A 56261-nucleotide genomic window follows, 5' to 3' on the forward strand; every position below is an offset into this window, starting at 1 on the left:
TATTCGTTCTTTCCACAGTCCTCAGAATTTTGCTCTTCTACGGCGCATTGCTCTCAATGCCCTTAACCGAGAACAGACTTACAAACGTAGTCTCAGGCAAAAGAGTAAACGAGCCGCTATGGATGATGATTATATGATTCAAGTTCTCAGTTCTTGTTTTCTTGACCCTACCTTAGATTCTTCTGATTCCTTGTGTCAAGCCTGATTAAGATGCTCTTACCCTGCAATTCTTTTAAGGACAATATTTTATGAAACTTACTTACGATCCTAGATACAACGTGGCTTATATCTACCTACAAGAAAAAACAGTGCAGGTAGAAACCATGCAAAAAAAGGCGATCGCTTCCGGATCGCCTAAGTTTCAACAACCAACGTTTAATTCAGTTTTAGATCGCTTTAGTGCTTGTGATTGCTTAGCCACTTAGCAGCCACAATACCAAAGACGGCTGCAACCATTGGATTGCTCAAAAACTTGACAACCGCAGGCTGATCTGCTAACACTTCTTGGAAGATATCCGGGTGGCTGTGATAGGTAAAGGAAGCCAGTTTGCTGACATCATCAGCACTCATGTGCTTAGGGTTATGGGTAGAAAGTCCCAACTGTTGCTCAAGTTGGCGATCGCTTAATCCCCTTTGCTTCAAATGCTTGAAGAATTCCTTGGCTACATCATCGCGTTCGTTTGGTTTAATTTGCGCGATCGCTTTTTGCAATTCCGGTTCCATCTGCGCTGGCGGAATGCTGTTTGGATGCAGGGAACGTCCGAACAATTGACGACGCTCATCTCTGGAGGAACGTTGAGCAAAATCATCAAAACTTTGGTAATCCTTTGTCGGATCGCTAGGAGCATCTTCCAGAGATTCGCTGTTACCCCCAGCTAAATCGTTCATTATTTGATGCTTATATTGTTCGCTGCTGCTCATTTTTGTTATCTCCTGGTTCAATCACGAAAAAACTTATTAAATTTTGAGTTGAGACGCGGTTTAGAGCGTCTATAAGGATGGTTTTTGATGTCCTGTTGGACTATGCGCCTTGATACTGAATCTGCTTTGACTGAACGTCATACTTCGCAGTCAAAATCAGTTTCTTATCAGGTGCATACATCAAAACAGTTAAATCCTGGTTTGGGAAATTCTTGTGGAATCCTTGAACTAAAGATTTGGATAAATCTTTAACTTCATTTGGACGCACTTGCGGCGAAATTACAACCCCTAATTTGTTGTTATCCCGCACGTAAGCATCATTAACCAATCCTTTAGCAGTCTGCACTACCCAATTTCCGAAATCTTGGCCTGCTACTGTGCTACCGCGTTCTAACAGTTGATAGCTGGGTTGGCTATTAGCAGCAGATGGTAGAGTAGGTTGTTTAGCCTGAGTTGCACTAGCACAAGAGGTGGTAATGGTAAGAACCAATACCAATGCTAATGCAGCCAAAAATTTTCGGCTTTTTTGAAATAAATTCATAGGCTTGTCCTCAAAAAAATAGCGGTTTTAAAAGAATTATCGGTTGTTTTGTTGGCGGTAATCCTGTTACAGGGCTTAGATAATCTTGCAGCTACCTAAACCCTGCATCAGTAAGACTTACGCCCGATCGATCAGATCTTTAGCTTTATCCTTGAGGTCTTCCCCAGTGTGGCGAACTTCAGCCTCAGCTTGCTTAGCTTTACCTTCGGCTTTATCTTCCGGATCGCCTGTAAGATTGCCTAGTGCTTCTTGGGCTTTTCCTTCAATATTTTTGCCAGTTGCATTTGCTCTATCTTCTACACTCATTTTCCTTCTCCCTATTTTTTTACAGCTTTTATTTTGAAAATGCGTTGAGTTTTTCACCGCTATCTTTTTGCTTATGTATTAAATGTATCTGAAATTTTTTACATAGCCTTCTGTCGTCAGGCATACTAGGTGGGGATCAATATTTCTTACTCTTTATATATGCTTAAAGACTGATTAATTGATATTTCCCAAGATAGATGTCGGCTCACTCCTCACACAGCAGCGTCCGCATAATGATTCAATTGTAAATATTAAAAACCCGGTTTCTTTAGCAAACCGGGTTTCTCAAGAGGTAACTATTACTTTCTGGTTTAATCCAGATAACCAATAAGAATGTCATCCTCGCTATAGTTTGAAGCGATTGGACGAAGACCAGACATTAAAATGGTTTCAGAAACTTTTAGTTTACTGGAGGTAATTGGACGTCCCATCAAGGAGATGGTTTCAGAAACTTGCAGGTTACTTGACGCAATTGGACGAACTCCCGCCAGATTGACTGTTTCAAGAACTCGGAAATCGCTAGAAGCAATTGGACGAATACCCGCCAGATTAATTGTGTCCGAAATCTGAAAGTTCCCTGAAATTGTTAGGTGATTGGAATCTGAGGATTCGGCTGGCGCGGGTAACGGAATGACTTTCGTCTTATTGTCTCTATTCAGATTTTGGCTTTCCTGAATTTTAACATTATCGACTTGAACTGTGGTTTCTCCGTTAAGTTTAGGATTGGCAATCTTAGGTTGGGTAGGATTTTTCACTTTAGCAGTGCTGGTAATGCTCATGATTCCACGCCTCTCAATTGTTAAGTGACTGCGCCAATAATGTAGAAAAATTCCGAAGTTTGGGTTGATCCGGTTAATCTGAGTGTAATTTAAAAAAACATAGAAAACTATAGATATTTTGATGGTTGTATATAGAAAATATAAATGGTTAAAAATTATTAAAAAAGGACTGAGGATGAGGAATTGGTGAGGAGGTAAGACTTTTTCCCAATCCCCAGTCCCTACTTCCCGGCATCGACTGAGCAAATAGCTACCATAAGAGAGTGGTGTCTAGCGATCGCTAAGACTCCCTTTGCACAAAAAGTGATTTTTTTAACACTGTATGGCGCAATTTTGTCTGGAAGCTCCCTTTAAACCGACAGGCGATCAGCCGCAAGCGATCGCGCAACTGACTCAAGGCGTACAAAGAGGCGATCGCTTCCAAACCCTACTGGGAGCGACGGGAACCGGAAAGACATTCTCAGTAGCAGCGGTTATTGACAAAGTAGCCAAGCCGACGCTAGTGCTGGCGCACAACAAAACCTTAGCTGCACAACTGTGTAATGAGTTGCGGGAATTCTTTCCCCATAACGCGGTGGAGTATTTCGTCAGTTACTACGACTACTATCAGCCAGAAGCATATATTCCCGTCACCGACACATATATAGAGAAAAGTGCAGCCATCAACGACGAGATTGATATGCTGCGACATTCGGCGACGCGATCGCTTTTTGAACGCCGAGATGTTATCGTCGTTGCTTCCATCAGCTGTATTTACGGTTTGGGGATTCCCTCAGAATACCTGAAAGCCGCAATTCCCCTAAAAATGGGAATGGAAGTCAATCAACGCGAGTTGTTGCGAGACTTAGCCTCAGTGCAATACAGTCGCAACGACATGGAAATCGGACGAGGACGTTTCCGCGTTCGGGGTGATGTCTTGGAAATTGGCCCCGCTTACGAAGACCGAATTATCCGGGTAGAATTTTTCGGGGATGAGATTGATGCGATTCGCTACGTTGACCCGGTGACAGGCGAAATTCTTCAGAGCATGGATGCTTTGAATGTATACCCAGCGCGTCACTTTGTTACCCCAGAAGACAGACTCGAAGCCGCTTGCAACGATATTGAACAGGAACTCAAAGATCGGCTGGAAGAATTAGAAAAAGCCGGGAAATTACTAGAGGCGCAACGACTAGATCAGCGCACTCGCTACGATTTGGAAATGTTGCGGGAAGTAGGATATTGCAACGGCGTTGAGAACTACTCCCGACATTTAGCAGGTCGGCGTGCGGGAGAACCGCCAGAGTCTTTGATTGATTATTTTCCCAAAGACTGGCTGTTGGTGGTGGATGAATCTCACGTTAGCGTCCCGCAAATCCGGGGGATGTACAATGGCGACCAAGCGCGAAAAAAGGTGCTGATTGAGCATGGTTTTCGCCTCCCCAGCGCTGCTGATAACCGTCCTCTGAAGTCGGAGGAGTTTTGGGAGAAGGTGAATCAGTGTATTTTTGTTTCTGCGACTCCCGGTAACTGGGAGATCGAACAGTCAGAGGATCGGGTAGTACAACAGGTGATCCGTCCGACTGGCGTACTCGATCCAGAAATTTTTGTGCGTCCAACGGAAGGACAAATTGACGATTTGCTGGGTGAGATTAAAGATCGGATTGACAAGCGCGAACGGGTGCTAGTCACCACTTTAACTAAGCGCATGGCGGAAGATTTGACGGAGTATCTGCAAGATCGGGGGATTCGGGTAAGATATTTGCACTCGGAGATTAACTCAATTGAGCGGATCGAAATCTTGCAGGATTTGCGAGAGGGTAAGTTTGATGTGCTGATTGGGGTTAACTTGCTGCGAGAGGGTTTGGATTTGCCAGAAGTCTCTCTGGTAGCGATTTTGGATGCTGATAAAGAGGGTTTCTTACGCGCAGAGCGATCGCTTATTCAAACTATTGGTCGTGCGGCGCGTCACGTCCGGGGTCAAGCTATTCTCTATGCTGATAATTTCACCGATAGCATGATGAAAGCCATTGACGAAACTGATCGGCGGCGGGGAATTCAGAGTGCGTACAATCGAATGCACAATATTACACCCCAACCGATTATCAAAAAAGTCAATAACTCCATTCTGGCTTACCTAGATGTCTCGCGGCGGCTGAATTCTCAACAGTTGGAAGAAGCTTACGAACAGGTGGACGATTTGCCTTTAGAGAATATTCCCCAGTTGATTACTCAACTGGAAGCACAAATGAAGGACGCGGCGAAAAATTTGCAGTTTGAGGAAGCGGCGAAATATCGCGATCGCATCAAGCATCTGCGAGATAAACTGCTAGGTCATTAAAAACGCGATCGCACTCTACTCATCCTCAAGGATAAGTTGCAGATGCGATCGCGCCTCTTATCAGCTTCCTCGTCTCTCTTCTGAATATTCACGTTCTAACGAGTCTACTTTTGAACAACAGTCATCATCATAGTAATCAGGCTCGTACTCCCATCCACGACTCTTATCTTTGCGATTTTCCTGTTCAGCGTGTAAATATTCTAAGGTGGTCAGCCTCTTATTCAGCGCTTCAATTTGGTCAAGCAGACCACTCAGAAAGTCTTCCTGAACAGAGAGTAATATCGGAAGTTCCTCTCTGAGTCCTTTACTTTGCGTTTTTGGAGTATAATTTTTAGGCATGAGAATTCCTCCTTGGTTTAATACACCATGTGGATTTCAAGACAGAAAAAGAAAAAATTGGATTCTCAAACGGATTGATGCCTGCCAGGGCCGCCGTTTCAAGATTCGGGCTTACTAATTAGCATCATCTGAATGCCAGTTCAGGTGACGCTTGTTATTTGTACACACACCTTATACCAATTCTCCATGAAGATGCACTAACTTAGTAGAAGTAGAGCCAGGGTGGCAAAAGTATGGGGAATCAATTTCGAGTAGAAGTACATGAGAGTATCGAAGAACTACGACATCGATTAGCTCATGCACGAAGCGCGACCACCAAAGAAAGACTACAGATGCTCTATTGGCTGAAAACTCAAGCGATTAGAACCCGGCAGGAATTGTCGTTGCGACTAGGACGAAATGAATCCACAGTATATCGGTGGTTACAACGATATCAGCAAGGCGGCATCAATGGGTTGCTAGAAGTCAAAACGCCGCCAGGAAAGCCAAGTTTAATCTCAGCTGAAGTCACAAACCAACTGAAAGAACGTTTATCTCAACCTCAAGGATTCAATAGCTATGGACAGATTCAGCAATGGCTGGCTCAAGAATGTCAAACCGTACTGGCTTATAAGACGGTACATAAGATTGTGCGCTACAAGCTTCAGGCGAAATTGAAAGTAGCGCGTCCGCGTAGCGCCAAAGCTAACGTAGAAGTGCAAGCCGCCTTTAAAAAAAACTGCCAGACATAATTCGCGTCTTTCTTCGCTATTTAGCAAGCGCCAAATCAGTTCGCTACTGGTGCCAGGATGAGACTCGCTTAGGGCTCAAAACGCTTACTGGACGTAAAATTACCCTCAAAGGAGTTAAACCTGAAGGGATTGTGAGTTGGCAGAGAAATAACTTTTATCTTTATGGTGTAGTAGAACCAGCAAGCGGCGATAGCTTTTTCTGGGAATTTTCCCACCTAGATGGTACCTGCTTTCAAGATTTCTTAAACCTTTTTTCCCAACTCCATCCAGACAGTTTAAATTTGATTCAACTGGATAACGGCAGTTTTCACAAGTGTTTGGATTTAAAATGGCCCGATAATGTTATTCCCATTTTTCAGCCGCCCTCAAGTCCGGAGCTGAACCCAATCGAACGTCTGTGGGAACACATTAAGTACGAATTGTCTTGGGAACATTGTACGAATTTAGATGAATTGCGCCACAAGTTAAAGCTGGTGCTTGATTCTCTCTCATCGGAAGCGGTTGCTTCTATCTGTGGTTGGGATTACATTGTTTCGGCTTTATTAAGTGCAACTTCATAGAGAATTGGTATTAGTAATTGGTTTGTAGATAATTTTAGCATCCTTACTGAATCTTATATAATAGGTAGCATAACGTATCTATTGGGCGCTGTCATACACTATAATTTTGCATAGAGAGCAAACAGATTAGCCTAGAACTGTCTAGGTAAGCACAAATCCCTATCAGGGATTGAAATATGCTTCCTATAATCGCTATTGGCTCTCTTAAGCCCTTCTATGTAAACTGTATCTCTAATAGAAGGGTGAACAGATTACCGGATAAATGTCTAGGTAAGCACAAATCCCTATCAGGGATTGAAATATGTGAAGAGGCGTGATCGCGCCTCTTTTTTCTTTCTTCCTTATCCTTTTCATCTAAAGAGCGGTTCAAAAATTCAAAGTGCGATCGCACTTTGGCTTAATCAATGAAGTGAAAATGCGATCGCATCTCCCTGGCGAGACTGTCATCTGAAATTGTGCAAACTTTCTGAGGGGGCGCGTGTCACCCCCTCAGGATTCCCTCAAAAATCTGCAAGAAAAGATGCAGGAATATATTGACAACGGCGTTCGCTTAGGATGGCTGATTGACCCGAAAACTAAGCAAGTGGAAATTTACCGTCCAGGGCAAGATGTAGAAGTGTTGCATCCCACAACTGTATCTGGCGAGGATGTGTTGCCAGGATTTGAGTTGAATTTGAATAAAGTTTTGTGAAGTGCTTTCGGCGCGCTGGAGAGCCATCCAAATCACGCAATTCAATTCTCTTCAATGCGATTCTTTTATAGCATCGCGCCCAGCAAATTAGCAAGAATCGCTTTGCGAACCGCAAGCCCGTGGCGTACCTGATCGAATATGCCTACTCGCCTGTCATTATCTACATCACTTGACAACTCAAACCCACGAGGTAAAGGGTGAAGGATCGTTGCTTGGGGTGACAAATCCTTGAGAAATGCCAAGGGAAAGGTAAACCATTGATGATAGCGTTCATATTCTGAAATATCGGCGAAATCCTCTAAGAATGTACCTCCAGTAAAATATAGTACGTCATCATTTAGTGCATCTGACAGGCTAAGGCTGTGCTGAAATGTAGCACCGCGATTTTGGGCAATGGATTGATATTCTTGCTTCAGTGCTAACTCACTGGGACAAATCATCAAAATTCTAGGTTGCAATGGTGCTAACAATAAAGCAAGTGAATTAGCACAACGGCTTGTTTGTAAGCAACCAATCAAAGATATTTTTAAATTTTTGAGGTCAGGACAATTCTTCTGGATTACGGAAAAATCTGCTATAGCCTGAGTTGGATGTTCGTTATGACCATTTCCAGCATTGATGACCGGAATTTTTACCAGTTCGTTGATTTGGGTAATTAATTCCGAGTTGGAAGAACGAACCACTAAACAATCGACATAACATTCAGCTGTATGGCAAAAATCACTGAGAGATTCACCCCTTAAGCGGCTATCTCTGTAGCTGTCGGATAAATCAAGAATGTTGGCACCCAGCCACATAGCTGCTGAAGAAAAGGAATTTTTAGTTCGATGACTAGGCTGTTCAAAGATTAAGCCAACAATTCGCTTAGGCTGTAGGTTAAATTGCTGAGGAAGCAAATTATTTTCTAGAATTTTATGTGCAAGGGCAACAATTTCTTCTACCTGCTGCATCGGAAGCTGCAAAACGGAGAGAATACTATTTACAGTCGTTTCCACCTGAATGCTCATGGTTTAGTTTTAGGGTTTTAAACAGACACTCTCACCCAGATGATTAGCTGATGCTGCCCGCTTTACTGAGTTTAATGGTGCGATTATCTCGCCATAAGTTGCCATAGAGGGATTGTGATGAATCGTACTGCGATCGCTTGTGCAGTTCTGGCGATCGCAATCTGGAATTTCCGCCGCCATCAGTCCAGTTATACTCGGTTAAACGTGTCGCGCCCGCAGCACACCCTAAGCTTACCCAACGCCTCTAGGTGAGTAACAAGACTCAGTTTAATCGTGGCATCAATTTCCTTCAACCGCCCAGCCACATTTTGAGGGTCGATTTGCGACCGATGGCGATCGCGATTGATCTTTGAAAATGACAAGTGCTGTCTAAAGATATTTAAGATTTGTTTTAAGTTACTGCGGTTTCCTGGGCGGGGGGCAGCAATTGTCTACAATGTTGGCAATTTGCACTGCTAGATTTTTACTCATTGGGTTGCTACTTTAACCATTATTTTCAGGCATACTTAGAGACATGGAGGAGCATCACCCAGCAGAGGGATGTCATACCTCTGAAGGAAGACCCCTTATATGAGATTTTCTGAAAGAGGATGTTAGTTGATTTTACAGTCGCCATCCCGACCTATAACGGGGAAACCCGCTTACCGGAAGTTCTGGACAGATTGCGATCGCAAACTCACACCGAGAACTTTGTCTGGGAAATTCTGGTTATTGACAATAACAGCACTGACAATACAGCAAAAGTTGTTCAAGACTACCAAGCCAACTGGTCTAAAGTTTATCCTTTGAAGTATTGTTTTGAACCCCGCCAAGGATTAGCTTTTGCCCGCCAACGTGCAGTCCAAGAAGCCAAAGGCACATTTGTTGGGTTTTTGGATGACGATAACTTACCGACACCGACATGGGTTTGGGCAGCCTACAATTTTGGGCGCGATCGCCCGAAAGTTGGCGGTTATGGCAGCCGCATTTATGGCGAATTTGAAATTACACCCCCAGAAAACTTTGAGAGAATTGCGCCACTACTGGCAGTAACTGACAGAGGTGCAAATGCTCTGCTATACGAACCACACAAAAAGTTATTGCCGCCTGGGGCTGGATTAGTTGTACGTCGCCAAGCTTGGCTGGAAAATGTTCCCCAGCAGTTTATTCTTCATGGGCGAATTGGAAATAGTATGCTTGCCGGAGAAGATTTGGAAGCGCTATTACATATTCAACAAGCTGGATGGGAAATTTGGTATAACCCCCAAATGTGTCTTTACCATCGCATACCTCACTGGCGTTTAGAGAAAGAATATCTCATCAAACTATGCCGCGGCATTGGTTTGAGCCGCCACCGAACTCGGATGTTGAGCGTTAAACCTTGGCAAAGACCTCTAGCTTTTTTTGCCTATATGCTTAACGATATCCGTAAAATATTATTCCATTCAATAAAATACAAAATGGCAATAAAAGACGATCTTATAGCAGCTTGTCAGATGGAGCTTCTTACTAATAGTCTAATTAGCCCTTTTTATATTTGGAAAATATCTTTAAATACCTCAAAAATAAATATTGATTAAAATTAGTTGAGATAATTCAATGCTGATTTGGTTAATCTTGTCAATGTAAAAAGCTTTACTTTATCTTCATTTATGAAGTAAGAGTATCGCTTAAACTGGTATTTAGCTGGGCAAACAGTAAAAAACTTACTCTAAAAAAGTAAGCCTTTCGCTCAACAAGCACTGTAGATACAGCCAAACGCATTAGTGTGGCAGATTATCAGGGATCTTCAGGAAAATTGTTTCTAGAACTACCCCTAACATTAATTACCCAACGCCATGAACATTACGACAACAATTCCCTTTGTGGATCTTCACCTTCAACACCAGCCAATTCAAACTCAGATGGAAGAGGCGGTGCGGGGTGTAATCCAGCGGGGAGATTTTATACTAGGTAAGGCTGTAGCTGAGTTTGAGGCGGCGTTTGCGTCAGACAGCGGAGTATCTTATGGTATTGGGGTAGCTTCGGGAACAGATGCGATCGCTCTCGGATTAGAAGCCTGTGGCATTGGTACTGGTGACGAAGTAATCTTACCTACCAACACCTTCATCGCCACCTTGATTGGCGTTATCCGCGCTGGTGCCAAACCGATTTTAGTTGATTGCGACCCCCAAACCGCCTTAATTGACCTCAAAGCCGCAGAAAAAGCCATTACTCCCCAAACCAAGGCAATAATTCCCGTACATCTCTACGGACAAATGGTATCGCCGCGCCAATTGCGAGACTTTGCCGATGCCCATAACCTGATCATATTTGAAGACGCAGCCCAAGCACACCTAGCTGAAAGAGAAGGTTATCGCGGTGGTTCCGTTGGCAAAGCAGCAGCCTTTAGCTTCTACCCCAGTAAAAACTTAGGCGCATTGGGGGATGGAGGCATGGTTATTACTAACGATGAAGCAGTGGCGCAGAAAATGCGAAGTCTCCGCAACTACGGTTCCCCCCGCAAATATTATCACACCGAACCTGGAACCAATAGCCGACTCGATACCCTACAAGCAGCCGTACTCAACATCAAACTCCCCCATCTTGCCGACTGGAACTCCTCACGCAACCAAGCTGCTGCCAAATACGACACCTTACTTGAAGCACTGCGTAGCATGGGAATTTTCCCCATGCAGAACCAAAGCGGCAAAGGTCACATTTATCACCTTTACGTCGTCCGGATTACCGAACCCTGCCCCCTCGACAGGCAAACCATCCAAGACAAACTAGCAGCCATTGGCATTCAAACTGGAATCCACTACCCCATACCCTGCCATCTTCAACCAGCCTTTGAGAATTTGGGTTATCGCATGGGAGACTTCCCCCAAGCAGAAACCCTAGCCCAAGAAATTTTATCCTTACCCATGTATCCCGGCATCAGCGACACCCAAATCCATCAAGTCGTTGATGCCTTGCACAGCCTCTGTGTTTAGAAAAAATCATGAATTTTAACGCAAAAAATGCAAAGGTAGGCAGAGAATAACTTTGCATTTTTTGCGTTAAAAAAAAAGAAAATAACTAACAAAGTAAAATCATGCACATTGAACGAAAAAATCCCATTGCCATCGAACGCTACTTAGTAGAGACAGCCATCATCGGTCTACTGGTGATATTGTACGCTCCCCTAATCTGGTACTGGTACGATGGCTGGCTGCACAAAAACATCAGCATTGAACATGAATATTACAGCCACGGTCTAATCGGTTTACCTTTCGCCGCCTATATTATCTGGACGCAACGACAGCAGTGGCAACAATTGCCAGACAAAAATAATCTCTTCGGTGCCGCATTGCTGGGATTGGGAGGAGCATTGTATCTCAGTAGGATACCTGACCTGGTAAATTTATCTTTTCCTGCTGTATTAACCGGGCTTTGCCTGTGGCTGAAAGGATTACCAGGCTTGAAACTTCAAAGTTTCCCACTGTTGTTCATCTTTCTAGCAACACCAACCCAAATTCCCTACCTGCTTGCTCCCTATACCTTGCCCTTACAGCAATTTATTGCTGGGACAGCTGGCTTTATTCTGAATCAATTTGGCATGAATGTCACCGTCGAGCAAATTTACTTGTTTGTCGGTGGACGAATTGTGGAAGTTGCGCCTTTTTGTGCTGGTCTGAAGATGTTGTTCACCAGTCTTTATGTAGCTATGTTGTTGCTGTACTGGACTGGTGCATGGATTTCTCGCCGGACGACAATGTTGTTGTTAGTTGGTGCGATCGCCATCAGCGTCAGTGGTAATATCGTCCGCAATACCCTGCTGACTTTCTTTCATGGCACAGGTCAAGACCATGCTTTTGAGTGGCTGCACGAAGGGTGGGGCGGTGACGTTTATTCTGCCTGTATGCTGGGTTTAATCGTGCTTCTACTAAATGCCATCGAAAAATTTATCCCAGATGAACCTCTCAAGGATGAAGCATGAGACTGCCCAAGTTATTGCACCTTCCAGTTTCCCAAGTCGTCTTGCTGTGTTTTCTCATCGTGCTGATTGCAATTGGAGCAGTTCCCAGTTACTTGAGCGGAAATTGGGCTTGGGTAAATCCTCCACAAGTTACCAACTTCAAACAACTCAAAAGCTTACGACAGAATGGGCTAGCGCTTCCCGGATGGCAAACTAAACAACAGCAGGTCGAAACCATTGGCGGCCATAAATGGTCTATTCAGGAACTCCAGCGGGATGAAAAGAGTCAGGTAACTTTACTGCTTTTACCTCAAGTCAGTCAAAAGGATCAGCCAGAGGTAGAGTGGATGGATGTTAACGGCTTTATGGGAAGGGAGTTTCAGTATAGGAAGCTTTCGCAAACAGATAAGAATTCTAATCGTCGGTTTCAGTTTAGCTGGGATACAGACTCATACCGCCAGTTGCCGTTTACTGTAAAATCCACTTCTACGTCGTCAGCAGATGCCAAAGTGGAAGCCCGTTTCTTTCGCGGTTGGACTCAGCAGCAAACCTTCGCTGTTCTACAGTGGTACGCTTGGCCTGGAGGGGGCAACCCTGCACCCAGTACTTGGTTCTGGGCGGATCAAATGGCTCAGTTGCAACGCCACCGCTTGCCTTGGACTGCTGTTAGCATCCTGATTCCGATGGAACCTTTGGCTGACTTAGAAACCGCTAAGCCTCTAGCTGAATCACTCGGTCAAACGGTTCAAGCTGCCTTAATGGCAGACGTTTTACATCCAGCTAATCGCTAATGGCAATTGACAATTAGCAATTAGCCATTAGCAATTAACTACTGGCTACTGATTAATGACTAAAATTCCGTTGCGCCGCTTTACAGCCCTCTCCCTACTCAGTCTCCAAACGAGTGCTTACACGCTGTTGGGTGGTGTCTTCCTATGGACTCGACAGGCATCGGCAACACCTGTGACTGCACACCCTAACGCTCAGGCGCAGCTGCCGCAGGTTCCTGTGGTAGTGCCTCCTGCTCCCGTTGATCCCACGAGTCCGCCGCCACCTGTAGGCTATCCTACCCAGCAACCGCTCTTAGAGGGAACTCCGTCGCCGCAGTTTAGCCGCTACCAGTTAGGGATTGGAGATGTAATTAACGTTGTAGTTCAGCGCCCTCTAGGTGCCTACCGCTTGGGAACAGGAGATGTAGTTAGCCTTTTAGTTCAGCGTTTTCCAGATTTGAATGTTCAAACCGCTATTGATCTAGACGGCAACATAATAGTGCCGCTACTGGGAAGAGTATCGCTCAAAGGTTTAACTGTGCAACAAGCCCAAGAAAAAATTCGCTTGGGCTTAAACCGCTTTGTGGTTGATCCGGCTGTGACCCTCTCACTCTCTACGCCTCGTCCGGAATTGAATTTTCAAGCCCAAGTTAATCAACAAGGCGATATTGTAGTGCCGCAAGTGGGAAGGGTGTCAGTACAAGGTCTTACCTTGGAAGAAGCACAAGAAAAAATTCGCTTGGGCTTCAACCGTTTTTATATTGATCCTGATGTAACTTTAACTTTAGCTTCTGCACGTCCAACCCAAGTCACAATTAGCGGCGAGGTGGTGAAACCTGGTTACTACACACTAGGCCCAGGTTCTGTACTGACGGCGGCGTTGCTGACTGCCGGGGGAAGCACTAATCAAGCAGATTTGCGTTCGGTTTTGGTGCGGCGATCGCTCTTTGATGGCTCGATTATTGAGCAAAGGGTTGATTTGTTTACACCACTGGCTAACGGACAGGCTTTACCGAATTTGCGCCTACAGGATGGCGATGCGGTGATTGTACCGAGAATAGAAGTCGGCACCGAGCAAACCTATGACCGCACGCTGGTTTCTCGCTCCACAATATCCCAGCAGCAGATCAACATCCGAGTTTTGAGCTACGCTGGTAGGGGAATTGGGAATATTACCTTGGCTAATGGTAGTAACTTTGTTGATGCTTTAAGCGCACTCGTCCCAAATCCAGACAATGCGAATTTGCGAGAAATCGCCTTGATTCGCTTCGATCAGGAACGCGGCAAAGCTGTCACCCAGAAAATAGACGGGAAAGCAGCTTTAATGGGAGATGTTTCTCAAAATGTCCCCCTCCAGAATAACGATGTTATCGTCGTAGGTCGCAGCCTTTTAGGTAAAATTTCCTATGCTTTAACTACCTATACTGCACCCTTCCGAGATATATTGCAATTTTTCTTGTTTCTAAGGCAATTTGGAGAAGAAACCACTATCCTGTTTGGTCCGGGGGGGAACAATTCGGACTCAGGAAATTAGGTGAAAAATTGCAACTTTATTAAGAAAGAGGAAGGGAAAATGCTTAACTAATAAAGGTAAAGGTACTAAAAATTATTGAGGTTGATTCTTAATTTCTACGTCATAGATTCTATTTCTTAATCCCTATTTCCTAAATAGCTTCTTCTAAAACGATTATGACTCCTCCCATTGTCAAACGTTATTTGATTGCTCTCGATCAACATAAATTGATTGGATTAACTAGCTTTTCGATCATTGTAGCTGCCTCGGCTGTAGTGGGTATGCAGCCACCACCACCCACCCTTTACAGGGCTACAGGGGTTCTAGCATATAACGGGCCGATTGCACCGTTTTCGACGACGACACAAACGATTCAGCAGCAGGGGAAGGAACTGACTGCGGAGATGCTGCTAGCTGAGAATGTTGTCAAAGGGGCAGCAGCGCGAGTGAAGGTCGATCCGAAGCAAATTGCTAAAAATGTAGAGGTGAAGCTACCGAAGGAAGATGGGCCAAACGTAATTCAAGTTGTTTATGTCGATAATGACGAGAAGCGAGCAGCTGAAACTGTAGAAGCGCTGAGGCAGAAAATGGTGGAGCAGAGCCGTGCGATTAATAGCGCACGGTTACTAGAAATTATTAAATCTATAGAGGCGCGGTTGCCGAAGGTTAAGCAGGAACTCCGCGAAGCTGAACAGAAACTAGAGCGGTATGTCCGCATTGAAGGGCCAGCGATCTTGGCGGCTCAGGATGGCACTACATTAGGGGGGATTACGGGATCTGAAGGGCAGCAACGTCAGATTCAAATGACGTTGGAGGGGGTGGATACCCAAATTCGTAGCATCCAAAACAAGTTGGGGTTAACGCCAGAGCAAGCTTACACGTCTTCTGCCCTGAGCGCCGATCCGATTATTGGCAACTTGCGATCGCAAATTTATCAAACTGAGACGCAGCTAAAAATTCTCCAGGGGGATTTGCGATCAGAACACCCGCAAATAATTCAGCTCAGACAACAGCTACAAGCCTACGAGCAACTGCTATCGTCTAGAGCAGCTGAAGTAATGGGTGGAAACGGTGTGGTAGCACCTCTACCTAGTGCCAGAATTCGCCAAGACAGCAGCCTCGACCCAGCACGGCAACAGCTGGCCAACACTTTGGTAAATTTACAAACTCAGCGCGAAACCCTCACACAGCAACTTTTGGCTAGCCGCAAGACAGAGCAGCAACTGCGTGCTGAGTATGTGAAAATTCCCAATAAGCAGCTGGAGCAAGCGCGGCTACAACAGCAGGTGGCGCTGAAACAAGGTCTATTTGATAAGATGCAGGCGGCTTTAGTAGATGCTAGGGCAGCAGAAGCTGAGACTGTCCCCAGTCTCAGCATTGCCGGATCGCCAACAGTCCTTGCTGGCGAAGGGGGAAGCCAAGGCTTACCGATGACGATGTTAATAGGAGCCTTGGTGGGTGTGTTGGTCAGCGGGGGCTTGATTTTCCTGCTGGCTATGCTAGATGGTACGTTCTACACGGTCGAGGAAGTGCGTGCAGCCCTGAAAAACCGGGATGTGCCGCTGCTGGGCGAATTGCCTTTTGTGACTATCCTCGATCCGCAGCTGGGCGAAACGCCAATTTTGCTCAAGCAAGATTCTGTTTATCACGAGTATTACGAGCGGTTCCGCAGTAATCTCCGGCGGGCGAGTGAAAAACCAGCCAAGGTGCTGTTGTTGACCAGCACGATCGCTGTTGAAGGTAAAACGGTGAGTGCTTATAATTTGGGAATCGCGTCCGCTTGTGCTGGCAAGCGTACCTTGATTATAGAAACGGATTTGCGATCGCCTTCTAGCTCCAAGTTTCTTAAGGTCTCGCCCGATCCCGCCGCCAGCGCCGAACCTCTCCGCTACTACGCGCAACTAAGCGAGTGCATCCGTTTGGTTCCAGACATTGAGAATCTGTACATCATACCTACTCCAGGCCCGGTGCGTAACCCTGCGGCTATTCTAGAATCTAGCGAACTTAGACGGCTGATCGAAGATGCGCGGGGTCGTTTTGACATGGTGATTCTCGACTCTCCTCCTCTTACCCGCTGTAATGATGCCCTAATACTAGAACCTTATGTAGATGGCATGGTTCTGGTGACTAGACCAGGATTTACTCAGGAAAGTATCCTAGCAGAGGCAATCGATCAGTTGAGCGAAGACGAACTGCCGCTGTTGGGAGCGATTATCAATGGTGTAGATAAGCCAATTGAGGTTGCAGATGTGATGCCGGAGGAGGACGAAACCGAGATCGAACAAGAAGAAGAATTAGAGTCTCCTACCCCTGCGAGAGAAAAAGTACCACCCCAGGTTATAAAGCGCTAACTAGATAAAAGGTAAAAGGCAACAAGAAAGACTCTTGTTGCCTTTTGCCTTAATGTAAGCGTCGTTAGTAAGAATTTGTTTCTGGATCTGGGGAAAACAATCCCAGCAGTGGTCCTAAGATTGCCCCAAAAACAAAACCCCCAGCGTGCGCCCAGTAAGCAATTCCACCACTTTCCATGCCGATGTTAGTTGGTGCATTTAGGCTGGCAACGCCATATAAAGCTTGCTGCAAAAACCAAAAACCTAGGAAGAAAAGAGCAGGGATGCGAAAAGTGGTTAAGAAAATGCCGAGGGGAACTAAGGTCAGAACTTTTGCTTGAGGAAATCTGAGAACGTAGGCTCCTAGAACGCCTGCGATCGCGCCACTCGCCCCCAAGGAAGGAATAGCAGAGTTAGCGGAAAAAAACCACTGACTTAAAGATGCCAAAACGCCGCAAGTAATGTAAAAAATTAAGTATTTAACGTGACCGAGTTTGTCCTCAACGTTGTTACCAAAAATCCACAAAAACAACATATTTCCTGCCAAGTGTAAAAAACCACCGTGCAGGAACTGGGACGTTACAAGCGTCAGCCACTCTGGTATCTGCTGATATCCTACTGTATTGGGACAGGTGCTTGAGAGTTGGCAGGGAACGACAGCGGCGACGCGGAAAAATCCCTCCAGCTGTTGTGGTTCTAAAGTCAGCTCATATAAAAAAACCAAAATATTCGCAGCAATCAGTCCATAAGTAACATATGGAGTGATGCGTGTGGGATTATCATCGCGTAAAGGAACCACAAGCGTTTTTCCTAACTATCCAAAGACTGGAAATAACATAACTTAATTTCTTTGTTGCTGTCTTTTGACCTCTGGATAGATATCTAGGATTAAACTCCATCTCTAGGGATATGGATCGCCGATGAACTCCTGAAAACAAAAGACCCCTCGCACATTCTAAAGGGGTCTAGTTATGGGGTTACGATGAAAGCCTGGAAAGATTACCAGCCTTTTTCTGCCTTTTCCATAACATAGCTGGCAACGTCCTCAATTTGTTGTTTGTTTAGACGCCCCTTGAAGGCTGGCATAGCATTTTTGCCATTTGTTACTTGGGTTACAATCGCCTCCATTGAGTTCATACTGTACTTATCTAGGGCATCTTTTTTCAAAGTTTTATTAGCCATAATAACGTTGCCGCCGCCCATGTGACAAGCAGAACAGTTGGCGCTGAAGATTTTGGCACCACTTACTGTATCAGCTGCTACTGGACGAGTCAAGGCAATCAACACAAGCGTAACCATCAGTACAACCGATAACAGTTTCCTCAACTTGGTTCTCCTATTTTTTATGGAGCAAGTCAATACAAAAAAGCCTTGCAAAACTATTCTAAGATTCTGCAAGGCTTTTTTGTTACCAAGGAGGAGAAGAAAGCTTAAACCTCAGCGGCAATTCTGAATAACGAGCGTCACATGGATGGTAAGGCTATCTTACCCGGCAACTGTGATTTTACCAACCATTCCAGCGCCACGGTGAGGTTGGCAATAGTACGTATAAGTACCTGGTGGTGTGTCTGCTGGGAAAGTTGCCTCGTAGGACTCACCAGGAGAGTAGAGTAACTTAGTGTGAGTCAGTTTAGTTGCTAGTGCCTTATCTCCAGTTGGCACTCCCTTATCATCAAAAACAGCATTGTGGGGAGCAAGTTTATTATTAACAAACTTAACTGTGTCACCGGGCTTAATCGTGATATTAGCCGGATCAAACTTCAGCAGCCCTTGGTCAGTACCCATTTTCACGGTGTAGCTGTCTGCTGATGCAGGAGAAACTGACATCACAAAGCTAGAGATTACTAGCATAATTGTGCAAATTAGTAAACCTATGCTTCGTGAAAATGTCATTTTCAATTTCATCGTTTCCTCCCAAAATTGACAATTTAATTTCTTTATCAATATTTTACCTTTATCTTTGACAAGCTGTCATACTATTTTTTTTCATAATTTTGCAATAGATGGCTGCATCCTTAAAGGAAGCGGGGGTCAAAAATTATTTGTACCCCATCCCGGTGCCTTCTGCGCTGCCCTGAGTATAAATCCGGCTATATTTTCCACATCCTGATGCGGCATCCAGCTTTCCGGCACTTGACGACACCAAAAGGTTTCTTCGCTGCCGTCATAGGTCATTGGTTCCCGCAGAAAGGCGACTAAACTGTTGATATTGTCGCGGGGTGGAGTGGCACCATGCAAGTCTGCTAGGGACAGAGACACTGTGGGATCGGGTAAGGTAGCGCCGCCGACGTGACAATTTAGACAGTGCTGCTCAAACAGTCGCTTACCTGCGGATAAATCTTCAGCGGAGAATTGGCGAGTCTGACCTTGCTCATCTAAGTCTAAGGAGATTGGCTCAGTAACGCGCAGGTACTGCCGAATATAGGTGTCTGCGGCAAACGCTGGTAAGCTGACCGTGAAGACCAAAAGGCAGATACCCAAAATCAAAAATAGACGGCGAAGTGAGAGTAATTGACGCAGCATAATAGGGGCGTGGAGTTGAGAGGCTTTTGAGTTGAGAAGAGTTGGGAGTTGAGAGTTAATTTAAAATTTATAACTCATAACTCCTAACTCTTAACTCAAGACGCGATAAATCGTGTCTTGAACAAATTTTCTCTTAGCGCACGGCTTTACCGCCGCCCCACTGTTCGCCTAAAATTTTCGGCTGGAGGAGGATGTGACCAGCGATCGCATACAGGTCATCTTCCGTGAGATTTCTCATCACTGTGTAAATATCGGAGCTTTCTGTGCTGGGGTGCAGCTCAGAGATAGGTGTTTCTCCGTCGTAGGTCGTGGGATGGTGCATATAATCCACCAGAGCGGCAATATTGTCACGTGGTGGGGTTGCACCAGCTAGGTCGTCTGGTGACAGACCGATGTTAAAATCGGTCTTCGTGACACCTCCAGCATGGCACTGAGCGCAGGCATAGTTAAATAAACGTTTGCCTTCTGCAACTTGTTTCAGGCTCAATGTCACCTGTTCCCCTTGACCGTTCAAGGGTATGGTGCGAACGTCTGGGTTCAGTTCTACTGCCATCGCTCGACCGACAAGTAGCACAAAAGTGCAAAATACAGTGGTTATAGCCAGACTTATGTATCGCTTAAGCATGGTTCTCCTTAAAAAGTTTTGCGCGAGTTTTTGTTCCACAACACAAGCTAAGGACTCAACCTTATAAACCGCTCTTAAGAAGGGTGCATAAGTGCCGACCCATCAAAAAGGGCGATTAGAAGCTTTGTCCGTTGTCAAAAAGAAAATCGACAGTAGAGGCTTAGGGTGGTTGGTCGGGATTAATTTTACCCTTCGTCAGCACCCGATCCCCGTTTTTGAGACAGAATCTTAGAAATAATAGCCTTGGCATCCTCCAGAGCTAGACGAGTCTGGGGGGTTTTATAGGCGATTCCCAACTGTTGGCACAGATTACAGACCTCCTCTACTGGGAAGCTGTAGTCTGCGGCGATTTCTGCAATTGACAGGTCTGCAAACCCCATGATGGTGCTTAGATGAGCCGATCTAATATCAATATCATCCCATCTGGCGCGATCGCTTTCCTCTCAAAAGGAAAAACTGGTTCTGTTGAGAATCGCTTCGCTTACCTAGAAACCAACTCTCAGTGCTTCTGGTACTGGCATCATCGACGGTACAGGGGAGATGGGTTGGTGCAGGCTAATTAGCTGCGCCAGAGTTTTCTTTAACCCAGTGCGAGGCACAATTGCGTCTACAAAGCCGTGCTGTAGTAAATATTCCGATGTCTGAAAATCATCTGGTAGCTTTTCGCGCAGGGTTTGCTCAATCACTCGCCGCCCTGCAAAGCCGATGGTTGCTTTTGGCTCTGCCAGTATGATGTCTCCCAACATCGCAAAAGAAGCTGTAACGCCGCCTGTGGTGGGGTGGGTGAGAACGGGGATATAGAGCAGTCTGGCTTCTCGATGACGCTCCAGTGCGCCGGAGATTTTCGCCATCTGCATCAGACTTAACATTCCTTCTTGCATCCTGGCACCGCCGGAAGCACAGACTATCACTACTGGCTTACTTTCCCAAGTCGCTCGTTCAATTAGGCGGGTGAGTTTTTCCCCTACTACAGAACCCATGCTACCGCCCATAAAGCGAAAGTCCATGACACCAAGGGCGATGGGCAAGCCTTCTAGTTGCCCCATCCCTGTTTGCACGGCATCCAGCAGACCGATTTTTTCTTGCATTTCGCGGATGCGATCGCTATATTGTTTGCGATCGCGGAACTTCAGCGGATCGCTGGGAGACAGATGATCGTCAATTGCCATCCAGGTATTAGCATCAATTAGCTGGCGGATGCGCTCATCGCTGAATACACGGCTGTGATGGTTGCACTCTAGGCAAACCATTTGGTTAGCGCGCAAGTCTTTGGTATAAGCCAGTACACCACAAGCCTCGCACTTCGTCCACAGCCCATCCGCAATTTCTCGCTCTTGTGGTTGTTGACTAATTGGCTCTGATTTTCGTCGATTTGCAAACCAATCAAATAAAGACATGAAGACCGTTAAATCCTTATTAAAAAATTAATTCTCTTGCGCCTTAAGGCTGTTCCTCAACTGGACTTAATATTAGCAGGGCTTCCCACTGATCTTGCGATCGCACTTGTAAGGCAGTAGGACACCCAGCACCAAAATAAGGTGCCACACCGAGGTCGATAATCCGACTAGGGATTTGATGACCGAGCAGCATTTGCTGCATTAATTCGGCTTCCCAGCGGGCGCAGTTGGTTCTCAGAGTAATCCAAGACACTGTTTCATCCCATTTTGCTATCTTTTGGTGTATGGAATGCTTTAATGATATCCAAAGATTTTACCACCACTGTTCTGTAGTTGCTGGGGATCGCCAAGGCAGGTAAGCTGGCAATTCCCTGACCCCTCTGCAAGGGTTCCATCAATGCGGAAGGCGAATCCCCTACAGAAACTCTTTTCTCGCTTCCAGTCTTGAGGGGATTAAAACACAGCGCACCAGCAAATCTAAATTCAATTGTAATAGAATGCGATCGCATTCTCCCCAACCCTTCTCTTTACGCATTTAAGGGGGTATAGAAGGGATGCGATCGCTCCAATGACTTTAACGACTATTTAGTAACTTTCGCATTTCCTCTTGTACGTTTACTGCAATCTGTAATTCTTCATCAAGTAACCGCCCTTCCTGACTTGATTGGGCGCTAATTTTCAATTCTGTCAGCGATAGGAGGTTATTGGTAAACAGGTCTTAATTACTAGCAATAAAATCCTTATTTAGCCGCAAAACTTTTTCTGTTTTCAGCGCTCGGACTACATCTGCTCTCGTGAGTCCCAAGGCATTTATTAGTTTTCTCCGGTTATCTATTTTGAATTTTATATTCCCTGCTTCTTCTAGGTCATCACTAACATTTATAGATTTAATAGCTGCATTATATTTATTAACTTCATTGAGCAAATTTATCAGCTTTTTTCTATCTTTGTTATCAATAGACTTAATTGCCCATGTAATACTACCTATAGCAGTTGTAATTGTTACAACTGCTATTATTTTGGGAAACTCAATAAAGTAGCCGAGAATAACAAAAAGAATATATACAGCAACGCTTGTAAGTAAGTTACCAAGTAAGCAACATACATCAAGATCGAAGTCTACGCCAGTTAGCCTTTTGAGTTCTCCCTGGCTAATTTCCAAAGCTTCTAAATCAGGCCGCATAGCTGCAAAATATTTTAGTTTTAAGTTGACCCCTACCTAGCTGATAGAAAACTAGGCAGGGATATCACCTCACATTCAGCTACAGAGTTTAATGCAGCAATTCCTGAGCGCGTTTTGTCAACGCTTGGGCGGTTAAACCATTAAATGCCATCAACTCACCAGCACTGGCTGTAGTTTCTCCACGCTTCCAGGCGAAAGTGTCGCGCTTGCAGCTACTCCGCAGCATGATCGGTTCCAGCATCCCGGAAGCGCCACCTGTGACACCAACCAGTGCATCGCCATCAAATAGCTTGGCAAATGCAGCATCATCTAAGAAACCGTCATCAGCTTGAGAACAGGTATCCCATAACACATCAGAGGGACGGTACAAACGGCGAGGATTGATAACGGAGACAATTCGCACGCCAATTTGTTCGGTTTCTAGGAAGGCGGCGGCTTCAAAAACAGGCATTAGCGTCATGTCGCCAATTACGGCAAAGACTACCATCTTGTCACCGGGGATTTCATGCAGCACAATGGCACCATCGCGCAAAGCTTGACGGGTTTGTTCAAAGGTTGTGCGAATTGGTAGTGGCGACTTACTAGCAGTAATGACAACTCCCTTATTCTTAGTTGTTAGCGCCCAGTCATAGCAAACTTGGATGCTGTTAGCGTCGGGGGGAAACAGGGGGAAAACGTTGCCATTCCGCATCATGGCGGCGAAATAAGCTTCAATTTCTGGACGTTGGTGCGTCCATCCGTTGCGCCCTTGCTCTAATGCTCCGGCGGTGTATAAGGTAATAGTAGAGGGAGTCGGACGGCGCAATTCTGCGATCGCTTGCGTCACGGTTTGCCAAATTGGTACACCGTTGATGGCGAAGGATTCGTAGGAACACCACAGGGTACGTCCTCCCATCAAAGCTATACCAGCAGCTAAGCCTGCACAAGCATCTTCACTTAGCGGTTCGTAAACTTGTCCGCCTGGTGCTTGGTTATACAAGTCGTCAACTGTGGGGTGGATAATTTTCAGCGCTTGGTTAATGTTGGCGATACCAGAAGCTTCGTTACCGTCGGCGTTGGTGACAAGATAGTTTTTGTCTATTTCTCCAACTTTTCCCACTAAACGTCCCATTGCGGTTGTGGAAACTTTAGCATCTCCACCCACGGGATATTCTTCTAAGGGAAGTTCGCCTAAGTCTGGTAACGGTAATTCAAATTCTGTCACGGCTGTTTTCGCCGCCGGGCCACCGCCGGCGTTGACGCAATTTGTCCTTACTAATTCCCATGCAGCAGGTGACAAAGCGCGCGTTTTCAAGGCACTGATAATATGGGGAGCATCCAGGGTATCTTTGGGATAGAGGTTGTGAGATTTTGCCCCTAGTGCGTGGACACCTGCACCTTTTAGCTGTTTGATGATAAATACTGTAAGTTTGCCGCCAAGGGCAGATTTTGCAGCTTTATCCACGCCGACGAGAACAGCTTTGGTAAATTCTAAGCGCTTCTCGAAGGAGAAGGCGGTACTATCGACGTAATCTCCAGGCTGATTTTGATCGTCATAGTCTTTGGCGTTGACTAAGATAACTTCTTCAAACCCGTTACCGCGCCAGTAGTTAATCATCTGTTCGTTGGATTTGGTGGACACCATGCTATGGTGTTCCTGGCTGTAGCCGTTCCAAACCAACACGGGTAAAAAGTTGGTGACATCCGGATAAGCGGTGTGGAAGTGTCCCATCCCACTCATAATGTATGGTTCGCCTAAACCGCCGTCACCGAGAGTAAAGGGGAAAAGTTTGTCGCGGTGGAGTAAAGCTGCTGCCATTGCGAAGTGTTGCCCTTGTCCGAGGGGACCTGCGGGGGCTAAAATGCCGGGAATGTAGCCGGAAAGATGTCCCAGGAGTCCGTGTTTTTCTCGGAAGCGATCGCGCAATTGTTGTACTGTTTCTATCCCCATGTCTTCTAGCGACCGATCGAGAAACATGGCACTATAAAATCCAGGGGCGTGATGTCCAACTTCGGTGATGATATTCTTGTGACCCAGCATCACCAAAGAGGCATAAGCTTCCGCTTGAGAAGCGAAACCTCCAGGGTGTCCTGATGCTTTAGAGGCTGTAACTTGCAGGATAAGGTACCGCAAAGCGTCGGCATAAAGTAAAGTTTGGAAGACAGCAGCCGGATCTGTGGTGGATGCGATCGCATCTTTCCCCTCTTCTATTGCTGGCGATTTCCCAAATTTCTCAAATTCTGGCATTTCTTCACCAAAATATTGAATTCCATCGCAAAAAGCAGGCTTATTAACAATTGCCTCTTGAATTGCTGTCATAATTACAGATACCTTTGGTAAATTAACTGCGCTTGAAGTTCTAAACGCAATGTACTACGCAACACGCGATCGCGCCGCGCACATCGAATCTCTGGGCTTGTTTTGATTTAACTTAAACCAAAAACAACTTTCTTTCGTAAGCTATACGAAGTCTCTGCTTCATTAGTCACTTAACCTTTGATCCTACAGCCTTATAGGCCTATAAAATCCTCGGCAAATTTTAATTTTAACTATTAAACCCTTGTTAGAAATACAACTTATACTTATTGGTTAATTTTCACTTAGGCTCAAAACAACTGGAAAAATGTTTAACGATAAACAGACAGTTCCGATTATCTATAGTGCGGCTGTAACTCAAAGAATCCGCTATTTTATGCAAAATTGCGATTCCCCGCCCACCGCCAGATTCTTTATTCGCTACTTCGGGTAGAGTCTTGAGTCGTTTTTCTAAATCAAATGGCGGCCCTTCATCCCAAATCCGGATCTCTAAACGTTCTGCAAACAGAGTAACTTCGATATCAATAGGCACGTCTGAAGGTTTACCTTTGTGGGCGTGGCGAACAGCGTTAGTAAACCCTTCTGCTAGTGCTAATTGGCACTGCAACCAAACTTTTTTGGGAATAAATGGTTGATTTATACTCTCAAACCCTGACAAAACACTGTCTAAAGCCTTGAGGTCTGTGGTAACTTGTAAACAGATTTTCTTGATTTCGTTCAACTGTTCAAAGTCCTTTAAATTAACAACATTTTAACTGATTATTTCAAACTAATAGCTTTTTAAACTTTTTTTAAACTCGATTAATCGCTAGATATTATACAACCACTAATATAATTAAATACATAATTTATCTTTTCTTTTAAAGCAATGTTTTAGAAGCAGCAACACACCATTTTTTCTAATAAAGTTAAATTTCGATATAACAGTTGCTGTAGCCATAAAATTTATTGCTGGTGGGCTGCATTTCCCTTTCTCTCTATACTAAGGAATACATGACAAGTTGATGTAAAGGGTGGTGAGAGCGTAAGTGTTGTGGTGGAGCAAGCGATCGCGCATTGCCTCAGACAAGCTAAATAGGTTATAACGGCGTACAGCACAGCCTTTGGGTACACAAACCTTTACTTAGATATTGCCGTATCTGCTTGGTTCTTACAAAAGGTTATTAAACTGGAAACAGAAGGCATTGCTTTGTTGGTATAACTTGTTAGATTTAGTGATGATGTGTCTCTTTCTTACCTGCATGGACATTTTTGAGTTTAATAGTGATGTTAATTATCATAATGCGAGTCAGTCACTTGTGGAAAGCAAAGGAAGACTTTGGTAGCCAATGACTATACTTGTTTATGATTGTCCATGTTTTTGGTTAAGTTTATTAAAACTCAACTGAGTTTCAGGTGTCATCTTTGAAGTTTAATCTGCCTGATGTCCATCTTAATCGACCTTTAGTCTCTCTGTCTCATGGTTCAAGTTTTGATTATTGATGATGACCCTGCGATTCAGCTATTGCTGAAAAGAACACTCAAAAGCGAAGGGTACGATTTGACGGTAGCAAGCGATGGCGAAGCCGGGTTAATTCAAGCCCAAGAGTTAAGCCCCGCTTTGGTAATTTGCGACTGGATCATGCCGCGCATGAACGGACTGGAGGTGTGCCGTCGAATCAAGGCAACGCCAGAACTTTCTACCACCTTCTTTATTTTGCTGACATCGATGGGTTCCGTCGATGATCGCGTTAAAGGGTTGGATGCTGGCGCTGATGATTTCTTGTGCAAACCCATTGAAATGAATGAATTGAAGGCGCGAGTGAGGTCGGGCTTGAGGCTGCACCAACTCAGCCGGGATTTGAAGCAGCAAAAACAGTTGCTGGAAGACGAATTAGCCGAAGCTGCCGAGTATGTGTGTTCCATTTTGCCCTCGCCCCTGTGTGATCCACCTGTAACCATCGACTCGCGGTTTATTCCCTCGCGACAGCTGGGAGGCGATGGATTTGATTACTATTGGCTAGATAAGGATCATTTAGTCATTTATTTGCTGGATGTAGCTGGACATGGATTGCGGGCTGCCTTACCCTCTCTTTCGGTGATGAATCTGCTGAAGAACCAAGTGATGGCTAAGATTAATTACTATCAGCCCAGCGATGTTCTCAAGGGGTTAAATGAAACTTTCCAGATGACTCAGCGCAATGATAAATACTTTACCATTTGGTACGGTGTTTATAACAGAATAAAGCGCACCCTGGTTTACGCTAGTGCTGGACATCCACCAGCAGTTTTAATCTCCGCCAAAGCTCCATTCTTTACCCAAGTAAAACGTCTGAAAACCCCAGGCTTACCAGTTGGGATGTTTCCGGATGTAGAATTTACCGATGATTTCTGCGAAGTGGAAAAATCCAGCACCCTGTACATTTTTAGTGATGGAATTTATGAAATCAACCAGCCAGACGGCAACATTTGGGGGCTTGATGCGTTTGTCCAACTGCTTACAAGCTGCCGCGACAAGAGCGAGAGTAATTTAGACCGGGTATTGCGTTCCGTTCAAGTTGTAAACCCTAAAGACTATTTCGATGATGATTTGTCTTTGTTGCAAATCAATTTTCCTTAGTCCTTAGTCGTTGGCTAATGGCTAATCGCTAATGGCTCTTTGATTATTAGCAATTAGCAATTAGCAATTAGCAAATTACTATGAAGTAACTTGGTTATAAAATTCGTCTCGATTAGGAAAGATTTCAAACACACGATCCATACTGGTGAGTTCAAACAACATTTTTACTTGCTCATTGATAGAGCAAATAAAGAGTTTTCCACCAGAGGCTCGAACAGTTTTGAGCGCTAGAACCAGCGCCCCTAACCCAGAACTATCCATAAAGGTAACATCCTTAAAATCAATTAGCACAATATCGGCTCCATTTTCCACAATATCGCTAATTTCTTGACGAAACTGACCCGCTTTCATACCGTCTAAAATTCCAGAGGGTTGAACAATTTTAACAACAGGACTCATATTCTGTAGCGCGGACCCTTTGAACGACGAGCTAGACCTAGACAGTATAACTGTGAAGGTAGATTTCAGCTAGGCTTTAGCGGGTAAGATTTAAGAAAATCTCTCCAATTAAGGGAGCAAGGCTAGATTTAGTTGCGATCGCTGCTGTCTGAGGACAAGTAAACCGCCAATTCCAGCTACCCCGCTTCTACGGAAGTGAAAGATTTCTGCCTGTATAGGACAGCTTCCCCCACGCCCTGCTAACTCCCTCCTCTACAAGCTTTGTTGTCTGTAAAACCCGCAATCTCTTTCGAGTGATAGACCCTTTAAACTTCTTAACTTTTTTAGAATCGGGGAATATATACGGGGTTTCGCGAGAATTGTCCATGCAAGAGTACGATGTCGTTATTATTGGTGCTGGTCACAATGGGTTAGTGTGTGCTGCATATCTTCTAAAAGCAGGGTACAGCGTCCTGCTGTTGGAGAAGCGTTCAATTCCCGGTGGCGGCGCGACAACTGAAGAGATTTTACCTGAAGAGGCACCAGGTTTTAAGTTCAATCTCTGCTCAATTGACCACGAGTTCATTCACTTGGGACCAGTAGTTGAAGAGTTAGAACTTACTAAATATGGCTTGGAATATCTTTATTGCGATCCAGTAGTTTTTTGTCCCCACCCAGACGGCAAATACTTTTTAGGCCACAAGTCAGTAGAAAAAACTTGTGCGGAAATTGCCCGGTATAATGAGCGCGATGCCAAAAAATACGCCGAATACACGGATTACTGGCAACGGCTAATTGGTGCAATGATTCCGATGTTCAATGCACCGCCAAAATCTATCATTGACATCGCTGGCAACTACGACCTAAAAAAAATTAAAGATTTATTCTCAGTGCTAGGTGGCCCGAATAAGACCCTGGATCTAATTCGGAATATGATCACTAGCCCAGAAGATATTCTCAATGAGTGGTTTGATTCAGAATTTCTCAAAGCCCCCCTTGCTAGACTCGCCGCAGAACTTGGCGCACCGCCTTCCCAAAAAACAATTTCTGTGGGAGCGATTATGATGGCAATGCGCCACGATCCCGGTATGGCACGACCCAAGGGTGGTAGCGGCGCACTTGTGGATGCTTTGCTAAAGTTAGTGCATAGTAAGGGCGGGGTGGTGCTGACTGACCAGACCGTTGAGCGCGTTTTAGTGGATGATGGTCGTGCGGTGGGCGTTAGGGTGGCAGGTGGCACCGAATACCGAGCAAAACGTGGGGTAATCTCCAATATTGACGCTAGACGCTTGTTCCTGCGCTTAATGGACGAGGCAGATGTTGATGATGCTGACCCAAATTTGCGCGATCGCTTGGAGCGTAAAATCGTCAACAACAACGAAACTATTCTCAAAATTGACTGCGCTTTATCTGAACCTCTGCGCTTTGAACACCACAACCACCAAGATGAATACCTCATCGGTTCTGTTCTCATCGCTGACTCAGTGCGCCAAGTAGAAATCGCCCACAGCCAAGCATCTATCGGCAATATTCCCGATTCTGACCCCTCAATGTATGTCGTTGTACCAACCGTGCGCGATCCGTCGATGGCACCAGAAGGCAAGCATACCTTATGGATTGAGTTTTTCGCCCCCTATCAGATTGCTGGTGCCGAGGGAACAGGTCACAATGGCACTGGCTGGACTGACGATCTGAAAAACAAGGTCGCCGACCGGGTGCTGGACAAGCTGGCAGAGTATTCCCCAAATCTCAAGCACTCAATCATCGCCCGTGCTGTGGAAAGTCCGGCAGAACTGGGAGATAGACTGGGGGCTTATAAAGGGAACTACTACCACATCGACATGACCCTCGACCAGATGATCTTCTTCCGTCCCTTACCGGAATTAGCTAACTACAAAACTCCCATAGAAGGGCTATTCTTGAGCGGTGCTGGAACCCATCCAGGTGGTTCCGTTTCCGGGATGCCTGGACGCAACTGCGCTCGTGTTTTCCTGCACACGCAGCAGCCATTTACCCAAACTCTGAAGGATGCGGGGAATTCTATCAGATCAACTGTCGAGTCTGTCTTTAAAATCTCCTCTGACACCTAGCCGTAAATTCGTCTCATATCATGTCTGGTTAATTACCCATAATTAAAAGGAACCCCAACCCATAGAGAGCAAGCGGGGGAGGAGAGCCACCGCTTGCTATGGTGGGGTTCTATATTTATGGGCAATCAACCAGATTTGATATCGCTAATACCCAGATTACTGACCAAGGAAAGCTGGCTCATGTATTGGGCGAGTTTATATTAAATAATCTTGTTTTAAGTTATACAGACCGCTACCTTTTAGAGACTGAAGATAGTCCGGCTGAGTTTAACCTTGATTGACCTATCTATAAATAAATCGAGAATGCGATCGCTCCGACGCTTCCATCTCTATCAGGGATAGAAATTATGCACAACAGTTCAGGTATTGGCAAGCTGCATTTTCAGATTTTTTTTTATTATCCCCATGCCCTGGAAGTTTGGATTTCATCCTATAGTTATTCAGGAAGTTTGTGGCATCGTCCACCTCTAGGGGCATACTGAACCAGTAACCTTGCATTTCCTCGCACTGGAGACTTTGCAATAATTCCATTTGCTGATGAGTTTCCACACCTTCAGCCACTACCCGGAGATTCAAACCACGCCCCAATGCAATCACCGCTGAAATAATCGCTGTATCCTGCGGTTCATCACGCAAATCGCGCACAAAAGATTGATCGATTTTGAGCGTATGGAACGGAAATTTCTTTAAATAACCTAGAGAAGAATAGCCTGTCCCAAAATCATCCATACTGATGTGAACTCCCATCGCGTACAGATCGCGCACCCATTCCCGCCCTTTGTCCACATTCTGCATGATAGTGCTTTCTGTAATTTCCAACTCCAGAAAGTGAGGCGAAAGTCCTGTTTCTGCTAACACCTGCCTCACCATTGCTACTAGATTTGGTTGTTGGAACTGTCTAGCTGAGAGGTTAACTGCCACCCTTAGCGGTGAGAAACCTGCTTTTTGCCAAGCTTTATTTTGAGCGCAAGCAGTCCGCAATACCCATTCACCAATGGGTATGATTAATCCGTTTTCTTCAGCCAGGGGAATAAATTTTTTCGGAGAGACGAGTCCTAGAGTCGGGTGATTCCAACGCAAAAGAGCTTCCATTGCGATAATCTCTCCCGTCTTGATATTTACTTGAGGTTGGTAGTAAATAACAAACTCTCCCTGTCTGAGAGCATGGTGCAGCCGATTTTCCAGCGTTAATAATTCACAAGCTTGAGAATTCATTGCTGGGACATAAAATCGGTAGTTATTTCTGCCCTGTTCCTTGGCGCGGTATAAGGAAATATCGGCGTTTCTTAAAAGAGTTTCGGGATCTTCTCCATCCTGGGGATAAAGAGCGATGCCGATGCTGCTGCTCATATGAAGTTGGTGTCCCTCCAGGCTAAAAGCAGGTTTCAAAGCATCTAAAATGCGTTGGGCAATCTTGGCGGCATCTTTTGGATCGTTGATGTGGGGCAGTAGCAGGGTGAATTCATCGCCTCCCCAACGGGCAACAGTGTCATTATCCCGCAGACAGTTTGCCATTCGTTCTGCAAAGAGTTGTAATAAGCGATCGCCCACAGCGTGTCCCAGTGTATCGTTAATGGTCTTAAAGCGATCCATATCGATAAACATGACAGCCAAACTGTATTGGCGATAACGTGCATCTGCTAGTGCCTGAAGAAGTTTTTTATTAAATAGCGTTCGGTTTGGCAAACCTGTGAGGAGGTCATGAAAAGCTTGATATTGGATCATTGCCTCAGCAGCTTTGCGTTCAGTAATGTCTTCTTGGACGCAAACCCAATATTTCTTATCCCCGATTTCTAAGGTGCTGATCCGGGCATAGGTGGTGAACAGAGAGCCGTCCTTCCTGCGGTTAAAAAACTCTCCAAATCCAGAACTTTGAGCCTGTAATTGTTCGACGAAATCGCCATATATTTGAGTATTGTCTTCCGGTGGATGGGCGCTTAAAATCGATACAGGTTTGCCAATCAACTCACCTCGCTCATATCCGAACATTGCTTCAAATGCTGGATTAGTAAAGAAGATAATGCCATTTTCGTCAGAGACGTTGACACCTTCTGCCATGCTCTCAAGCACTAAAGCCTGCGTTTTTAATACTTCCTCTGCCCCCTTGCGCTCAGTGATATCAAAAACGTAACTTCTAATTAGCTCGTTTTCAGCAATGTAGTGTACATATTGTTCAAATACTTCACTACCAATTTGCAGTTCCCGAACAAAAACTTTCCCTTTACTTTTTTGAAGCTTTGCTATTAAATCTCCGATCAGCGGATGCTGTTTTGTAGCCTCTTGAATATCGGGAAATTTTATTAGTGCCGCTGGATTTATATATGTAATTGTCCCTGATAAATTAATTTCTACAATAGGATTGGGTAGTAGTTCCGGAAAAGAAGCTAATCTAACTAGAGCCGATTCACTTAATTTGGCAACCTTGAGATTTGATGCTGATATCGGTTGAAAGAGAGTGCTTGAGCAGGCTGGAAAAGTAGAAAAATCTACTTGTTTGCCATAATTTAGTAATTCTGCCTTTGATAATTTAGGTACTATCCGATAGCTTGCCTTAATAATCCCTCCAAATATGATCATATCCTCATGCTTTAATTCGTGAGCAAAGCAACGTCGCCCATTGACAACTAGCCCATTTGTGCTAAGATTACCTTGTAAATCTCCGTCTATTATCCAATATAAATAATCGCCATTTACTGGATTTTTAACTCGGAACAAAGTAGCATGATGACGAGAAATTAGTCGAGAGTTCAAAACTACCGAGTTGCTGCGATCGCGACCTAGTGAATAGGTACTAGCTTCAAAGGAAACTGTACGTCTACCTTTTGGATCTTCAATTACCAAAACATGACAAAATTGTTCCAATTTCCTTATCCTGTTTATTCTACCTAGGCTAATTATTTTTACTAATTAAAAGAATACAGTATTCTTATAACTGTTACCTCCCAAATTATACGGAATTATACTGGGAAGTTTTTAAAGTGAATGTGAATTTCATGTATAAATTATTTAAACTCGGTTAGGGAAATAATTATCAAGCTGTACTAATTTAGGTGGTAACTGTCGCTGGTAAGAGCAGCAGTTTCGTAACCGTTGTGGCGACGACAGCAGCATTGGAACTGCTACAAGCCAATGTCAAAGCCTGGGAAATAGCCAGATACAGCCAAGTGCAACCATTGTGCAGTAGATAGCATCCGTTAATGGTTTGACGCATATCAATAGTATATTTTACTTGTTTAAGAATTAATGATTAATTAAGATCATTAATGGGCAACTCTATGGTAAATCTGGTTTGACGATTTTTACTTTCTACTCGCAGCTCACCTCCCAAATGTGCTACTAATTTTTTTACTAGAGCTAGTCCTAATCCAGTTCCGCCTTGCTTCCAGGGATCGGAACTGGGAATGCGATAGAATTTCTCAAAAATCCGATTTAGTTCGCTTTGTGGAATCTCAACTCCAGAATTGATTACGCTCAACTGCATGAGATTTGAGTGGGATGTTTCAACAGCTTGGACTGTGAGTGTAATTGTTTCTAATGGGGGGGTGTATTTGCAGGCATTTTCCAGCAATTCAGTCAAGATTCTTCCTAGAGTATTGGGATCGCAGGTGAAGCGGGGCAAATTGGGAGGGATGTTAAGGAGCAAGGTTTGCTGGCGGTTTTTGGCTCGTTCTTGAAATGGTTCTACAATTGGCGGTAGCCATTCCTGTAGCTGAATTGATGTTAGTAATAAAGGTTGAGCTTCTGTATACAGTCGCTGCAAGTCCAAAAGGTCATCAATGAGGCGAATTTCGCGATCGCATTCGTTTTGCAATATTTGAAAGTAGCGAGCCACTTTGCTTTGTTCTGCTTTTGGTTTGCTGAGTTCCGCTAAAAATGGCGAGTCTCGATTAAGGGCGATGGAAAGCATTTGAATCGCCATTTTCATGTTGGCGACGGGGGTGCGTAATTCGTGAGAAACGGTGTTGAGAAAGTCATCTTTGAGGCGATTGAGATTTTGTAGAGCCTCGATTTGCGCTCGCGCGGCTTGATACAATCTCGCTTGGCGAATAGCGATCGCGCACTGATTCGCCACTTGCTGCACCAGTCGGATTTCTTTTTCGTTAAAGGCTTCTTGGGGCGGCTTGAATAAGCATAAATCACCTAGCACACCTTGGTCATCGAAAATCGGGCAAATAAGTCTAGCGAAGGTACCGCGAATATCGGGGCCGAGTGGACAAAATTGGAAATACAGACCGTGCAGAAGCTGATTATAACCTTCGCGAAACTCTGCCATTTGCACCAAATGCCCCTGAGCGGTAGGCATTCCCAGAGTATACTCATAGCGAATAGTAGAGGTAGCGCGATCGCTGTCATACAAAGCGGTATCGCAGCCTTCAATGTTCAACCCGACAGCTAATTCCCAAACGACTATTTGCAAAATTTGGTTTTCGTCGAGGCTATCGCGTACATCGTCAGTGATGCGTTTAAGCATCGCTTCAAAGTCGAGGGATTGTTGCAGTTGGGCGGTGCGTTCGCGTACTTGGAACTCCAGGTTAGCATTGAGTTGCTGCACTTGCTGATAAAGTTCTGATTGCTGAATGGCAATTGACACTTGTATTGCCAATTGCTTGAGCAGATCGATCTCAAACGGTTCCCAGTGACGTTGTGCGGAACATTGATGAGTTGCCAGTACCCCCCAAAACTTATTACCGTGCAGGATGGGAGCTACTAAGGCGGCTTTGACTTGCTGTTGCTGCACATACTCGTTGATAGCTATAGGAAAGCCTTCCTGTTGCATATCATCGATCGCTCTTACCTTTCCCTCGCGATAGACTGCTATCCTTTCTTTAAACGAGGTTGAGGCAATGTTAACGCCTAAAATAGAGGGCCAAGCCGCATCAACTGATTCAGCCACGACTACGGCTTGTTCATTTCCCTTAATTTGGTATATTACAGAGCGATCGCTTTCCAGAAATTGTCGGATTTCTGCCACCGTAGTATTAAGAACTTCCTCCAAGTTTAATGACCCGCGGATGCGCTCGGTAATGACCCGGATTACCCATTCTCCTTCAGCCCTTTGCGAGAGGGCTTTTTGGGCCCGTTGACGCTTGGCGATCTCCTGTTTTAGTTGTTCATTGGCTTTCTGAAGCTCGGCGGTTTGTTGTTCAACTTGCTTTTCCAAATTATTGCGATCGCTCTCCATAGCTGCTTCGTACCGCTTACGCTGTGTAATTTCTTCTAACAGCTCTTCGTTATTCCATCACCTGACCGCGAAAGTCTAGTGCTGCGCTAAACTTAAAGGCAGAAGGAAAGAACGTCCCCTGTTTTTGTCTGAATGTTAACCTCCCATTTCTGGGTTTCTAGGTTTTGGAGTACCTGACTTAAGTTTCTATAAAAGTTTTACCGAGCCAAACCTGCCACAAAGATAGCTAACGGTTTGCCCACCCAACTTTTCAGGGAAACCTTCAGCAAGCTTGCTGCTGCTTGGGTTGCTTCTATAATAACCCCAATGGGATTTGTCACCAAATACCCGTTTCGGGGGTTATCTTCAAACCAAATCATAATAACGCTCTCCTCTCCACTTCCATATGAGGGGTGGCGACTAGCGGTTTTGATGAGCGATCGCGTTTTTCGGCGCTGTTTGCCATTCTTCTACGGCTGCCTGCATTCTTGCATACTCAGGTTCTGGAGTCGTCGTAAAGAAGCCTCAATCTGCTGGTCGAACATTTTTTCTTCTACATCGGGGACAATTTTAAAGCGCGAATTTATGCCAAATTTAGATAATTATATTGTTCGCGCACTCTCGAACAATGTACTCAGGTTATTTGGAGATTAAGGGGTTTTAAACAATTTCACACACTATTGTATTTGCCCATAATGTACTATTGTTTGGTATCAGAAGGTTAGGAGAATTATTCTATTAGCACAAATCAGCAGCGCATTGTCTGTATCTCATAGATCAAAATAGTTTTTTCTTATTATCCTGATAATTTTGTAGACTAAGTAGGGCTAGAGGTTAGGTAACGGATGCATAGAGATGGAGAGAATAAATTATTCTTCATCCTTTCTGAGGAGGCAAAGTATTCCTTGTAACCGATGAAGAAAAGCATTCTAAACTGATGAACTGAAGTTAGCGTTAATAAAACTTGATTAATGACAGAGCAGGTTTTAATTCTTGGAGGAAGCGGACGGATTGGCAGCAGCGTAGCAGCCGATCTGGTCGCACACACACAGGCGCAAGTTATACTTACTGGCAGACACGAAGCTGCTGGGATGTCAGTCACTCAAGAGCTGGGGTCGAAAGTGAAATTCCTGGGTCTAGATTTGGCAGACGACTCGGTACTCAGGGATGCGATCGCCTCTTGTAATCTGGTAATCCACTGTGCGGGGCCATTTCATTACCGGGATGATAGAGTCCTAAAACTCTGTATAAAAGAGGGTGTCAACTATCTGGATGTCAGCGATCACCCATCCTATACACGCAAAGCCTTAGATTGCCGGGAAGAAGCTGCCGCTGCGGGGGTGACAGCGATTGTTAATACGGGAATTTTCCCCGGTATCTCTAATAGTATGGTGCGCCAGTGCGTCGAGCAGCTAGATGAGACAGACAGCATTCACCTGAGTTATCTAGTATCGGGTTCCGGCGGTTCTGGGGTGACGGTAATGCGAACCACATTTCTAGGGTTGCAAAAACCCTTTGAAGTTTGGATAGATGGTCAATGGCAGGAGATCAAGCCGTATAGCGATCGCGAAGTCATTGAGTTTCCCCCGCCTTACGGTCGCACTGGCGTTTACTGGTTTGATATGCCAGAAGCCTTTACGCTACCGGAAACTTTCCCAGTCAAAACCGTAATTACCAAATTTGGCACAGTTCCCGATTTCTACAATTACCTTACCTGGAGCGTTGCCCGCTGGTGGCCTTCCAGCTGGCTAAGAAATCGTTATGTCATCGAGTTTTTAGCCAGAGTCAGTCACCGCATGACCGATGTAAGCGATCGCTTTACCGGAGTTGGCGTAGCCATTCGTTCTGAAGTCAGCGGACGTAAAGATGGACAACCAGCCAAGTTTTGCTCAACTTTAGTGCATGAAAACACCGCAGTTGCAGCTGGTTATGGTACTGGCAGCCTTGCCGAATTAGTGCTAACTGGGAAACTCAAAAAACCCGGTGTTTGGGCAGTAGAACAGGCACTCCCCACAGATTTATTTGAACATACCATGCAAAGCCGAGGGCTTAATATTCATCAAGAGTGGTTGCCTCAGAAAAATTAATGTATCCTGCGGCAGAAGGCACAGTTGTAGCTAGACAAGTACGATTCATTTCGTACTAATAGATGACATTAGTAGTTTTATCTACTCGCGTCTGGTCAAAATTTTGCGAAAAAAAAATCAGGAGGTAATTTTCATGCAAAGAATTTTATTAGCTCTCAAGCAAGGATTGCAAAAGCGTATTTTTGTTTTAGGTTTGATGGCTTTAATCAGCTTGTCAGGTATATTTATTTTCGCCGCGCCAAGTTATGCAGTGCTACATTCAAAAGACAAGCTATCACCTCAAGAAAAAATTGATCGCGCCTATGAATATAGCGAAGCCACAGGTATTTTAGAAGAAGAAAAGCAGGCATCACAAAATGCCAATAAAACTTTTGACTTCAATGAGAAGGCTAACGTCAAGACAGTAACAAGCGCCACAGAAGAAAATTCCGAGCCAAATTTGATAGAAAAAGCGCAAGATTTAATTCAAAAGGTGACAGGCAACGACTAAAAATATCTCTAATTTCTAGTTTCCAGACTTAGGGAAACTAGAAATTAGAGGCTTTGCCTCACCGCTTGGCTATCAACAAATGCCTATCGATTAAAGGTAAAACGACCATTTACCTTTTCGCCATTAATATCAGAGAGAATAACAACTTTATACTCCCCAGGTGCTTGCTCAGGTAGCAAAACAGCGTAGTGTTTACCCTCAGCATCGTATTTCATATCTAGTGTTTTTTGACTCCCATTAGGTAACTGAACCTGAGCCGTTACTTTGGCGTTAGGAATTGCTTCGTGAGTGTCACCTTTCTGGAGATACAAATCCAGGTGAGTGCCTTTATCTTCCTTTTCAGGAACAAACTCTAAATGATAGTTTCCCATCTCCACAACTTTACCTCCTTTGGCAGGTGTAGAGTGGTCGGCTTTTTCAGCCGTTTCTGAGGAAGAAACAGCGGGACTATTATCTGGAGTTGCTGCTTCTTGTCCGTTGCTACAGGAACCCAAAAAAAGTAATCCCATAGCGAAACCAGCCAAACTTACCTTAAATAATTTCATCTTTCCTTTACGTCCTTTGCGCTTTATATCAAACCTTTTTAGGTATCAAAATTTTTCCAAACTGAGCATACAAAGCAGGTAACACTAACAGCGTTAAAGCTGTAGAAGTAAACAATCCCCCCAACACCACCACCGCTAAAGGTTGCAGAATTTCTTTACCAGCACCGCCGCCAAATACCAGAGGTAACAAACCCAAAGCCGAGGTAAAAGCCGTCATCAAAATAGCATTTAGCCGTTGCATCGAGCCTTCAATTATAACTTCCCGAAAAGGCAAACCATCGGCAAATTTAGCATTGTAATTATCAACTAATAACAACCCGTTGCGAGTGGCGACACCAAATAGGGTGATAAAACCAACCAGAGAAGCCACAGAGATAACGCCATCTGTGAGCGCAATTGAAAGCACTCCTCCCACTAAGGCTAAGGGTAAATTAATCATAATCATCGCAGTTGAGGGAAAAGATTTAACAGAAAAATATATTAATATCGTAATTACTACAAAAGCTAAAGAGCTAAATAGTAATATATTTTGAGTAGCTCGTTGTTCGGACTCGAATTGACCGCCATATTGAATAAAGTAACCAGGGGGTAATTGCACTTGTTGCTTAACTTTGGCGCTAATTTCATCTACTACAGAGCGCAAATCTCTACCGCTAGCGTTGGCGGATACAACAATTAAACGGGAAACATTTTCACGGTTGATAGTATTTGGGCCTGTCCCATTGTCAATTTGGGCAACTTGAGCGAGGGGAATTTTTTGATTGTTAGGAGTATCGACTAGCAAATTACTAATAGTATCCAAGTTGCGGCGAGCATCTTCTTTTAACCACACAACAAGGTCAAAGGTTTGTTGCTGCTCTAAGACTTGGGAAACGACTTTTCCATTGAGTGCTGTTTCAATAGTTTCTGATAGTTCACCCACAGTTAAACCGTAACGAGCAGCAGCTGACCTGTCAAACTGAATTTGAATCTGTCTAATTGGCAGTTGGGGTTCTAGTTGCAAGTCTACAATACCGGGGACAGTTTTCATGATGTCTTCGACTTGTCTGCCAATTGTGCGGAGTTGCTGCAAGTCGGGGCCAAAAATTTTGAGCGCGATCGCACTCCTCACCCCTGATAGCACTTCATCCATCCGGTGAGAAATAAAACCGCCAATATTGGGCGCAACACCAGGTAATTTAGCAAATTCTTCCCGTAGCTTTTCAATACTTCCTTTGCGGTCTTTTATCCCAGCTTCGCTCAGTTCCACATCCAAATGGCCAAAGTTCACACCTGCTGCATCAGCATCTCCGGGGGCGCGTCCCGATCGTAACTGGATAAAATCAAAGCGGGGATCGTCCTTGAGAGCATCTTGAAGCGCTTCACCAGCACGGTTGGTATTTTCTAGAGAAACACCGGGATAGAGAGTTAGGGTATTGACAAGCGATCGCTCTTGAAACTCTGGCAAAAATACCCGTCCCAACGAAGGCGCGATCGCAATTGCTGCTACAAGAGATGCGATCACGATCACAGAAATTAGCTTAGAACTACGCAGAGAAAACATTAAAAAGGGGCGATAAAGCCCTTTAAAAAATCTCGCCACCCACGGTTCTTTTTCTGGAAAACTACCGTGAGGCAGTAAGATAGCACATAAAGCTGGAGTAACTGTAAGTGCTGTAACACTAGAAGCCAAAACTGCCACTAAATAAGCAATACCCATCGGTGCAAAAATGCGACCTTCTACACCAGCCAAAGCAAAAATTGGGGAAAATACAACCACAGTAATTAATGTGGCACCAAACAAGGAATCGCGCACCTCCTGACAGCCTTCAAAAACCACATCTAAAGGAGATTTTATATTTGGAATTTGGGATTGGGAATTGGGAAGATTCCCTTGTTCGCTTTCCCTAGTCCCCAGTCCCTTGTTCTTATATTCCCGGAGAGAACGGTAGACATTTTCAGCATCCACAATCGCATCATCTACCGCTGAACCAATGGCTACAGCCAAGCCGCCCAAAGTCATCGTATTAAGTCCCTGTCCCAGCCAATTTAACGCCAGTAATCCTAGCAGCAAAGACAAGGGAAGCGCCGTAAGGCTAACTACGAGAGTGCGCCAATTCATCAAAAACGGAATCAAAATTAGGGCAACAATAAAGCTACCTTCTACCAAAGCTTCCCTAACATTTTCAATTGAGGCGTCGATAAAGTCTTCCTGACGAAAAGTTACCTGCACTTGTACATCTTTGGGTAAGCCAGATTGAACCTCTGCCATTGCCGCTTCTATGGCACGAGTGACAGTCGGAGTATCAACAAGCGGCTGTTTATTAACCATTAAAACTATTGCCTTTTTGCCGTTTAAGCTGGCATCGCCACGCTTCAAGGCAGCACCAATTTTAACATCAGCAACATCTCCTAGCATAATGGGTGTACCATTGCGAGATGTAATTACTGATTGCTGTAAGTCTTCAATAGATTCAATCCGGCCAATGCCTCGGATTAATAATTCTTGGTCTGGATTAGTTAAATAACCACCAGGAGCATTAACATTAGCAGCAGCAGCAGCTTCTTGTACTTCGCGCAAAGAGACATTAAACGCTTTCAGCTTTTCTGAATCAACTAATACTTGATACTGGCGAATATCACCGCCATAAGCCACAACTTGCGAGACACCAGGAACAGCTAAGAGGCGATTGGTCACTTGCCAATCGACAATCCGTCGTAACTCCATCAAGTCAATTTGGGATTGAGGTTTATCCTCGGTAATAGTAAAAGCATATTGGAGTACAGTACCGATAGGAGAACTAATAGGCGAAATTTGGGGTGAATCGACACTTTCTGGTAGTTTTTCTTGAGCTTGCTGCAATCTTTCTGTCACTAACTGCCGGGCTTGATAAATATCAGTTTCCCAGTTGAAAATAACTTTAACAACTGAGAGTCCCACCGCTGAGGCAGAGCGTACTGTTGTTACTCCCGGAGTCCCATTAATTGCACTTTCAATAGGTAAAGTAACGAGGGATTCTACTTCCTCTGGTGCCAATCCTGGGGCTTCAGTTTGTATTTCTACTTGAGGTGGAGCAAAATCGGGAAAAACATCCACTGGCATTTGCGAAGCCACGCGAAAGATCCATACTGTAATTACCCCGGCGGCGAGGACAACTATCCAGCGTTGTTTAATAGACCACTTGATGATGGCACTGAGCATAATAAAAGGCAAAAGTAAAAAAAAAAGAAAAAATTATGGACTTTTTACTTTTTCCTTTTCAGTTTCTGGATCTTGGGGAACAGTCTCTGATTCGTAGGGGAGAAAAGTGCTGGAAACTATGCGGGTTTGGGTGCGACGACCTAACCAAAAAGCACCAGATGCGATCGCTCCCCCACCACCTACAACCCACAACCAGGGAAGGAAATTTTGGATTATTGACTCTTTTTCTTCACTTTTCCCTTTTTCCGCTTCCCGAATTGCGCCCTGTTGTGGGGATCGATTGCCTTTTAAAGATTCGGCATAAAGTTGAATTGCGCCTTGGGTGACGATGCGATCGCCATCAAACAAGCTACGCTTAATTTCAACTAACTCTCCCAAAGTTCTGCCCAAAGCGACTTCAGCAGGCTCGAAAGTTGTACCATTTTCCACATAAACCAGCTGTCTGCCATTGGCTTCTACCACAGCTGAAGTTGGAATCACTAACACAGCAGTTGGTGTCTTATCAGTCAAAACTTCTAATTGGGCAAACATTCCCGGTTTCAACTGTCCATCAGCATTATCCACTTCGGCTTTGACTGGTACAACCCGCGTTTCACCTTCTACAACCGAGCCAATTACGGCAATCTTGCCTGTAAAAGTACGATTTGGCAAACTGGCAACCTTTGCGATCGCTTGTTGCCCAATTTTTACTTTTTCTAAATCTTTTTCGTAAATATTCGCTGTAGCCCAAACCCGACTATTATTGAGGATAGTCATCAACTTTTCCCCCGCCTCTTCCACCGATTGACCCAGAGTGATTTCCCGGTCAGTAACAGTTCCAGAAATCGGTGCAGTCACCGTCACCAGTCCTTTATCATTGGCACGAGTTCCTAGTTGTTGCAGTCGAGTTTGATAAGCGGCGTTACTCAGGCGGATACGAGAATTTGCCACTTCTACCGCTGATTTAGCGCGTTTAAGTTGCGCTTCAGCTTCCAGAACTTCCCGGCGGCTGGTGGCTTTGGTAACTGTCGCCAAAGCTTCTGCCAGTTCGGTTTCGTCTTCCAGCACCTGGCGGCGCGGAATTGCTCCCTGTGCTGAGAGTTCCCGATCTCGGTTATACCGTTCCTCAGCCAAGGCTAACTGGCTGCGGGCTTGTTTTATGTCTGCTGCGGCTATCTGCAAGTATCGCTGATAATTTTGTTCGGCTAACTTTAAATCAGCTTCAGCTTGTTGCAAATCTGCCTCTGCTTCTGCCCGTTTTTCCTGGGAATTGACGCGCAATTCTACTAAGTCAGGTGCAGCGATGACGGCGACAACTTTCCCTGCTTGGACAACGGCACCAGGTTCTACTAAAAGTTCAACAATTTTACCTGGAGTTGGTGAAGTAACTTCTACTTTTTGGCTGGGTAAAATTTCAATTTGACCTGTAGTTTTAATGCCAAAATCCATCTGCTGCTTCGTGACGGGTTTAACTTCAATTCCCATCCGCTTTACTGTTTGGGCATCCACCTGAATTCCCTGTTGAGTCCCCGGATTTGCTTCTGTTTCTTGATGAAATTCGTCTCCGTGCCCACCATGAGCTAAAACAAATTTTGGTGTTATAAGTAACAACAAAAATAGAAATATTCCTGAAACAGAACGCATTGCCATAAGGTGGAAGCGCATGGCTAGAAATTCCTTATATCACAGCATTTAACAAGTTTCGCAAAAGATAATGAAATCAGGATGAAATCACTACTGCCGACACCCTGTAGGGTGTCGGCTATACGGGCGAAGCCTGCCAACGCAGGCTTTGTTTGCTTGCCCTTGACTTTAGTCGTCCGGCGTTTTTATTTACTTTTTATACCACGCTAGTCGCCACTGTTTCATTTGCTCAATTTCTGCTTTTTGAGAAGTGATAATTTCTTGGGCTAATTGTTTAATTTCCGGTCGTTTAGACTTACTGAGTGCATCTTGAGCCATTGTTATCGCACCTTCATGGTGCGAAATCATCCCATTAATAAAGCGCAGATCGAACTCAGCATCGGCAGATCCCATATCTCCAGACATCATCATGCTTTGGCGTTGTTGTTCCGACATTGGAACTACAGATTTGCCTTCACCTCCGTAGGCAACAGGTTGTTTACTGGCTTGAGGATACCATCCCTGCCGCCACTGTTGCATCTGATTTATTTCTTTATTTTGATCTTTAATGATGTTGTCAGATAGCTGTTTTATTTCAGGGCGTTTAGATTTTTGTTGGGCAACACGAGCCATCGTCACAGCACCTTGATGATGTATTGTCATCGCGTCGATAAATCGCAGATCGTAGTTGGCATCTGCTGGCCCCCAATCCATTGCTACGCTATGATTCATCCCGCTGCCATGCCCTGTATGATCCATGCCGCCAGCATCTGATGGGGAGGCGTTTGGGGCTTGGGCTTGGTTTTGGGAGGCACTAGAACAAGCTGTAATAAATGCGCTTGTTGATCCAGCGATCGCTACTAGGGTAAGCATCAAAAAGCTATTTTTAAAAAAGTTAGTTCGCATAGACTTTATTTCCATCTAAGAATTTTCAACAATAATGCTGATTTTTTTCTATTATCAATTCAGCACAGTTTACTTATTGTCTTACAAAAAAATGAAATCAGGATGAAATTCCGATACATCATTAGATAGAAACCATATCTACTTCATTAGAAGGACGCGCTTAATTTATCTGCTTTTTAAGGTAAAAGCGAACAGGTAAACATTCGCAAAAGAGGTGAAAATAATGGCACATCATATGCAACAAATGAGCCAAGAAATGCAGCAGTGCATTCAAAATTGCCAAGATTGCCACAGCATCTGCTTGCAAACGGCGGTTACGTATTGCCTGCCAACTGGCGGTATGCACGCAGAACCAGATCATATTCGGCTGATGCTTGATTGTGCGGAAATCTGCCAGACAAGTGCTAATTTTATGCTGCGTGGTTCCGATCTCCACACGCGCACTTGCGGCATTTGTGCCGAGATTTGTCAGCGGTGTGCAGAAAACTGCGATCGCATGAGCGATGATGCCCAGATGAAAGAGTGCGCTGATATGTGTCGTCGCTGTGCCGAATCGTGCCGACAAATGGCAATGGCAAAAGCTTGATATTTAGGCTGAATTGTGCATAGGCAGTTTAACGGTAAAAGTGCTGCCTTTGCCCAATTTGCTCTCAACGTGTATGCTGCCGTTGTGGGCAGTAGCGATCGCTACTGCAATCGGCAATCCCAAGCCAGAACCGCCACTGTTTCGGGAGCGATCGCTATTCACGCGATAGAATCGGTTAAAAATCAGCTTTTGTTGTTGCGCTGTAATGCCGATGCCTGTATCTTTTATGTGAATCAGCGCAGTGCGATCGCTACTTTCTAAACTAACCATCACCTCTTCCCCGATGGGCGTGTATTGAATAGCGTTAATAACTAAATTACAAAGCAGACGATACAGCTGTTCCTCGTCACCATTTACATACAAAGGCTCGCCTACATTGCTGTTGTCAGCCATAAGATTAACATCAGATGCGATCGCCAACGCTGCCAATTCTTCTGTCACATCACTGACTAAATCGTTGAGACAGGTGAGACGAAGTTTTATAGGCAAAACCTGCTGATCCATGCGAGATAGTAACAATAAATCTTTAACAAGTTCAGATAGGCGGTGATTCTGACGCTCAAGAGTTTTCAGGGTGTCTCTCGCCTCTTTCTCACTTAGTTTATTCATTCTCAATGAAGATTCTACCGTCGCTTGAATTGCAGCTAGAGGTGTCCGCAACTCATGGGCAGCATCCGCTGTAAATTGTTGAATTTGGCGATAAGATTGGTAAATTGGTTGCATCGCTAGTCCAGCCAACAACCAACTAGAACCGCCTACCAAAATCATTGCCACTGGCAAGCCTAATAATAAGATAAATTTCAAGACAGCAAGTTGATTGTCAAGGTCTTTAAGGCTTCGCCCCACCTGAATGTATCCCCAAGAGAGATTATCTTGGGTATGCAGAGACAGAGAAATTTGATGGTAGCGAGTACCTTGGCGATCCTTGTGAATTTGCCACAATTCCCGTTTTGATGTTTGATATAATCCCTCTGGCTGAAGTCCTGCCAAAGCAATTAAGCGTCCTGAACGATCCAATAAACGCACGTAGTAGTCGCCTTGGTGAATTGCGCCTATTGCGTGACGCTGTGTATTTTCTAATTGGGTAACGCAGCCGTTAAGAGCAAGACAAATATCTGGTAAGAGTTTTTGAGTAATTGCTTCCAAGCGTCCAGGCTGCTTCAAAGTTGGTTCAATGCTATCGTGCAGCGTTCCGGCGACAGATTCTAATTCTCGATCGAGTGCGTTCCAATTAGCATGAGCGATCGCGCGGTAAACAGCAAATCCACACAAACTCAAAATCAAGCCCATGATGCCAACATACCAGCCAGCCAGTCGCCAGCGCGTTAGCTGAAATAGTTTATTTTGATTCACGTTAATAGTTGCTAAGGTCAGGATGGCTAATTGTTTATTAATACTAGCCATTAGTTATTAACTAATGACTAATGACTATTTAAACGATATCCCACACCATAGACAGTTTCGAGGACGCGATCGCATCCATATTCAGCTAATTTACGACGCAGCAGCCGCATCTGAGCCGCCACCACATTACTCATCGGTTCTGCGCCCAATTCCCAAAGCTGATTTAGAAGTTGGTCGCGAGTAACAATCTGCGTCGGATGCTTCATAAAATACTCTAGCAGTTGAAATTCCTTAATAGTCAGAGGAATAGCTTGCTTATTCTGATAACAAACCGTATGAGTAGTGTAATCTAAAGTCAAACTGCCAACTTGCAGAGCTGGGGCTTGAAGTTGAGGCGATCGCCTTTGCAATGCCCGCAACCTCGCTAACAGTTCTGCCATGCCAAACGGCTTTATTAAATAATCATCAGCACCAGCATCTAACCCAGCAACTTTATCTTCCATACTGTCTTTAGCAGTTAGCATCAAAACTGGTAGAGGATTATTTTGCTGCCGTAGCTTTACACATAACTCGATTCCTGATAAACCTGGTAGTAACCAATCGAAAATAGCCAGCGTATATTGCGTCCACTGGCTTTCTAAAAATTCCCATGCTTGCGTGCCATCCAGAACCCAATCAACTATATACGCTTCCTGGCTTAAGGTTCGTTTAATTGCCGCACCCAAATCAGGCTCATCTTCGACTAAAAGTATCCGCATCAGATGTTTTACTAAGTTGTATAAACGACTAGTGAGAGAGAGAAAAGTCGCTTAAGTTTATTCAGCACTCAGCACTTTTCAAAATATTAGTTAAGCACTTAGATAGATGTGGTAAAAACTAATTATTGTTAAAAAATGGTTGGAACACCATTTTGGTTTATCTTTGCAAAACTTAAAATTTTATGACTGATTAAAGGCAAGAGTTTCAAAATCCAAAATGGCATAACCCACCAATTACTGATAGCCAAGCAGAGACATAATATTATGAACACCGGACAAAAAGACCCCATAACTGGCGCTAATTCTTCTGAGTGGGTGGAGAGGCTGGCACGTTTGGGCTTTGGAGCCAGAGGGGTGGTTTACGCCACCGTGGGAGTGCTGGCGGCGCAGGCGGCGTTTGGTGCAGGCGGCAAAACCACTGATACTAAGGGTGCGCTGCAAAGCATTGTGACGCAGCCGTTTGGGAAATTCTTACTGGCTATAGTAGCTTTCGGCTTGCTTGGTTACGTGCTGTGGCGTTTCGTGGAAGCGATCGCCGATCCGGAAAACAAAGGCACCGATGCCAAAGGTCTTGCACTGCGTTTGGGATACGCTGGCAGCGGCTTGATCTATGCTGGGTTAGCCTGGAGTGCAATTAAGCTGATCCTGGGTTCGGGAGGCGGCGGTAATAGTAATTCTTCGCAAGACTGGACAGCACGCTTGTTAGCGCAACCCTTCGGTCAATTTCTAACTGGAATTGTTGGAGCCGCCGTCATCGGCATGGGCTTCTATCAATTTTACAGAGCTTACAAAGCCAAATTCCGCAAAAAGTGGAAAATCAGCGAGATGAGCCAACAAGAGGAGAAATGGGCGACACTCGCTAGCAGGTTTGGTATTGCTTCTCGTGGTGTTGTTTTTAGCATTATCGGTCTTTTTCTACTCCAAGCGGCGCGGCAGTCGGATGCCACTCAAGTTGAGGGACTAGGTGGTGCCTTGGCAGCACTAGCACGACAGCCTTTTGGCCCTTGGCTTTTAGGAATTGTTGCCTTCGGTCTAATCGCTTATGGTATTTATAATTTCGTAGAGGCGCGGTATCGACGGATTCAGACTAGGTAAATTAATGTCAACAGCTCGGTGCCGAGTTTATCTTGTTCCCAGGCCGCAGCCCAGGAACGAGATTTTAATGCAGAGGTAATGGCAATAGGCTTTAAGGTGGTTCAATAGATAGTTAGGTGTTTTTCTATAGCAATTCGAGGGTTTGGTGCGATACATCTAAGGGGACATAGCATTGCCATGTCCCCTTAGAACCGCGATATATTCCACCCAAGTGAGAAACACTATAAATTCAGCTATTTGTAGAAGCTATGCTCAACAAACATGATGAGTTGTTACTGAAGGATCTAAAGCTTCAACCACTTTGGCTGCTCCAGTTATATGTAGTTCTAGGAGTGGTGGCAGCAATTTCTGGATTCGTTATTGAGAGCGGAAATCTTTCAAAAGCTGCTTGTTTAGGAGGTGGTTTCCTGATCGCTTTGGGAGCTGAAAAATTGGTAACGCACCGAATCAGAAAAGCTGCACTTTCTCTGGTTAACAGAAATTAACGCTGTTTTTCATGCTCAGGACTTACGCAGTTAATTAGTGAATGCCTGATTCTGTCGTAGGGGCATGGCAATGCCCCTACAGTGTGTTGACGTGCGTAAGCCTTAATGCTTTTTCTCGCACTTCTCGGTCTAAGTGCAATATTTAAGCTGTAAAATTCAAAAGTTATCAAATGGTTTGACGGCAAAATCTCCCAGCGTCACTGTGAAACTTTCTTTATTCCCAGTGGCAACAAAAGTGACAATAACTTCACAAGCCACCGCCACAGCCAACATTACCAAATTTCTTGCCAGCGGGTAGTCGCAAACATCATCATTTGCTGGGGAAGGAACACGATAAATTTCGTTCCAGATAACCTCGGCATAGTCGGAAGCTAAGCCGACGTGTAGGCAAGGAATATTTGCATTGGTGCAATAATCTTTGACAACTTGACGACTGGTGCTGTTGTCAAAAGTATCAATGACAATACCGCTACCAGCAAGCAATTGGGCGACGTTTGCCGATGTTAATTCTTTGGAACGCCCATCGACTGCGACACCCAAGGCGCGATAAATAGTATTAGTGAGAATTTTCGCTTTGTACGCACCAACGTCTGAACGGTAGTAAGGCTGGGTGGAGAGGTTGCGTTCTTCAATGCGATCGCGATCGATTGTCACCAGTTTACCAAAACCCGAACGCGCCAGATTTTCCGTAATATTTGCACCCAGCGCCCCCACACCGCAAACAGTCACCGGGACATCGCGCAGCTGTGCCATTAATGCGGGTGTTCTGTGGAGTTGTTCGTGAAAGAAAATAGACATATTGGTAATGGCTAATTGTTAATTGCTAATTGCTAATAACTTCAGAAATCCCAGTTATCTCGCGCTTCGATGACACCTACCAGGGATTGCAAGTCAAAATCGCGATCGCGTCCGCTTAAGCAAATGCCAGAACTGATAACTGTAAGATCCTTTTTGTCAATAGCAGAAGTGTGCGACTCACCGTTGCTAGTAGTCCACTCGATCTGCCAATAGTCACCGCGATCGCGAAATTCCCGCAAATCGCCTCCACCCATCCGCAGCGCTTCCTGCAAGCGTCCTTCATCACCGTCCGCCTTACGTCGCGGTCTTTCCACGCGCCGCACCTGTTTTCTAGTTTGTCGCGTCCGCCGCTGACGTTCGATTGATTGCTGTTGCTGTCTTCGGCGCTGGTATTCTTCCGTCTGCTGCAACGCCAAATCATACACAGTACGCATCTCTGGAGTCATCCCAGCAAAGCGAATATTTTGATCCGACAAAGAGCGCAGATGCGATCGCAGTTGTTCCCCAACCAGCGGATCGCCACGTCGATCGACTTCATCAAACCACCAGACACCACCATCCCAACGCGCAATTATCGGCTCAAAAACCCCTCCCTCAGTCACCAAATGCACTATCGCTGGCTTAGCGACACCCAAGCGCTGCTGCATATCAGATTCATTCACAGGATAAGCCAGCCACGTCTGCCCTTGCAAAACATAAGCCAGACGCAAACGCAAAGGCTTTAGCAACTTGAGATATTCCGCCACCTGCACAAGGCTGGGTTCCTCCACCATCTCAGCCGTTTTTTCATTTACCGGCTGAAAAATGCCCCATCCTTCAAAGTCTTGTGGCTGAGGGGAGAAAGTGTAGATAATGTTTGCAACACGCGATCGCACCTTTCCCCCACGCACACACGGCGCGAAAAACTCAGTATCGCGCAACTGCACTTCCTGTGCAGCTATTTCATTTATCAGTTTGCGGATATCTGCCATAGTCTTGCCTTCTTTAGTATTAAATTGGGTAAATTTTGTTGGCTGGATTGAGAACCGAAACTCAGCACACTACAAATTTAGTCATTTTTCAACCGTAAAAAAGTAAGTTTACTGATATTTTTATCTAAAAATTCTAGATTCATCCTCCATAAAATACAAATTCAACTGTTCCAGCAAAGCATCTATAGTTTGTTTTTGAATTGCATGAGGCGGATTCCATTCCACCCAGGTAAAATTGCCGTGTTCACTACAAATTACATTCACTTCGTGCTTCAGCCATCCCAGAAAAATAACCACCGTCTTATTAACAGTTTCACCACCGTATCGTTTGTAGCGGAGTTGATAACTATGGCTGAAGCGAAATTGCGGATCAAAATCTAAGTCGCTGGCTGCAATACCCGTTTCCTCATATAGTTCGCGTATAGCACAACCCCACTCATCCTCGCCAAATTCAATATGACCTTTTGGCAAATCATAACGATGGGTATGCTGCATCAGCAGGAAACTTAAACGCGGCTCCCTTCTGATGACGATTACGCCGCAGGACTTTACTTGTCGCATATTTAGGATGTTTTTACTTTTGAGAGTATGCTGTGCGCGATCACGCACAGCGTAAACTTGGAAAGCCACAGCCTCCAAATTATATTTTCAATACTTTTTCTGCACTTTCGATAACAAAATTCTTTCCAATTTCTCTAGGATTCCATCCTTGGCTTTGAGCATAGTTTATGACGTGCTTTACAATCTTCGGAGTTATAGAAAATGTTTGCTCATCATCACCCCACCAAAAGCCGAATAAAACTTTTGCCTCAAATTTTCCTTCTTCTGCATTCGCGATGCTCAATAGTCAGAGATATTGCTATGTCTACATCTTTGGAAAACGGAGAAAATTTTCCAAACCTTACCCGCTTCGCTATCCAATAATACTCCTCATTTTCTACATATATTTTTCGCCTTCCCTGCTTTGATAGACTCATAGTTACTATCAGAACTATTTACTGCTGTCAAATATTGATTTTATAGAGATGTTGTATACAACGTCTCTACACCTGTGCGTTCTCTGTACTTGGATCGGTTCGTTACACAAATCTGTGAATAAATTCATGAGTTAAATCAACCCTTCCCTTGCGTAGAACGGCGGGATCTAATCTTTCTGTCGTGTTGCAAGTCATCAAAATCACCAGTTTTTGTTTAGCCTGAATACCAGATTCATCAATTACACTTTGATACAAAGTTCCATCCAGCAAGCTCAAAATATGCTCAGTTTTATTATTATTCTGAGCAGCATCCAAAGCTCGATTTTTGGCTAAATTGTCAGCTTCATTGATGATGATACAAATTCGCTCCAAATAACTTGGTGGAACAAAATTCTCAACCGCATCGTGATCCAGAATAAAAATGACATATCCTAGAGGCGCGAGAATTTCCTTAGCTACAGCTTGCGTCCAAGCAGTTTTACCTGTACCAGGATCTCCATTTACTAACACAGCCAACTGATTTTGGTCGAGAATCGCCTGCTGTACTGTATCAGTAAAGCCTTGAATATCCTCTGGAAAAGACCGAATTGGAAACTGACTGTGAATCTGTCCCACGCGGCTTTGGTAGCCACTCAGCATCACCGCCAAATTATAAGTTGCTTTATTAATCAGTGGCGCTAGTTCCTTAGCCATCAGGGTATAGCGTCGCCGTCCCCTGTCTAAGTTTTCGATTTCTAGCCAAACTTGTTGCTTAGACCAGAAAGCATAAACTGTGTTAATAATGTCGAGGCGTTCCCAATTAACAAACCGATCTACAGGATAATAAAAATGTCTGTCTAGATAATATTGGGTAATCATATCCGGACGCTCCACTAAATCCAGAATTTTGAAAATAGTAATTTCCTGTAATCGGTTCAAAACGTAATCAATGGGAATACTATTGCGGCTTACGAATTGGATGACAGGCGCATCAACCCATAAAACATCTTTATACCGATAATCTGGGGTAGGAGGTTCGGGAGTAATGTAGTTCCAAAACTCATCTACTTCGTATCGCGTATTCTCAGAAAAGACATTTAATATATTTGCCCACCAGGTATATTCGTTGCGTCCCATAGCATCAGCAATATCGCTGGCTAAGTCCAAACCTTTTTGTGTTAGCTCCTTAGAGTCGTTAAACAAAAGATGCCACAGAAACCCCCAGTCAAGCTGTCGGTTTAAGGGTCGCCAGCCAGCGCCCAATAAACCTTTTGCTTGCGGGTTTTTGGGTGTAGAATTGTCTTCTTGGTTTCCAAAATATCCTGATCCCATAGTTTCAGTTATTCTCGCTTTGTTGTGTATTTATGGGGAAGCGATCGCTAGTTTTAGTAAAACACTTTCTTGTATTTATCCAACAGCCTTTAATATCTGTTGCAGATATTCGGGTGAAACGCTATCCACTAGCCAAACCCCATTCTCAGAACAATAAAATTCATATCCTGCTTTGTGCATTGCAGCAGCATCTACCGCAAAAACTACTGGGCGACCATGACGTTTACCTACAGCTTCGGCTGTCGCAATATCCGGCGATAGATGAACGTGATGCCGTGACATTTTCCGAAGACCATTCTGCATAATTGATTCGACGGATTTGTGTCCTGTACCGTGGTATAGCACATCTGGAGGTACAGCGGGTTCCAATTGCAAATTAATTTCTACGCTATGCCCTTGGTTAGCACGAATTAAGGTGCCTGTAGAGTCATAAGAAAAGCGTTTTTTATCATTTTGTGCGACTACCTCATCTAATTCAGCGCGGGTAATGGGAAATCTGTGCTTTTTACACGCTGTTAAAAGTTCATCTACCGAAATCCAGCCTCCAAGCGCAAGTTCAAGACCAATCTCCCCAGGATTGTGCCGCAGAATATAACTGAGATATTTGCTGATTTTAACTTGGCGTGAATTGTTCATCTAATAACTCTTTTCATTTTAACCATGCCAGTTACCTTCCAGGTATCGCTTGACTAAACCTGCGTGTGATAAAGGACTAGATAAATCATCTAGGTCGCAGTTGGTTTCATAATCTAATAACAAAACTGTTTGTTCTGCACTAAGTTGTTTCAGTTCGTCGAGTTGGTTCCCAAGACAATTTTCTAGCACCCATTTATACGAAGGTAGGTAAATAACACGACGTGCGTCTGCATAGGACAAAAGTTTGTCTCCTGTTAAGCCTGCACGATGTCCTAATACTTTTCCATAAATTCTTGTCGTGCGCTTGATACCCTTCATATTAGTTATGCTGAGTTTGCTCTTGTCTACGTCAGCAGACTCAAAAACTTTCAACCCTTGCCAAATCCCTTCTACACTCATGCTGAAGTGTCCCGGCGAAAAAGGAACGGGAATTCCTCCATGCGGGTAAAAAGGGCTAAAGCGCAGCCAAGGTTCTGAACCACGCGAGGTAAGGTCAACGATAGCGGCTTCCCCATAGCGTTGACGCAAATCGCGGGAGGTGCGGCGACTTTTTACAAAAAGCGGCATTGTAAAGTGCCTAGGCTTAGAGTGGAAGAGGATACGAGTATTTGTATTATAAGGTACTACAGAAAAACCGGACAGATTCCCGATGTCTATGGTTACTCTCGTTCCCAATCTCTGACTGGTAACGCAATTTTGGAGGCAAAGCCTCCCTTCCAAAGTTCTAGAAAACTTACTTATGGGGCTTTACTTAACTTCTACCATTCCCAGTCAGAAATTGGGAACGAGAAACGCCGAATCAATCCAAAATCGTAAATCTAAAATCCAATCGATTGACGACTTGTACTTTAAAGACATTCATAAATCACCTATTGTAATTTTTTCAATACCACAGAATTTGCTTTTGAAACAAAGTTTGGAGTTTTTTGCCCTTTCCCTTAACACGACAAGTGCGTTTTAGCACCGCCAAATCCTCTGGATGCTTTTCCAGCACCTGCTCCCACACGGCAAGGGCTACCTCTTTGTAGGCTGTTTGTAAGTCACTCATGCTGTATACTCCATAACATCTTGACCAACACATCTACCAAAGGTTAGATTGAAAAAAATGTGTTCTTCTGACCCACCTAAAGATGTGTGCCTTATTGAGTGACGTTGCTAGAGGACTATTTGTTGAGGAGAAATTACAAAATGTTTCATAAGTCGTTTCGTAATGCTATGGTGGCTGTTGCTCTATCGCTACCAGTAGTTTCGCTGACAGCCCATAATGCCTTAGCTGACCAGCGCGACTTCACAGTTATCAACAAAACTAGTAGTCCCATCCGTCACCTGTACGTCTCATATACTGGCGAGGACAAATGGGGTGAAGATATCCTGGGTAAGGATCTTCTAGCCGTTGGCGAGTCTACGTTGATATACTTCACTGGCGATGATAAGGTATGCAGCTATGACATCAAAGCTGTATTCGAGGATGGAGAAGAGGCGGAAGACTATAAGGTGAATCTTTGCGAGACTGAGACTTATAGCTTTACTGAGAATTAAGGAAGTTGGTAGGGTGGGCTTCTTCCCACCCAACACAGCTGCAATGCCAGCAAAGTTCCGCTACTGTTGAGATTGGCTAATGCAACTCAGTACCGTCCTTGCGAAGTAAGTAGCGATCGCTAATTAATTTCAGCACCACCCGTCCGATTTCTGGATGCGTCCTCTCCACTAAAGACTGTACGATAACACCCTCCATCATGCAATCTGGGCTAATTACACTGTCAGCATTGTTAAACTGAGACACCGCTTCCCAACTGTAAGCACCGATATAGAGGACGGGTACTCTTGGCAAAGAAAACTCCTCGCAAAACTCTACAAATTCGGTGTAATTCAGGAATCTGCTGTCGCGACTTACAGCAAATAGAGCGATTTCAATCTTACCATTCTGCAAACCATATTTAATGTCTTGTACACCGTAAATTTCCCCAAATACCTGAGTGTTTAGCGGCAGTTTATGCAAAGCCGAATTTTCCTGATAAGCCCGGATATAGGCTAAGCTTTTATTCGTTTCATTGTTCTTCCAGAAGTAGTTGTGGCTACCTATCCGCGTGGTTCCTTCAGTATCGACGAAGACGGTAAAATTCGTGCCATGCAGCTTTTCCGTTACCACTACTTCTTCCCCAGGATAGAGGACATCGCGGTATCTTTTCAGATTCTCCGGACTGGGAAATTTGTAATGTCCAATTGGCGCTTCCATATCCCCATTCTTGATACTCTGAGGCAAAGGATATTCGTACTTTGTTACCCCAAAATATTCTGTATAGTCATCTCCCACATTCCCGGTAAAATTTTCACCCACAGGAATTAGCAAACCTTCAGAGAAGATGCCACGCAGTTTCGCCGCCCGCAGTTTCTTAGAGTAGTAAGGACGAATCCCAAATACATCAAGATACTGTTCTGGGATAACACTATCAATCGGAAAGTAGAACGCCAAATCTCCAGGTTTAAAATTCCCCTTAGCGGTAATAACCTGATACGCCATTCCTTCAAAAGTGCAAATATCCAATCTGTCTGCGTTTGGGTGAGAAATGACGGTGTTTATTTTGACTACTTCTACTTTAAAAATGCTCATAGCTATTTCTAGAAGTTGTTGAAATATTTTGGCTTTTGCAGCTTTTTGGCCTTTGCTTTAACACAACGAACAGGTTTTAGCGCTGCTAAGCCGTTTAAATGATGTTTCGTTACAAAGTTGCCACAAGGAAAGGGCTACCACTTTGTAAACTGTTTGTATATCATGCACAGTATTACCTTTAGAAAAAAGTAGGTACGAACCCACTAAGTCTGTAGGAATTCTCGATTGTTTAAGGTGAAGTTTCTGTTTTAATGGCTGATAATCTCAGCCTCTTGGCAATATCTGACTGCTTCACCGGATACACCGCTTCATAAGGTGTCATTAGGCGTGTCAAATTATGAGACTGAACGTATTGATACTGCTGCTGCACAAATTCTGAGATGTCCTCAATGTTGACAATCCAATCGCGAGCATACTGGGATAGTAATTCACCCCGCAGTCCTAGCTGAATAGTACGTCGCTCCAGCTTTACCCCCGATGGATGATGATCCGGGTCCCATTGCAGCCTGACAGAGGAGCGCTTAACAGCTTGTTTCCAGTCTTTTTCACTTGAATATACCTCCGGCAAAAAACTAGAATGAACCGCTGCTGCCAAGATGGTATCGAAAGCCGCACGTTGAAGCCGGATAGCCAAGACAACTTCTTGCCCAGCTTTAGTTCCCCATCCTGAGCGATACATCATCCATAGAAAGTTAGGCTTAATCCAGCTCATACGGTTTAGGCTGAACTCGCCTCCAAAATAACCGTGCTGGACGGCAAAGTGACCAATAGCAGGACGATAAGCTTGGTAGACAACTACCGACGTGTTGTCAAACTGAGCCAAAATGTGACAACCAGACTTCGGCCAGTGGTTTACTTGCGTTAGATAATGTTCAGTCAATAGGTTCACGCCAATCCTC

At 44.6% G+C, this 56261-nt stretch carries 61 protein-coding genes and 1 pseudogene (1 of these 62 running past the window's edge); 21 read left to right on the forward strand and 41 right to left on the reverse strand.

Annotated features, from left to right (window positions below; all coding sequences use genetic code 11):
• Together H6F77_RS27585 and H6F77_RS27925 are read left to right on the forward strand one after the other, a co-directional pair.
• Positions 1-205 (forward strand): transposase (locus H6F77_RS27585; protein ID WP_375335943.1); only part of this gene is annotated, 205 nt, incomplete at its 5' end.
• 43 nt (positions 206-248) lie between these two features.
• Positions 249-425, forward strand: a complete 177-nt coding sequence (locus H6F77_RS27925) for a hypothetical protein (protein ID WP_199313370.1) — start codon at positions 249-251, stop codon at positions 423-425.
• Here the strand turns inward: H6F77_RS27925 and H6F77_RS15495 are convergent.
• The 4 genes from H6F77_RS15495 to H6F77_RS15510 all read right to left on the reverse strand — a co-directional run bounded on the left by H6F77_RS15495 (position 397) and on the right by H6F77_RS15510 (position 2547).
• Entirely contained in the window at positions 397-921 is a 525-nt protein-coding gene (locus tag H6F77_RS15495) for a hypothetical protein (protein ID WP_190428009.1), read from the reverse strand. The two genes, H6F77_RS27925 and H6F77_RS15495, sit on opposite strands and share 29 nt — an antisense overlap.
• A gap of 100 nt (positions 922-1021) precedes the next feature.
• Positions 1022-1462 (reverse strand): hypothetical protein, encoded by a 441-nt coding sequence (locus H6F77_RS15500; RefSeq protein ID WP_190428007.1) that lies wholly within the window; start codon positions 1460-1462, stop codon positions 1022-1024.
• A 117-nt stretch (positions 1463-1579) separates the two neighbouring features.
• A complete protein-coding gene (locus tag H6F77_RS15505) occupies positions 1580-1768 on the reverse strand; it encodes a CsbD family protein (protein WP_190428005.1) in 189 nt (62 codons plus the stop codon).
• A 311-nt stretch (positions 1769-2079) separates the two neighbouring features.
• On the reverse strand, positions 2080-2547 hold the full coding sequence (locus tag H6F77_RS15510; protein WP_199313369.1) for a hypothetical protein: 468 nt from the start codon (positions 2545-2547) through the stop codon (positions 2080-2082).
• A gap of 322 nt (positions 2548-2869) precedes the next feature.
• Between H6F77_RS15510 and uvrB the strand changes: the two genes are divergently transcribed.
• The gene (uvrB, locus tag H6F77_RS15515; RefSeq protein ID WP_190428003.1) at positions 2870-4867 is read left to right on the forward strand and encodes an excinuclease ABC subunit UvrB; all 1998 of its coding nucleotides are present in this window, start codon (positions 2870-2872) and stop codon (positions 4865-4867) included.
• Positions 4868-4927: 60 nt separating this feature from the next.
• On the opposite strand, the gene H6F77_RS15520 is transcribed toward uvrB, so the two are convergent.
• Complete coding sequence (locus H6F77_RS15520) at positions 4928-5206, reverse strand: hypothetical protein (RefSeq protein ID WP_190428001.1); 279 nt, start codon at positions 5204-5206, stop codon at positions 4928-4930.
• Between the two features lie 233 nt (positions 5207-5439).
• On the opposite strand from H6F77_RS15520, the gene H6F77_RS28880 reads away from it, so the two are divergent.
• Positions 5440-6497, forward strand: a protein-coding gene (locus H6F77_RS28880) for an IS630 family transposase (protein WP_375335944.1) whose coding sequence is annotated in 2 segments (ribosomal slippage) — positions 5440-5916 and positions 5919-6497 — 1056 coding nt in all. Because the reading frame shifts where the segments join, the coding sequence is not laid out codon by codon here.
• Between the two features lie 487 nt (positions 6498-6984).
• Positions 6985-7188: pseudogene (locus H6F77_RS15530) on the forward strand (Uma2 family endonuclease); the annotation flags it as partial.
• A 65-nt stretch (positions 7189-7253) separates the two neighbouring features.
• On the opposite strand, the gene H6F77_RS15535 reads toward H6F77_RS15530, so the two are convergent.
• Genes H6F77_RS15535 through H6F77_RS15545 form a run of 3 tightly spaced genes read right to left on the reverse strand, consistent with a single transcriptional unit; the run spans position 7254 to position 8557 of the window.
• On the reverse strand, positions 7254-8195 hold the full coding sequence (locus H6F77_RS15535; protein ID WP_190427999.1) for an aspartate carbamoyltransferase: 942 nt from the start codon (positions 8193-8195) through the stop codon (positions 7254-7256).
• 9 nt (positions 8196-8204) lie between these two features.
• Positions 8205-8375: a hypothetical protein gene (locus H6F77_RS15540; RefSeq protein ID WP_190427997.1), complete on the reverse strand. Its 171-nt coding sequence runs from the start codon at positions 8373-8375 to the stop codon at positions 8205-8207.
• Between the two features lie 8 nt (positions 8376-8383).
• Positions 8384-8557: a hypothetical protein gene (locus H6F77_RS15545; protein ID WP_190427995.1), complete on the reverse strand. Its 174-nt coding sequence runs from the start codon at positions 8555-8557 to the stop codon at positions 8384-8386.
• Positions 8558-8785: 228 nt separating this feature from the next.
• Between H6F77_RS15545 and hpsE the strand changes: the two genes are divergently transcribed.
• From hpsE to H6F77_RS15575, 6 genes are all read left to right on the forward strand, one after another.
• Positions 8786-9754: a hormogonium polysaccharide biosynthesis glycosyltransferase HpsE gene (hpsE, locus tag H6F77_RS15550; RefSeq protein WP_190427992.1), complete on the forward strand. Its 969-nt coding sequence runs from the start codon at positions 8786-8788 to the stop codon at positions 9752-9754.
• Positions 9755-10012: 258 nt separating this feature from the next.
• The gene (locus tag H6F77_RS15555) at positions 10013-11149 is read left to right on the forward strand and encodes a DegT/DnrJ/EryC1/StrS family aminotransferase (protein WP_190427990.1); all 1137 of its coding nucleotides are present in this window, start codon (positions 10013-10015) and stop codon (positions 11147-11149) included.
• A 101-nt stretch (positions 11150-11250) separates the two neighbouring features.
• On the forward strand, positions 11251-12135 hold the full coding sequence (gene crtB / locus H6F77_RS15560) for a cyanoexosortase B (protein ID WP_190427988.1): 885 nt from the start codon (positions 11251-11253) through the stop codon (positions 12133-12135).
• Positions 12132-12905: a cyanoexosortase B system-associated protein gene (locus tag H6F77_RS15565; RefSeq protein WP_190427985.1), complete on the forward strand. Its 774-nt coding sequence runs from the start codon at positions 12132-12134 to the stop codon at positions 12903-12905. Before crtB ends, H6F77_RS15565 begins: the two co-directional genes overlap by 4 nt.
• 55 nt (positions 12906-12960) lie before the next feature.
• On the forward strand, positions 12961-14418 hold the full coding sequence (locus tag H6F77_RS15570) for a polysaccharide biosynthesis/export family protein (protein ID WP_190427984.1): 1458 nt from the start codon (positions 12961-12963) through the stop codon (positions 14416-14418).
• A gap of 155 nt (positions 14419-14573) precedes the next feature.
• Positions 14574-16748, forward strand: a complete 2175-nt coding sequence (locus H6F77_RS15575; protein WP_190427980.1) for a GumC family protein — start codon at positions 14574-14576, stop codon at positions 16746-16748.
• Positions 16749-16812: 64 nt separating this feature from the next.
• Here H6F77_RS15575 and H6F77_RS15580 read toward each other — a convergent pair whose 3' ends face one another.
• From H6F77_RS15580 to H6F77_RS15635, 12 genes are all read right to left on the reverse strand, one after another.
• Positions 16813-17526 carry a rhomboid family intramembrane serine protease gene (locus tag H6F77_RS15580; RefSeq protein ID WP_190427979.1) on the reverse strand — a complete coding sequence of 238 codons (714 nt, stop codon included), beginning with the start codon at positions 17524-17526 and terminating at the stop codon, positions 16813-16815.
• Positions 17527-17726: 200 nt separating this feature from the next.
• Complete coding sequence (gene petJ / locus H6F77_RS15585; protein ID WP_190427977.1) at positions 17727-18053, reverse strand: cytochrome c6 PetJ; 327 nt, start codon at positions 18051-18053, stop codon at positions 17727-17729.
• 159 nt (positions 18054-18212) lie between these two features.
• Positions 18213-18632: a plastocyanin gene (gene petE, locus H6F77_RS15590; RefSeq protein ID WP_190427975.1), complete on the reverse strand. Its 420-nt coding sequence runs from the start codon at positions 18630-18632 to the stop codon at positions 18213-18215.
• Between the two features lie 126 nt (positions 18633-18758).
• Positions 18759-19250, reverse strand: a complete 492-nt coding sequence (gene psbV2, locus H6F77_RS15595) for a photosystem II cytochrome PsbV2 (protein ID WP_190427973.1) — start codon at positions 19248-19250, stop codon at positions 18759-18761.
• Between the two features lie 133 nt (positions 19251-19383).
• Entirely contained in the window at positions 19384-19875 is a 492-nt protein-coding gene (psbV, locus tag H6F77_RS15600; RefSeq protein WP_190427971.1) for a photosystem II cytochrome c-550, read from the reverse strand.
• Between the two features lie 185 nt (positions 19876-20060).
• Positions 20061-20255: a translation initiation factor IF-2 gene (locus tag H6F77_RS15605; protein WP_190427969.1), complete on the reverse strand. Its 195-nt coding sequence runs from the start codon at positions 20253-20255 to the stop codon at positions 20061-20063.
• 105 nt (positions 20256-20360) lie between these two features.
• A complete protein-coding gene (gene accD / locus H6F77_RS15610; protein WP_190427966.1) occupies positions 20361-21272 on the reverse strand; it encodes an acetyl-CoA carboxylase, carboxyltransferase subunit beta in 912 nt (303 codons plus the stop codon).
• 43 nt (positions 21273-21315) lie between these two features.
• Complete coding sequence (locus tag H6F77_RS15615) at positions 21316-21525, reverse strand: hypothetical protein (RefSeq protein ID WP_190427963.1); 210 nt, start codon at positions 21523-21525, stop codon at positions 21316-21318.
• A gap of 4 nt (positions 21526-21529) precedes the next feature.
• A complete protein-coding gene (locus H6F77_RS15620) occupies positions 21530-21781 on the reverse strand; it encodes a hypothetical protein (protein ID WP_190427961.1) in 252 nt (83 codons plus the stop codon).
• A 209-nt stretch (positions 21782-21990) separates the two neighbouring features.
• Positions 21991-22455: a hypothetical protein gene (locus tag H6F77_RS15625; RefSeq protein ID WP_190427959.1), complete on the reverse strand. Its 465-nt coding sequence runs from the start codon at positions 22453-22455 to the stop codon at positions 21991-21993.
• Between the two features lie 88 nt (positions 22456-22543).
• Entirely contained in the window at positions 22544-24754 is a 2211-nt protein-coding gene (locus H6F77_RS15630) for a phosphoketolase family protein (RefSeq protein ID WP_190427957.1), read from the reverse strand.
• Between the two features lie 277 nt (positions 24755-25031).
• Positions 25032-25472, reverse strand: a complete 441-nt coding sequence (locus H6F77_RS15635; RefSeq protein ID WP_190427956.1) for an ATP-binding protein — start codon at positions 25470-25472, stop codon at positions 25032-25034.
• Between the two features lie 738 nt (positions 25473-26210).
• Between H6F77_RS15635 and H6F77_RS15640 the strand changes: the two genes are divergently transcribed.
• A complete protein-coding gene (locus H6F77_RS15640; RefSeq protein ID WP_190427954.1) occupies positions 26211-27350 on the forward strand; it encodes a PP2C family protein-serine/threonine phosphatase in 1140 nt (379 codons plus the stop codon).
• A gap of 78 nt (positions 27351-27428) precedes the next feature.
• Here the strand turns inward: H6F77_RS15640 and H6F77_RS15645 are convergent, their stop codons facing one another.
• Positions 27429-27749 carry an STAS domain-containing protein gene (locus H6F77_RS15645; protein ID WP_190427953.1) on the reverse strand — a complete coding sequence of 107 codons (321 nt, stop codon included), beginning with the start codon at positions 27747-27749 and terminating at the stop codon, positions 27429-27431.
• Positions 27750-28114: 365 nt separating this feature from the next.
• On the opposite strand from H6F77_RS15645, the gene crtO reads away from it, so the two are divergent.
• Together crtO and H6F77_RS15655 are read left to right on the forward strand one after the other, a co-directional pair.
• The gene (crtO, locus tag H6F77_RS15650) at positions 28115-29818 is read left to right on the forward strand and encodes a beta-carotene ketolase CrtO (RefSeq protein ID WP_190427951.1); all 1704 of its coding nucleotides are present in this window, start codon (positions 28115-28117) and stop codon (positions 29816-29818) included.
• A 98-nt stretch (positions 29819-29916) separates the two neighbouring features.
• Positions 29917-30099: a hypothetical protein gene (locus tag H6F77_RS15655; protein ID WP_190489596.1), complete on the forward strand. Its 183-nt coding sequence runs from the start codon at positions 29917-29919 to the stop codon at positions 30097-30099.
• A gap of 64 nt (positions 30100-30163) precedes the next feature.
• Here the strand turns inward: H6F77_RS15655 and H6F77_RS15660 are convergent, their stop codons facing one another.
• The 4 genes from H6F77_RS15660 to H6F77_RS15675 all read right to left on the reverse strand — a co-directional run bounded on the left by H6F77_RS15660 (position 30164) and on the right by H6F77_RS15675 (position 35359).
• Positions 30164-32680 (reverse strand): EAL domain-containing protein, encoded by a 2517-nt coding sequence (locus tag H6F77_RS15660; RefSeq protein WP_190489597.1) that lies wholly within the window; start codon positions 32678-32680, stop codon positions 30164-30166.
• A gap of 184 nt (positions 32681-32864) precedes the next feature.
• On the reverse strand, positions 32865-33029 hold the full coding sequence (locus H6F77_RS15665; RefSeq protein WP_190489598.1) for a hypothetical protein: 165 nt from the start codon (positions 33027-33029) through the stop codon (positions 32865-32867).
• Between the two features lie 36 nt (positions 33030-33065).
• A complete protein-coding gene (locus tag H6F77_RS15670; RefSeq protein ID WP_190489599.1) occupies positions 33066-35000 on the reverse strand; it encodes a GAF domain-containing sensor histidine kinase in 1935 nt (644 codons plus the stop codon).
• Positions 35001-35197: 197 nt separating this feature from the next.
• On the reverse strand, positions 35198-35359 hold the full coding sequence (locus H6F77_RS15675) for a hypothetical protein (RefSeq protein WP_190489600.1): 162 nt from the start codon (positions 35357-35359) through the stop codon (positions 35198-35200).
• A 591-nt stretch (positions 35360-35950) separates the two neighbouring features.
• On the opposite strand from H6F77_RS15675, the gene H6F77_RS15680 reads away from it, so the two are divergent.
• The gene (locus H6F77_RS15680) at positions 35951-37066 is read left to right on the forward strand and encodes a saccharopine dehydrogenase family protein (protein ID WP_190489601.1); all 1116 of its coding nucleotides are present in this window, start codon (positions 35951-35953) and stop codon (positions 37064-37066) included.
• 133 nt (positions 37067-37199) lie between these two features.
• Complete coding sequence (locus H6F77_RS15685) at positions 37200-37556, forward strand: hypothetical protein (RefSeq protein WP_190427940.1); 357 nt, start codon at positions 37200-37202, stop codon at positions 37554-37556.
• Between the two features lie 83 nt (positions 37557-37639).
• Here H6F77_RS15685 and H6F77_RS15690 read toward each other — a convergent pair whose 3' ends face one another.
• The 4 genes from H6F77_RS15690 to H6F77_RS15705 form a co-directional block, all read right to left on the reverse strand.
• Positions 37640-38101, reverse strand: coding sequence for a hypothetical protein (locus H6F77_RS15690; protein WP_190427938.1), 462 nt, complete (start codon positions 38099-38101; stop codon positions 37640-37642).
• Between the two features lie 28 nt (positions 38102-38129).
• Entirely contained in the window at positions 38130-41282 is a 3153-nt protein-coding gene (locus tag H6F77_RS15695; protein WP_190428046.1) for an efflux RND transporter permease subunit, read from the reverse strand.
• A 33-nt stretch (positions 41283-41315) separates the two neighbouring features.
• Positions 41316-42926, reverse strand: a complete 1611-nt coding sequence (locus H6F77_RS15700) for an efflux RND transporter periplasmic adaptor subunit (RefSeq protein WP_190427936.1) — start codon at positions 42924-42926, stop codon at positions 41316-41318.
• Between the two features lie 168 nt (positions 42927-43094).
• Positions 43095-43790: a DUF305 domain-containing protein gene (locus tag H6F77_RS15705; RefSeq protein WP_199300848.1), complete on the reverse strand. Its 696-nt coding sequence runs from the start codon at positions 43788-43790 to the stop codon at positions 43095-43097.
• A gap of 223 nt (positions 43791-44013) precedes the next feature.
• Here H6F77_RS15705 and H6F77_RS15710 point away from each other — a divergent pair, with 223 nt between their 5' ends.
• On the forward strand, positions 44014-44376 hold the full coding sequence (locus tag H6F77_RS15710; protein ID WP_190427933.1) for a four-helix bundle copper-binding protein: 363 nt from the start codon (positions 44014-44016) through the stop codon (positions 44374-44376).
• A 3-nt stretch (positions 44377-44379) separates the two neighbouring features.
• On the opposite strand, the gene rppB is transcribed toward H6F77_RS15710, so the two are convergent.
• Positions 44380-45780 (reverse strand): two-component system sensor histidine kinase RppB, encoded by a 1401-nt coding sequence (rppB, locus tag H6F77_RS15715; protein WP_199313367.1) that lies wholly within the window; start codon positions 45778-45780, stop codon positions 44380-44382.
• A gap of 17 nt (positions 45781-45797) precedes the next feature.
• Positions 45798-46478 (reverse strand): two-component system response regulator RppA, encoded by a 681-nt coding sequence (rppA, locus tag H6F77_RS15720; RefSeq protein WP_190427931.1) that lies wholly within the window; start codon positions 46476-46478, stop codon positions 45798-45800.
• A gap of 264 nt (positions 46479-46742) precedes the next feature.
• On the opposite strand from rppA, the gene H6F77_RS15725 reads away from it, so the two are divergent.
• Together H6F77_RS15725 and H6F77_RS15730 are read left to right on the forward strand one after the other, a co-directional pair.
• A complete protein-coding gene (locus tag H6F77_RS15725) occupies positions 46743-47573 on the forward strand; it encodes a DUF1206 domain-containing protein (protein ID WP_190427929.1) in 831 nt (276 codons plus the stop codon).
• A 248-nt stretch (positions 47574-47821) separates the two neighbouring features.
• Positions 47822-48058, forward strand: coding sequence for a hypothetical protein (locus H6F77_RS15730; protein WP_190427927.1), 237 nt, complete (start codon positions 47822-47824; stop codon positions 48056-48058).
• Positions 48059-48214: 156 nt separating this feature from the next.
• Here the strand turns inward: H6F77_RS15730 and H6F77_RS15735 are convergent, their stop codons facing one another.
• The 7 genes from H6F77_RS15735 to H6F77_RS15765 all read right to left on the reverse strand — a co-directional run bounded on the left by H6F77_RS15735 (position 48215) and on the right by H6F77_RS15765 (position 53318).
• Entirely contained in the window at positions 48215-48856 is a 642-nt protein-coding gene (locus H6F77_RS15735; protein ID WP_190427925.1) for a HesA/MoeB/ThiF family protein, read from the reverse strand.
• Positions 48857-48897: 41 nt separating this feature from the next.
• Complete coding sequence (locus H6F77_RS15740; protein WP_190427923.1) at positions 48898-49827, reverse strand: hypothetical protein; 930 nt, start codon at positions 49825-49827, stop codon at positions 48898-48900.
• A gap of 120 nt (positions 49828-49947) precedes the next feature.
• Positions 49948-50388 carry a bis(5'-nucleosyl)-tetraphosphatase gene (locus H6F77_RS15745; protein WP_190428042.1) on the reverse strand — a complete coding sequence of 147 codons (441 nt, stop codon included), beginning with the start codon at positions 50386-50388 and terminating at the stop codon, positions 49948-49950.
• A 79-nt stretch (positions 50389-50467) separates the two neighbouring features.
• Entirely contained in the window at positions 50468-50671 is a 204-nt protein-coding gene (locus tag H6F77_RS15750; protein WP_190427921.1) for a hypothetical protein, read from the reverse strand.
• 235 nt (positions 50672-50906) lie between these two features.
• On the reverse strand, positions 50907-52115 hold the full coding sequence (locus tag H6F77_RS15755) for an AAA family ATPase (protein WP_190427919.1): 1209 nt from the start codon (positions 52113-52115) through the stop codon (positions 50907-50909).
• Between the two features lie 75 nt (positions 52116-52190).
• A complete protein-coding gene (locus H6F77_RS15760) occupies positions 52191-52751 on the reverse strand; it encodes an RNA 2'-phosphotransferase (RefSeq protein WP_190427917.1) in 561 nt (186 codons plus the stop codon).
• Between the two features lie 18 nt (positions 52752-52769).
• Positions 52770-53318 carry a DUF6939 family protein gene (locus H6F77_RS15765; RefSeq protein ID WP_190427915.1) on the reverse strand — a complete coding sequence of 183 codons (549 nt, stop codon included), beginning with the start codon at positions 53316-53318 and terminating at the stop codon, positions 52770-52772.
• Positions 53319-53324: 6 nt separating this feature from the next.
• Between H6F77_RS15765 and H6F77_RS15770 the strand changes: the two genes are divergently transcribed.
• A complete protein-coding gene (locus H6F77_RS15770; RefSeq protein ID WP_190489602.1) occupies positions 53325-53567 on the forward strand; it encodes a hypothetical protein in 243 nt (80 codons plus the stop codon).
• Between the two features lie 67 nt (positions 53568-53634).
• Here H6F77_RS15770 and H6F77_RS15775 read toward each other — a convergent pair whose 3' ends face one another.
• Positions 53635-53799: a hypothetical protein gene (locus H6F77_RS15775; RefSeq protein ID WP_190427913.1), complete on the reverse strand. Its 165-nt coding sequence runs from the start codon at positions 53797-53799 to the stop codon at positions 53635-53637.
• Positions 53800-53939: 140 nt separating this feature from the next.
• Between H6F77_RS15775 and H6F77_RS15780 the strand changes: the two genes are divergently transcribed.
• The gene (locus tag H6F77_RS15780; protein ID WP_190427911.1) at positions 53940-54290 is read left to right on the forward strand and encodes a hypothetical protein; all 351 of its coding nucleotides are present in this window, start codon (positions 53940-53942) and stop codon (positions 54288-54290) included.
• Between the two features lie 76 nt (positions 54291-54366).
• Here the strand turns inward: H6F77_RS15780 and H6F77_RS15785 are convergent, their stop codons facing one another.
• Together H6F77_RS15785 and H6F77_RS15790 are read right to left on the reverse strand one after the other, a co-directional pair.
• Entirely contained in the window at positions 54367-55362 is a 996-nt protein-coding gene (locus H6F77_RS15785) for an RNA ligase family protein (RefSeq protein ID WP_190427909.1), read from the reverse strand.
• A gap of 229 nt (positions 55363-55591) precedes the next feature.
• A protein-coding gene (locus H6F77_RS15790; RefSeq protein WP_199313365.1) for a DUF4291 domain-containing protein crosses the window boundary here: on the reverse strand, positions 55592-56261 show its 3' portion. Its footprint extends 59 nt past the window's final position; 670 of the gene's 729 nt are visible here — the last part of the coding sequence; its start codon lies beyond the right edge, outside the window; the stop codon is at positions 55592-55594.

The organism is Microcoleus sp. FACHB-831 (assembly GCF_014695585.1).
Classification (GTDB): Bacteria; Cyanobacteriota; Cyanobacteriia; order Cyanobacteriales; family FACHB-T130; genus FACHB-831.

Bases quoted from the DNA above. Each gene is read 5' to 3' on its own strand.
- H6F77_RS27925 (WP_199313370.1), top strand. From the start codon at position 249: ATGAAACTTACTTACGATCCTAGATACAACGTGGCTTATATCTACCTA.
- H6F77_RS15495 (WP_190428009.1), bottom strand. From the start codon at position 921: ATGAGCAGCAGCGAACAATATAAGCATCAAATAATGAACGATTTAGCT.
- H6F77_RS15500 (WP_190428007.1), bottom strand. From the start codon at position 1,462: ATGAATTTATTTCAAAAAAGCCGAAAATTTTTGGCTGCATTAGCATTG.
- H6F77_RS15505 (WP_190428005.1), bottom strand. From the start codon at position 1,768: ATGAGTGTAGAAGATAGAGCAAATGCAACTGGCAAAAATATTGAAGGA.
- H6F77_RS15510 (WP_199313369.1), bottom strand. From the start codon at position 2,547: ATGAGCATTACCAGCACTGCTAAAGTGAAAAATCCTACCCAACCTAAG.
- uvrB (WP_190428003.1), top strand. From the start codon at position 2,870: ATGGCGCAATTTTGTCTGGAAGCTCCCTTTAAACCGACAGGCGATCAG.
- H6F77_RS15520 (WP_190428001.1), bottom strand. From the start codon at position 5,206: ATGCCTAAAAATTATACTCCAAAAACGCAAAGTAAAGGACTCAGAGAG.
- H6F77_RS15535 (WP_190427999.1), bottom strand. From the start codon at position 8,195: ATGAGCATTCAGGTGGAAACGACTGTAAATAGTATTCTCTCCGTTTTG.
- H6F77_RS15540 (WP_190427997.1), bottom strand. From the start codon at position 8,375: ATGGCGGCGGAAATTCCAGATTGCGATCGCCAGAACTGCACAAGCGAT.
- hpsE (WP_190427992.1), top strand. From the start codon at position 8,786: ATGTTAGTTGATTTTACAGTCGCCATCCCGACCTATAACGGGGAAACC.
- H6F77_RS15555 (WP_190427990.1), top strand. From the start codon at position 10,013: ATGAACATTACGACAACAATTCCCTTTGTGGATCTTCACCTTCAACAC.
- crtB (WP_190427988.1), top strand. From the start codon at position 11,251: ATGCACATTGAACGAAAAAATCCCATTGCCATCGAACGCTACTTAGTA.
- H6F77_RS15565 (WP_190427985.1), top strand. From the start codon at position 12,132: ATGAGACTGCCCAAGTTATTGCACCTTCCAGTTTCCCAAGTCGTCTTG.
- H6F77_RS15570 (WP_190427984.1), top strand. From the start codon at position 12,961: ATGACTAAAATTCCGTTGCGCCGCTTTACAGCCCTCTCCCTACTCAGT.
- H6F77_RS15575 (WP_190427980.1), top strand. From the start codon at position 14,574: ATGACTCCTCCCATTGTCAAACGTTATTTGATTGCTCTCGATCAACAT.
- petE (WP_190427975.1), bottom strand. From the start codon at position 18,632: ATGAAATTGAAAATGACATTTTCACGAAGCATAGGTTTACTAATTTGC.
- psbV2 (WP_190427973.1), bottom strand. From the start codon at position 19,250: ATGCTGCGTCAATTACTCTCACTTCGCCGTCTATTTTTGATTTTGGGT.
- psbV (WP_190427971.1), bottom strand. From the start codon at position 19,875: ATGCTTAAGCGATACATAAGTCTGGCTATAACCACTGTATTTTGCACT.
- H6F77_RS15605 (WP_190427969.1), bottom strand. From the start codon at position 20,255: ATGGGGTTTGCAGACCTGTCAATTGCAGAAATCGCCGCAGACTACAGC.
- accD (WP_190427966.1), bottom strand. From the start codon at position 21,272: ATGTCTTTATTTGATTGGTTTGCAAATCGACGAAAATCAGAGCCAATT.
- H6F77_RS15620 (WP_190427961.1), bottom strand. From the start codon at position 21,781: ATGCGATCGCATTCTATTACAATTGAATTTAGATTTGCTGGTGCGCTG.
- H6F77_RS15625 (WP_190427959.1), bottom strand. From the start codon at position 22,455: ATGCGGCCTGATTTAGAAGCTTTGGAAATTAGCCAGGGAGAACTCAAA.
- H6F77_RS15630 (WP_190427957.1), bottom strand. From the start codon at position 24,754: ATGACAGCAATTCAAGAGGCAATTGTTAATAAGCCTGCTTTTTGCGAT.
- H6F77_RS15640 (WP_190427954.1), top strand. From the start codon at position 26,211: ATGGTTCAAGTTTTGATTATTGATGATGACCCTGCGATTCAGCTATTG.
- H6F77_RS15645 (WP_190427953.1), bottom strand. From the start codon at position 27,749: ATGAGTCCTGTTGTTAAAATTGTTCAACCCTCTGGAATTTTAGACGGT.
- crtO (WP_190427951.1), top strand. From the start codon at position 28,115: ATGCAAGAGTACGATGTCGTTATTATTGGTGCTGGTCACAATGGGTTA.
- H6F77_RS15655 (WP_190489596.1), top strand. From the start codon at position 29,917: ATGGTGGGGTTCTATATTTATGGGCAATCAACCAGATTTGATATCGCT.
- H6F77_RS15665 (WP_190489598.1), bottom strand. From the start codon at position 33,029: ATGCGTCAAACCATTAACGGATGCTATCTACTGCACAATGGTTGCACT.
- H6F77_RS15670 (WP_190489599.1), bottom strand. From the start codon at position 35,000: ATGGAGAGCGATCGCAATAATTTGGAAAAGCAAGTTGAACAACAAACC.
- H6F77_RS15675 (WP_190489600.1), bottom strand. From the start codon at position 35,359: ATGATTTGGTTTGAAGATAACCCCCGAAACGGGTATTTGGTGACAAAT.
- H6F77_RS15680 (WP_190489601.1), top strand. From the start codon at position 35,951: ATGACAGAGCAGGTTTTAATTCTTGGAGGAAGCGGACGGATTGGCAGC.
- H6F77_RS15685 (WP_190427940.1), top strand. From the start codon at position 37,200: ATGCAAAGAATTTTATTAGCTCTCAAGCAAGGATTGCAAAAGCGTATT.
- H6F77_RS15690 (WP_190427938.1), bottom strand. From the start codon at position 38,101: ATGAAATTATTTAAGGTAAGTTTGGCTGGTTTCGCTATGGGATTACTT.
- H6F77_RS15695 (WP_190428046.1), bottom strand. From the start codon at position 41,282: ATGCTCAGTGCCATCATCAAGTGGTCTATTAAACAACGCTGGATAGTT.
- H6F77_RS15700 (WP_190427936.1), bottom strand. From the start codon at position 42,926: ATGCGCTTCCACCTTATGGCAATGCGTTCTGTTTCAGGAATATTTCTA.
- H6F77_RS15705 (WP_199300848.1), bottom strand. From the start codon at position 43,790: ATGCGAACTAACTTTTTTAAAAATAGCTTTTTGATGCTTACCCTAGTA.
- H6F77_RS15710 (WP_190427933.1), top strand. From the start codon at position 44,014: ATGGCACATCATATGCAACAAATGAGCCAAGAAATGCAGCAGTGCATT.
- rppB (WP_199313367.1), bottom strand. From the start codon at position 45,780: ATGGCTAGTATTAATAAACAATTAGCCATCCTGACCTTAGCAACTATT.
- rppA (WP_190427931.1), bottom strand. From the start codon at position 46,478: ATGCGGATACTTTTAGTCGAAGATGAGCCTGATTTGGGTGCGGCAATT.
- H6F77_RS15725 (WP_190427929.1), top strand. From the start codon at position 46,743: ATGAACACCGGACAAAAAGACCCCATAACTGGCGCTAATTCTTCTGAG.
- H6F77_RS15730 (WP_190427927.1), top strand. From the start codon at position 47,822: ATGCTCAACAAACATGATGAGTTGTTACTGAAGGATCTAAAGCTTCAA.
- H6F77_RS15735 (WP_190427925.1), bottom strand. From the start codon at position 48,856: ATGTCTATTTTCTTTCACGAACAACTCCACAGAACACCCGCATTAATG.
- H6F77_RS15740 (WP_190427923.1), bottom strand. From the start codon at position 49,827: ATGGCAGATATCCGCAAACTGATAAATGAAATAGCTGCACAGGAAGTG.
- H6F77_RS15745 (WP_190428042.1), bottom strand. From the start codon at position 50,388: ATGCGACAAGTAAAGTCCTGCGGCGTAATCGTCATCAGAAGGGAGCCG.
- H6F77_RS15755 (WP_190427919.1), bottom strand. From the start codon at position 52,115: ATGGGATCAGGATATTTTGGAAACCAAGAAGACAATTCTACACCCAAA.
- H6F77_RS15760 (WP_190427917.1), bottom strand. From the start codon at position 52,751: ATGAACAATTCACGCCAAGTTAAAATCAGCAAATATCTCAGTTATATT.
- H6F77_RS15765 (WP_190427915.1), bottom strand. From the start codon at position 53,318: ATGCCGCTTTTTGTAAAAAGTCGCCGCACCTCCCGCGATTTGCGTCAA.
- H6F77_RS15775 (WP_190427913.1), bottom strand. From the start codon at position 53,799: ATGAGTGACTTACAAACAGCCTACAAAGAGGTAGCCCTTGCCGTGTGG.
- H6F77_RS15780 (WP_190427911.1), top strand. From the start codon at position 53,940: ATGTTTCATAAGTCGTTTCGTAATGCTATGGTGGCTGTTGCTCTATCG.
- H6F77_RS15785 (WP_190427909.1), bottom strand. From the start codon at position 55,362: ATGAGCATTTTTAAAGTAGAAGTAGTCAAAATAAACACCGTCATTTCT.